The organism is Novosphingobium rhizosphaerae (genome assembly GCF_050920675.1).
GTDB classification, from domain to species: Bacteria; Pseudomonadota; Alphaproteobacteria; order Sphingomonadales; family Sphingomonadaceae; genus Novosphingobium; species Novosphingobium rhizosphaerae.
The window spans coordinates 1,144,694-1,197,500 of record NZ_CP137861.1; the positions used below are offsets into that span (position 1 = coordinate 1,144,694).

55 protein-coding genes, 1 tRNA gene and 5 pseudogenes (1 of these 61 only partly in view) are annotated in these 52,807 nt (G+C 66.6%); 33 read left to right on the forward strand and 28 right to left on the reverse strand.

The genetic code is table 11. The features are described 5' to 3' along the window. Positions 1-536, reverse strand: the 5' portion of a protein-coding gene (galU, locus tag R9J51_RS05220) for a UTP--glucose-1-phosphate uridylyltransferase GalU (RefSeq protein ID WP_168556018.1). 355 nt of this gene lie to the left of the window's left edge; the window shows 536 of its 891 coding nt (coding positions 1-536); its start codon is at positions 534-536; its stop codon lies off the left edge, out of view. A 173-nt stretch (positions 537-709) separates the two neighbouring features. Here galU and murA point away from each other — a divergent pair, with 173 nt between their 5' ends. After that, complete coding sequence (gene murA, locus R9J51_RS05225) at positions 710-1,993, forward strand: UDP-N-acetylglucosamine 1-carboxyvinyltransferase (RefSeq protein WP_168556019.1); 1,284 nt, start codon at positions 710-712, stop codon at positions 1,991-1,993. A gap of 81 nt (positions 1,994-2,074) precedes the next feature. On the opposite strand, the gene R9J51_RS05230 is transcribed toward murA, so the two are convergent. The 3 genes and pseudogenes from R9J51_RS05230 to R9J51_RS05240 all read right to left on the reverse strand — a co-directional run bounded on the left by R9J51_RS05230 (position 2,075) and on the right by R9J51_RS05240 (position 4,653). After that, positions 2,075-3,172 carry a choice-of-anchor A family protein gene (locus R9J51_RS05230; RefSeq protein ID WP_179506049.1) on the reverse strand — a complete coding sequence of 366 codons (1,098 nt, stop codon included), beginning with the start codon at positions 3,170-3,172 and terminating at the stop codon, positions 2,075-2,077. Positions 3,173-3,368: 196 nt separating this feature from the next. Beyond that, positions 3,369-3,811 (reverse strand): annotated as a pseudogene (locus R9J51_RS05235) (TIGR01244 family sulfur transferase). A gap of 30 nt (positions 3,812-3,841) precedes the next feature. Continuing rightward, a pseudogene (locus R9J51_RS05240) lies at positions 3,842-4,653 on the reverse strand (TerC family protein). Between the two features lie 283 nt (positions 4,654-4,936). Here R9J51_RS05240 and R9J51_RS05245 point away from each other — a divergent pair. From R9J51_RS05245 to queC, 6 genes are all read left to right on the forward strand, one after another. After that, entirely contained in the window at positions 4,937-5,719 is a 783-nt protein-coding gene (locus tag R9J51_RS05245) for a cold-shock protein (protein WP_168556119.1), read from the forward strand. Positions 5,720-5,870: 151 nt separating this feature from the next. Beyond that, positions 5,871-7,067 (forward strand): aspartate aminotransferase family protein, encoded by a 1,197-nt coding sequence (locus R9J51_RS05250; protein ID WP_168556023.1) that lies wholly within the window; start codon positions 5,871-5,873, stop codon positions 7,065-7,067. An 11-nt stretch (positions 7,068-7,078) separates the two neighbouring features. Continuing rightward, a complete protein-coding gene (argF, locus tag R9J51_RS05255; protein ID WP_179506050.1) occupies positions 7,079-8,005 on the forward strand; it encodes an ornithine carbamoyltransferase in 927 nt (308 codons plus the stop codon). Between the two features lie 27 nt (positions 8,006-8,032). Next, a complete protein-coding gene (locus R9J51_RS05260) occupies positions 8,033-8,929 on the forward strand; it encodes an Hsp33 family molecular chaperone HslO (RefSeq protein WP_169476912.1) in 897 nt (298 codons plus the stop codon). A 93-nt stretch (positions 8,930-9,022) separates the two neighbouring features. Further along, positions 9,023-9,448: a DUF3617 domain-containing protein gene (locus R9J51_RS05265; protein ID WP_246866079.1), complete on the forward strand. Its 426-nt coding sequence runs from the start codon at positions 9,023-9,025 to the stop codon at positions 9,446-9,448. A 72-nt stretch (positions 9,449-9,520) separates the two neighbouring features. After that, on the forward strand, positions 9,521-10,234 hold the full coding sequence (queC, locus tag R9J51_RS05270; protein ID WP_168556026.1) for a 7-cyano-7-deazaguanine synthase QueC: 714 nt from the start codon (positions 9,521-9,523) through the stop codon (positions 10,232-10,234). A gap of 73 nt (positions 10,235-10,307) precedes the next feature. Here the strand turns inward: queC and R9J51_RS05275 are convergent, their stop codons facing one another. Both R9J51_RS05275 and R9J51_RS05280 read right to left on the reverse strand, forming a co-directional pair. Next, a complete protein-coding gene (locus R9J51_RS05275; protein WP_246866080.1) occupies positions 10,308-10,784 on the reverse strand; it encodes a superoxide dismutase family protein in 477 nt (158 codons plus the stop codon). 276 nt (positions 10,785-11,060) lie between these two features. Further along, positions 11,061-12,166 (reverse strand): annotated as a pseudogene (locus R9J51_RS05280) (OmpA family protein). Positions 12,167-12,585: 419 nt separating this feature from the next. Here R9J51_RS05280 and R9J51_RS05285 point away from each other — a divergent pair. Beyond that, a pseudogene (locus R9J51_RS05285) lies at positions 12,586-13,226 on the forward strand (YqaA family protein). 134 nt (positions 13,227-13,360) lie between these two features. Further along, positions 13,361-13,657 (forward strand): usg protein, encoded by a 297-nt coding sequence (locus R9J51_RS05290; protein ID WP_168556028.1) that lies wholly within the window; start codon positions 13,361-13,363, stop codon positions 13,655-13,657. Positions 13,658-13,682: 25 nt separating this feature from the next. Here R9J51_RS05290 and R9J51_RS05295 read toward each other — a convergent pair whose 3' ends face one another. From R9J51_RS05295 to R9J51_RS05310, 4 genes and pseudogenes are all read right to left on the reverse strand, one after another. Next, the gene (locus R9J51_RS05295; protein WP_432787866.1) at positions 13,683-14,048 is read right to left on the reverse strand and encodes a hypothetical protein; all 366 of its coding nucleotides are present in this window, start codon (positions 14,046-14,048) and stop codon (positions 13,683-13,685) included. Then, the gene (locus R9J51_RS05300; RefSeq protein WP_432787867.1) at positions 14,045-15,421 is read right to left on the reverse strand and encodes an alpha/beta hydrolase-fold protein; all 1,377 of its coding nucleotides are present in this window, start codon (positions 15,419-15,421) and stop codon (positions 14,045-14,047) included. Before R9J51_RS05300 ends, R9J51_RS05295 begins: the two co-directional genes overlap by 4 nt. 63 nt (positions 15,422-15,484) lie before the next feature. Then, a complete protein-coding gene (locus R9J51_RS05305) occupies positions 15,485-16,450 on the reverse strand; it encodes a quinoprotein relay system zinc metallohydrolase 1 (protein WP_179506053.1) in 966 nt (321 codons plus the stop codon). Further along, positions 16,447-17,042 (reverse strand): annotated as a pseudogene (locus tag R9J51_RS05310) (quinoprotein dehydrogenase-associated SoxYZ-like carrier). Before R9J51_RS05310 ends, R9J51_RS05305 begins: the two are co-directional and overlap by 4 nt. A 239-nt stretch (positions 17,043-17,281) precedes the next feature. Here R9J51_RS05310 and R9J51_RS05315 point away from each other — a divergent pair. Then, a complete protein-coding gene (locus R9J51_RS05315; RefSeq protein WP_432787868.1) occupies positions 17,282-17,866 on the forward strand; it encodes a rhodanese-like domain-containing protein in 585 nt (194 codons plus the stop codon). Positions 17,867-17,897: 31 nt separating this feature from the next. Next, complete coding sequence (locus tag R9J51_RS05320; protein WP_179506055.1) at positions 17,898-18,191, forward strand: EthD family reductase; 294 nt, start codon at positions 17,898-17,900, stop codon at positions 18,189-18,191. A 6-nt stretch (positions 18,192-18,197) separates the two neighbouring features. On the opposite strand, the gene R9J51_RS05325 is transcribed toward R9J51_RS05320, so the two are convergent. The 3 genes from R9J51_RS05325 to R9J51_RS05335 form a co-directional block, all read right to left on the reverse strand. Further along, positions 18,198-18,575, reverse strand: a complete 378-nt coding sequence (locus R9J51_RS05325) for an amidohydrolase family protein (RefSeq protein WP_432787869.1) — start codon at positions 18,573-18,575, stop codon at positions 18,198-18,200. Continuing rightward, positions 18,500-19,996 carry an amidohydrolase gene (locus tag R9J51_RS05330; RefSeq protein WP_432787870.1) on the reverse strand — a complete coding sequence of 499 codons (1,497 nt, stop codon included), beginning with the start codon at positions 19,994-19,996 and terminating at the stop codon, positions 18,500-18,502. Before R9J51_RS05330 ends, R9J51_RS05325 begins: the two co-directional genes overlap by 76 nt. Before the next feature lie 105 nt (positions 19,997-20,101). Further along, on the reverse strand, positions 20,102-20,719 hold the full coding sequence (locus R9J51_RS05335) for an SGNH/GDSL hydrolase family protein (RefSeq protein WP_432787871.1): 618 nt from the start codon (positions 20,717-20,719) through the stop codon (positions 20,102-20,104). A gap of 27 nt (positions 20,720-20,746) precedes the next feature. On the opposite strand from R9J51_RS05335, the gene R9J51_RS05340 reads away from it, so the two are divergent. Beyond that, positions 20,747-20,923 (forward strand): hypothetical protein, encoded by a 177-nt coding sequence (locus R9J51_RS05340; RefSeq protein ID WP_432787872.1) that lies wholly within the window; start codon positions 20,747-20,749, stop codon positions 20,921-20,923. On the opposite strand, the gene spt is transcribed toward R9J51_RS05340, so the two are convergent. The 3 genes from spt to R9J51_RS05355 all read right to left on the reverse strand — a co-directional run bounded on the left by spt (position 20,916) and on the right by R9J51_RS05355 (position 22,822). Continuing rightward, positions 20,916-22,115: a serine palmitoyltransferase gene (gene spt / locus R9J51_RS05345; protein WP_169476920.1), complete on the reverse strand. Its 1,200-nt coding sequence runs from the start codon at positions 22,113-22,115 to the stop codon at positions 20,916-20,918. The genes R9J51_RS05340 and spt overlap by 8 nt on opposite strands. Positions 22,116-22,123: 8 nt before the next feature. Then, a complete protein-coding gene (locus R9J51_RS05350) occupies positions 22,124-22,363 on the reverse strand; it encodes an acyl carrier protein (RefSeq protein WP_168556036.1) in 240 nt (79 codons plus the stop codon). Between the two features lie 96 nt (positions 22,364-22,459). Next, positions 22,460-22,822 carry a response regulator gene (locus tag R9J51_RS05355; RefSeq protein ID WP_168556037.1) on the reverse strand — a complete coding sequence of 121 codons (363 nt, stop codon included), beginning with the start codon at positions 22,820-22,822 and terminating at the stop codon, positions 22,460-22,462. A 141-nt stretch (positions 22,823-22,963) separates the two neighbouring features. On the opposite strand from R9J51_RS05355, the gene R9J51_RS05360 reads away from it, so the two are divergent. The 5 genes from R9J51_RS05360 (at position 22,964) to R9J51_RS05380 (ending at position 26,254) form a co-directional block, all read left to right on the forward strand. Then, the gene (locus R9J51_RS05360; protein ID WP_432787873.1) at positions 22,964-23,182 is read left to right on the forward strand and encodes a DUF3572 family protein; all 219 of its coding nucleotides are present in this window, start codon (positions 22,964-22,966) and stop codon (positions 23,180-23,182) included. Then, entirely contained in the window at positions 23,179-23,796 is a 618-nt protein-coding gene (locus tag R9J51_RS05365) for an HAD family hydrolase (protein ID WP_169476921.1), read from the forward strand. The genes R9J51_RS05360 and R9J51_RS05365 overlap by 4 nt, the downstream gene beginning before the upstream one ends. 85 nt (positions 23,797-23,881) lie before the next feature. Beyond that, positions 23,882-24,349, forward strand: a complete 468-nt coding sequence (locus tag R9J51_RS05370) for a RidA family protein (RefSeq protein WP_169476922.1) — start codon at positions 23,882-23,884, stop codon at positions 24,347-24,349. Next, a complete protein-coding gene (locus R9J51_RS05375; protein ID WP_168556040.1) occupies positions 24,321-25,127 on the forward strand; it encodes a glycerophosphodiester phosphodiesterase family protein in 807 nt (268 codons plus the stop codon). The genes R9J51_RS05370 and R9J51_RS05375 overlap by 29 nt, the downstream gene beginning before the upstream one ends. Continuing rightward, positions 25,124-26,254 carry a GNAT family N-acetyltransferase gene (locus R9J51_RS05380; protein WP_179506058.1) on the forward strand — a complete coding sequence of 377 codons (1,131 nt, stop codon included), beginning with the start codon at positions 25,124-25,126 and terminating at the stop codon, positions 26,252-26,254. Before R9J51_RS05375 ends, R9J51_RS05380 begins: the two co-directional genes overlap by 4 nt. Positions 26,255-26,263: 9 nt before the next feature. Here R9J51_RS05380 and R9J51_RS05385 read toward each other — a convergent pair whose 3' ends face one another. Continuing rightward, positions 26,264-26,566, reverse strand: a complete 303-nt coding sequence (locus tag R9J51_RS05385) for a hypothetical protein (RefSeq protein WP_169476948.1) — start codon at positions 26,564-26,566, stop codon at positions 26,264-26,266. Positions 26,567-26,939: 373 nt separating this feature from the next. Here R9J51_RS05385 and dksA point away from each other — a divergent pair, with 373 nt between their 5' ends. From dksA to R9J51_RS05405, 4 genes are all read left to right on the forward strand, one after another. Further along, positions 26,940-27,398 (forward strand): RNA polymerase-binding protein DksA, encoded by a 459-nt coding sequence (gene dksA, locus R9J51_RS05390; protein ID WP_168556042.1) that lies wholly within the window; start codon positions 26,940-26,942, stop codon positions 27,396-27,398. 286 nt (positions 27,399-27,684) lie between these two features. Beyond that, positions 27,685-28,053 (forward strand): PilZ domain-containing protein, encoded by a 369-nt coding sequence (locus R9J51_RS05395; protein WP_169476924.1) that lies wholly within the window; start codon positions 27,685-27,687, stop codon positions 28,051-28,053. Positions 28,054-28,140: 87 nt separating this feature from the next. Next, positions 28,141-29,640, forward strand: coding sequence for an ABC transporter substrate-binding protein (locus R9J51_RS05400; RefSeq protein WP_179506059.1), 1,500 nt, complete (start codon positions 28,141-28,143; stop codon positions 29,638-29,640). Between the two features lie 217 nt (positions 29,641-29,857). Continuing rightward, complete coding sequence (locus R9J51_RS05405) at positions 29,858-31,603, forward strand: DEAD/DEAH box helicase (RefSeq protein ID WP_179506060.1); 1,746 nt, start codon at positions 29,858-29,860, stop codon at positions 31,601-31,603. Between the two features lie 85 nt (positions 31,604-31,688). On the opposite strand, the gene R9J51_RS05410 is transcribed toward R9J51_RS05405, so the two are convergent. Then, positions 31,689-32,078 carry a winged helix-turn-helix domain-containing protein gene (locus R9J51_RS05410; RefSeq protein ID WP_168556046.1) on the reverse strand — a complete coding sequence of 130 codons (390 nt, stop codon included), beginning with the start codon at positions 32,076-32,078 and terminating at the stop codon, positions 31,689-31,691. 129 nt (positions 32,079-32,207) lie between these two features. On the opposite strand from R9J51_RS05410, the gene R9J51_RS05415 reads away from it, so the two are divergent. From R9J51_RS05415 to R9J51_RS05440, 6 genes are all read left to right on the forward strand, one after another. Further along, on the forward strand, positions 32,208-33,716 hold the full coding sequence (locus R9J51_RS05415; RefSeq protein ID WP_432787874.1) for a DUF4139 domain-containing protein: 1,509 nt from the start codon (positions 32,208-32,210) through the stop codon (positions 33,714-33,716). A gap of 11 nt (positions 33,717-33,727) precedes the next feature. After that, positions 33,728-35,269 (forward strand): hypothetical protein, encoded by a 1,542-nt coding sequence (locus R9J51_RS05420; protein WP_179506062.1) that lies wholly within the window; start codon positions 33,728-33,730, stop codon positions 35,267-35,269. 42 nt (positions 35,270-35,311) lie between these two features. After that, positions 35,312-35,387, forward strand: a tRNA-Val gene (locus tag R9J51_RS05425). Positions 35,388-35,499: 112 nt separating this feature from the next. After that, complete coding sequence (locus R9J51_RS05430; RefSeq protein WP_218847430.1) at positions 35,500-35,916, forward strand: DUF2946 family protein; 417 nt, start codon at positions 35,500-35,502, stop codon at positions 35,914-35,916. An 82-nt stretch (positions 35,917-35,998) separates the two neighbouring features. After that, on the forward strand, positions 35,999-38,074 hold the full coding sequence (locus R9J51_RS05435; protein WP_218843539.1) for a TonB-dependent receptor domain-containing protein: 2,076 nt from the start codon (positions 35,999-36,001) through the stop codon (positions 38,072-38,074). 44 nt (positions 38,075-38,118) lie between these two features. Continuing rightward, positions 38,119-39,183 (forward strand): PepSY-associated TM helix domain-containing protein, encoded by a 1,065-nt coding sequence (locus R9J51_RS05440; protein WP_432787875.1) that lies wholly within the window; start codon positions 38,119-38,121, stop codon positions 39,181-39,183. On the opposite strand, the gene R9J51_RS05445 is transcribed toward R9J51_RS05440, so the two are convergent. Further along, positions 39,167-39,745, reverse strand: a complete 579-nt coding sequence (locus R9J51_RS05445; RefSeq protein WP_246866083.1) for a TlpA family protein disulfide reductase — start codon at positions 39,743-39,745, stop codon at positions 39,167-39,169. The genes R9J51_RS05440 and R9J51_RS05445 overlap by 17 nt on opposite strands. 25 nt (positions 39,746-39,770) lie before the next feature. Here R9J51_RS05445 and argH point away from each other — a divergent pair, with 25 nt between their 5' ends. From argH to R9J51_RS05465, 4 genes are read left to right on the forward strand one after another with little or no spacing between them, the layout of a single operon-like run. Further along, positions 39,771-41,147: an argininosuccinate lyase gene (argH, locus tag R9J51_RS05450; RefSeq protein WP_179506671.1), complete on the forward strand. Its 1,377-nt coding sequence runs from the start codon at positions 39,771-39,773 to the stop codon at positions 41,145-41,147. Positions 41,148-41,151: 4 nt separating this feature from the next. Then, entirely contained in the window at positions 41,152-41,418 is a 267-nt protein-coding gene (locus R9J51_RS05455; RefSeq protein WP_168556051.1) for a hypothetical protein, read from the forward strand. 31 nt (positions 41,419-41,449) lie between these two features. Further along, on the forward strand, positions 41,450-42,709 hold the full coding sequence (gene lysA / locus R9J51_RS05460) for a diaminopimelate decarboxylase (RefSeq protein ID WP_179506065.1): 1,260 nt from the start codon (positions 41,450-41,452) through the stop codon (positions 42,707-42,709). Between the two features lie 4 nt (positions 42,710-42,713). Further along, positions 42,714-43,493, forward strand: a complete 780-nt coding sequence (locus R9J51_RS05465) for a precorrin-2 dehydrogenase/sirohydrochlorin ferrochelatase family protein (protein WP_179506066.1) — start codon at positions 42,714-42,716, stop codon at positions 43,491-43,493. Here the strand turns inward: R9J51_RS05465 and R9J51_RS05470 are convergent, their stop codons facing one another. The 9 genes from R9J51_RS05470 to pyrE are packed head-to-tail and all read right to left on the reverse strand — an operon-like array spanning position 43,494 to position 49,875. Next, on the reverse strand, positions 43,494-43,904 hold the full coding sequence (locus tag R9J51_RS05470; protein ID WP_168556054.1) for a PaaI family thioesterase: 411 nt from the start codon (positions 43,902-43,904) through the stop codon (positions 43,494-43,496). After that, positions 43,901-44,362, reverse strand: coding sequence for a PaaI family thioesterase (locus R9J51_RS05475; RefSeq protein ID WP_179506067.1), 462 nt, complete (start codon positions 44,360-44,362; stop codon positions 43,901-43,903). The genes R9J51_RS05470 and R9J51_RS05475 overlap by 4 nt, the downstream gene beginning before the upstream one ends. A 48-nt stretch (positions 44,363-44,410) precedes the next feature. After that, positions 44,411-44,878 carry a Holliday junction resolvase RuvX gene (ruvX, locus tag R9J51_RS05480; RefSeq protein ID WP_168556056.1) on the reverse strand — a complete coding sequence of 156 codons (468 nt, stop codon included), beginning with the start codon at positions 44,876-44,878 and terminating at the stop codon, positions 44,411-44,413. Next, positions 44,875-46,014: a DUF3089 domain-containing protein gene (locus tag R9J51_RS05485; protein ID WP_179506068.1), complete on the reverse strand. Its 1,140-nt coding sequence runs from the start codon at positions 46,012-46,014 to the stop codon at positions 44,875-44,877. The genes ruvX and R9J51_RS05485 overlap by 4 nt, the downstream gene beginning before the upstream one ends. 7 nt (positions 46,015-46,021) lie before the next feature. Then, positions 46,022-47,167: an AI-2E family transporter gene (locus R9J51_RS05490; RefSeq protein WP_432787876.1), complete on the reverse strand. Its 1,146-nt coding sequence runs from the start codon at positions 47,165-47,167 to the stop codon at positions 46,022-46,024. Positions 47,168-47,195: 28 nt separating this feature from the next. After that, positions 47,196-48,086, reverse strand: coding sequence for a signal peptidase I (lepB, locus tag R9J51_RS05495; protein ID WP_168556058.1), 891 nt, complete (start codon positions 48,084-48,086; stop codon positions 47,196-47,198). Next, on the reverse strand, positions 48,083-48,484 hold the full coding sequence (gene acpS, locus R9J51_RS05500; RefSeq protein ID WP_168556059.1) for a holo-ACP synthase: 402 nt from the start codon (positions 48,482-48,484) through the stop codon (positions 48,083-48,085). Before acpS ends, lepB begins: the two co-directional genes overlap by 4 nt. Before the next feature lie 31 nt (positions 48,485-48,515). Further along, positions 48,516-49,259, reverse strand: coding sequence for a pyridoxine 5'-phosphate synthase (locus R9J51_RS05505; protein WP_168556060.1), 744 nt, complete (start codon positions 49,257-49,259; stop codon positions 48,516-48,518). A 31-nt stretch (positions 49,260-49,290) separates the two neighbouring features. Next, entirely contained in the window at positions 49,291-49,875 is a 585-nt protein-coding gene (pyrE, locus tag R9J51_RS05510) for an orotate phosphoribosyltransferase (RefSeq protein WP_168556131.1), read from the reverse strand. 295 nt (positions 49,876-50,170) lie between these two features. On the opposite strand from pyrE, the gene coxB reads away from it, so the two are divergent. Both coxB and ctaD read left to right on the forward strand, forming a co-directional pair. Then, positions 50,171-51,070, forward strand: coding sequence for a cytochrome c oxidase subunit II (gene coxB / locus R9J51_RS05515; RefSeq protein ID WP_168556061.1), 900 nt, complete (start codon positions 50,171-50,173; stop codon positions 51,068-51,070). Between the two features lie 28 nt (positions 51,071-51,098). Continuing rightward, positions 51,099-52,787 carry a cytochrome c oxidase subunit I gene (gene ctaD, locus R9J51_RS05520; RefSeq protein WP_168556062.1) on the forward strand — a complete coding sequence of 563 codons (1,689 nt, stop codon included), beginning with the start codon at positions 51,099-51,101 and terminating at the stop codon, positions 52,785-52,787. Positions 52,788-52,807 lie beyond the last annotated feature (20 nt).

The following is a 52,807-nucleotide window of genomic DNA, read 5'->3' on the forward strand; positions in this document are numbered from 1 at the left end:
ACGCCATAGCTCGACACTTCTTCCTCGGGCACTTCCAGCACCGAGATCAGGTTGCCGCCCACTTCGTTATAAGCGTCGACCATCTGCTTCATGCAGCCGGGCGCGCCCACCATCAGTTCGTCGGGCAGGAAAATGGCAAAGGGTTCGTCGCCCACCACTTCGCGCGCGCACCACACTGCGTGGCCCAGGCCCATGGCCACCTGCTGGCGCACGGTGACCAGGTTGCCCGGCTTGATGCGGGTATCGTCGAGCACGGAAAGATCCTTGCCGCGGCTGGCCATCGTGGTTTCCAGCTCGAACGCGGTGTCGAAATGCTCCACGATCGCGGTCTTGCCGCGGCCGGTCACGAAAATCAGTTCCTCGATCCCTGCTTCGCGCGCTTCGTCCACGGCGTACTGGATCAGCGGGCGGTCGACGATCGGCAGCATCTCCTTGGGCACGGCCTTGGTGGCCGGCAGGAAGCGGGTGCCAAGGCCGGCAACGGGAAACACGGCCTTGCGGATCGGTTTGCGGGGACTTGCGGTGGTTTCGCTCATGACGTTGTCTTTCCCATTGTCCTGTTACACGATAGTTAAGCAGCCTGCCTTTGCGATGACAAGTTCCGCAACGGGCAGGGCGTGCAAAAAATGCTGCAACGCAATATTCACCATGTTGCCTGCAATGCCGCCTAGCCCCTTGCCCTGCATCGCAAACCGGCTAAACCGCCGCGATGGACAAGATCATCATTCGCGGCGGCAAGCGTCTTTCTGGTACGGTCCCGGTCTCGGGGGCAAAGAATGCGGCGCTCACGTTGCTGCCCTGCGCGCTGCTGACCGATGAAGCGGTAACGCTGCGCAACCTGCCGCGCCTGGCCGATATCGACGGTTTCCAGCACCTGATGAACCAGTTCGGCGTGTCCACTGCGATCGCCGGCGCGCGCCCCGAGGATTTCGGCCGCGTGATGACGCTGCAGGCCACGCGGCTCACCTCGACCGTCGCGCCCTATGACCTCGTGCGCAAGATGCGCGCCTCGATCCTCGTGCTCGGCCCGCTGCTCGCGCGTGCCGGCGAAGCGACCGTGTCGCTGCCCGGCGGCTGCGCCATCGGCAACCGCCCGATCGACCTGCACCTCAAGGCCCTCGAAGCGTTCGGCGCGCATATCGAGCTGGCCGCCGGCTATGTCCGCGCGATCGCGCCCGATGGCGGGCTGCCCGGTGGGCGCTACAGCTTCCCGGTGGTGTCGGTGGGCGCCACTGAAAACGCGCTGATGGCCGCGGTGCTGGCCAAGGGCAAGTCCACCCTGCACAACGCCGCGCGCGAGCCGGAAATCGTCGACCTGTGCAACCTGCTGGTGGCGATGGGCGCGGATATCGAAGGGATCGGCACCTCGGACCTGACGATCCATGGCGTGGAGCGCCTGCACGGCGCCACCTACATGGTCATGCCCGATCGCATCGAGGCTGGGTCCTATGCCTGCGCAGCGGCGATCACCGGCGGCGAAGTCACACTCCAGGGCGCCAAGATCGAAGACATGGAAACCACGGTCCAGGCGCTGCGTGATGCCGGCGTTTCGGTAGAGCCGGTGCGCGGTGGCCTGCACATTGCCGCCGATGGCGATTTGCGGCCCGTGACCATTTCCACCGCACCCTATCCCGGCTTTGCCACCGACATGCAGGCCCAGCTCATGGCCATGCTGTGCCTGGCCAAGGGCTCCAGCGTGCTGACCGAAACGATCTTCGAAAACCGCTACATGCACGTGCCCGAATTGAACCGCATGGGCGCGCGCATCGAAACCTCGGGCCGCACCGCCGTGGTCCACGGCGTGGACAAGCTGTCGGGCGCCGAAGTCATGGCCACCGACTTGCGCGCCTCGATGAGCCTGGTGATCGCCGGCCTTGCCGCCGAGGGCGAAACACAGGTCCATCGCCTCTATCACCTCGATCGCGGGTACGAGCGGCTGGAAGAAAAGCTCGCCCTGCTCGGCGCCGATGTGGAGCGTGTCGGCAGCGATTGAGCCGGCCCGCGTGTAGGGCATGCAAAAAGGGCCGCGCAGCATGGCTGGCGCGGCCCTTTTTCTGTCTGCGCTTCGCCCGGTTCAGGCGGCGGCGTCGTCGCGCCGCTTGCGGCCCAATATCAGCCCGCCCAGGCCCAGTGCCAGCAGGGCCAGCATGCCCGGCTCGGGCACGTCGGTGCCGCCCGTGCTGCTGCTGCTCGTGCTGGACGAAGACGGCACTTGCGGATCGCTCGGCACGACATAGCTGCCGCTATACGTGCCGATGTGCATTTCGCCGTCCTGGACCAGGCTGCCGAACACCGCCGAACCCTGGATATAGTTATAGGTGTGCGCGGCTGCCTTGGGCGCCAGCACCGAACCGCCCCACGCGGTCGTCAGTGTCAGGTCCGTCGCGTCCACGAAGTTCCAGATCACGTGTTCGCCCAGGTTGGCCGTGCCACCCAGGAAATTGTCGTTCAGGTTGATCGTGCTGCCGGTCACGTTCACGATTACCGTATCGGCGCCGTTGGTGTTGAACTGGATCTCGCCGATCTTGTCGAGATCGGCTGCCGTGATCGAAAACACCGCCACGCCGTTGCTGCCCGGCTGCGCGTTGAACGTGCCGCGATTGCCGCTGATCGAAAGGGTGCTGTTCGCGCCCTGCTGGGAAAGCTGGTAGGACAGCCCGGTCATGCTGGTCGACATCAGGCTGCCGTCCTGCTGCAGGCTGCTGACGAAGCCCGGATTGGTCGTGCCCAGGTTCGCCTGGACGGTGTTGGAATTGACGTTGGTGTTGGCGATCGCGCCACCCACCTGCACGGTCTGCGTGGCGCCGTTGAGGTTGAACCCGCTCGAAACGTTGCCCCCAACGATCGCGCCCGACCCGTTGTTGAGGTTCTTGATCCCGCCGGTCACGTCGCCCACCACGACCAGGCCGGGGCCGGTATAGCTCGACGCAGGCAGGGTTGAGATGAGATAGTTGGACGAATTGCCCGTGAGGTTCCCGCCCACGAACGTGCGCCCTTCCACTTCCGATGAAGAGGTAAGGTTGCCCAGCACGATGAGGTTGTAGACCTTGAGCGCATCGATCCCCACCGGGGTGGATGCGGCAATGGCCTGGAACGGCAGCGCCAGCGCAGCCAGCGTGGCAACGGCAGCGGTCAGGCGGGTACGGGCGGGCAGCCGATAAGGGGCGGGCATGGGAAAGTGATGTCCTGTCGCAGCGCGCGCCCGAGCGTCAGGCGCGCGAAAAACCCTGGCCACGCTTGGCGATACAACGCAACACAGTTTTGCGTCGGGTCTCACGATGGCACAGTGTTTTGACAATCCTTAACGCTTGAGGCCCGGTTTGGCGGCCGCTGGCATGCGCCAGGCGGCCTTCCGGTGCGCGGTCGCGTTAACCTTGCGCGCGGGCGCTCAGGATATCCACCTGGGCGCGGATCGGCCCGATGTCATAACCGGCTGCGCCCGCCTTGGCCGCGATCTCGAACGGATTGCCGCCGTTGGCCGCCTGGGCCAGCGCCCACAGCAGCGTGGACCGCGTGCCCGACCGGCAATAGGCGAGCACCGGCGCATCCCCGATCTGGGCCAGCGCCTGCTTGAGAGCTTCCACCTGCGGCATGGAAAAGCCCGCGTGCGTGACCGGAATGGCCACATAGGCAATACCGGCGGCCTCGGCAGCCGCGGCGATTTCCGCGCCGGGGTCTGGTCGTCGGATTCGCCCTCGGGGCGGTTGTTGACGATCAGCTTCACCCCCAGTTGCTGGGCTTCGGCCACGTCGGCCACGGTGATCTGCGGGCTGGCCAGGAACTGGCTGTCGACTTGGCGAAACTGGGACATGGCAATACCTTGCGTGCGAAAGGAGAAAGTTCAGGAGGCCTGGCGCGTGGCGGTGCGCCGGCGGCGGCCGGCAATGTTGAGCAGTTCGACGAACACCGAAAAGCCCATCGCGGCGTAGATATAGCCCTTGGGAATGTGAACGCCAAAGCCATCGGCCAACAACACCAGCCCGATCATCACCAGGAACGCCAGCGCCAGCATGACCAGCGTGGGATTGTGCTCGATGAACTTGGCCAGCGGATCGGCCGCCAGCATCATCAGCGAAACCGTGGTGATGACCGCCGCGATCATGATCGGCACCTGGTCGGTCATGCCCACGGCGGTCAGGATCGAATCGATCGAGAACACCAGGTCCAGCGCGATGATCTGGGCAATCGTCGCGCCGAAGTTGGCGACGACGGCCTGGCCCAGGCCGCCTTTTTCCCCGTGTCCCTTCTGGTCGAGCAGTTCGCCGCTGGGTTCGGGGTCAAGCGTGTGGTGGATTTCCTTGGTCGCTTTCCACAGCAGGAACAGCCCGCCCGCCACCAGGATCAGGTCACGTCCCGAAAACGCCGTTTCGAACGTGGGCTCGCCATGGGCGCCGGGGGCGCCGGCCAGGCCCAGGTCGAACAGCGGGCCTGCAAGGTCACGATCCAGCCGATCAGGGACAGCAAAGCCAGGCGCAGCACCAGCGCCAGCGCCAGGCCGATGCGCCGCGCGCGTGCCTGCTGGTGGGCTGGTAACTTGTTGGACAGAATCGCGATGAACACCAGGTTGTCGATGCCCAGCACGATTTCCAGCAGCACCAGGGTGACGAACGCGGCCCAGGCCTGCGGGTCGGATAGAAGAGCGACAAGGTCCATGGGCCGCTTGTGCCGTATCGTTCAGGCTGCGGCAAGGCGCCAAGCGGCACTAAAGCGCGGCACTTTTGTCACGAATTGTGGCTGAGAATGATATTTTGCGATTGAATCGCGTATGCGCGTCGATTCCGTTCGCGCATCGGCTTTTTATTCGTTATAGTCTTCCGCGCAATGGAGAGGGCCGGCCCATAAAGCCCGGCACGTCGTCCTTGTCGTGCCCCTGGTCTCCGCGTCCGGCCAGTGGCGCCGGGAAAATTGGGGCGGATTGTAAGGTTTATTGGGTTTTATGGGTTTTGACAGAGGGCGGCGTGGTCGCGGACGCGACAAGCGCGACGGTTTCGGCGACGACGGCGGTTTCGATCCCTACGGCGGTGGCGGCGGTTTTGGCGGTGGCTACGATCGCGGCGGCTTCGGCGGCGGTGACCGTGGCGGCTTTGGCGGCGGCAACCGCGGCGGCGGCTTCGGCGGTGGTGACCGCGGCGGCTTCGGCGGCGGCGATCGCGGCGGCTTTGGCGGCGGCAATCGCGGCGGCGGCGGTGGTGGCGGCTTCGGCGGCGCTCCCCGTGGTGGCGGCATGCCTGCCCAGGTGGTTGGCACCGGCAAGGGCGTCGTGAAGTTCTTCAACGGCCAGAAGGGCTTCGGCTTCATTCAGCGTGAAGACGGCGGCGAAGACGTGTTCGTGCACATCAGCGCCGTTGAACGTGCCGGCCTTGAAGGCCTGGCCGAAGGTCAGACCCTGGAATTCAACCTCGTCGATCGCGGTGGCAAGATTTCTGCCGCCGACCTTCAGGTTGTGGGCGACGTGATCCCCGTGGCGGCCAAGCCGGCTGCCCCGCAGCGTCAGCTGACCGGCGAAAAGGCCACTGGCACCGTCAAGTTCTTCAACAGCATGAAGGGCTTCGGCTTCATTACCCGTGACGATGGCCAGCCCGATGCATTCGTGCACATCAGCGCTGTCGAACGCTCCGGCCTGCGCGAGCTCAACGAAGGCGACAAGCTGGAGTTCGACCTCGAAGTTGATCGACGAGGCAAGCACTCGGCGGTCAACCTGGTGCCGCGCCAGGATTGATCCCGGCCGCATTGCCCCTTGGGTCTGATGGACCCAGGGGCCTTGCATCACCACATACGCGTGCAAATGGCGGTCCGCTGGGCCGCCATTTGTCGTTTTGCAGCCATTTCCGATCCATACACCGTCCTTGGAATTTACAGGAGCATACCCCATGTCGATCACCCCGCTCATGCCCGTCTATCCCCGGTGCGGCGTGCGTCCGGTGCGAGGCGAACACTGCCACCTGATTTCCGAAGACGGCACGCGCTATCTCGATTTCGCCAGCGGCATCGCGGTCAACCTGCTGGGCCATTCGCATCCGCACCTGATCGGCGCGTTGCAGCGCCAGGTCGAAACGCTGATGCACGTGTCCAACCTCTATGGCAGCCCGCAGGGCGAGCATCTGGCGCAGCGCCTGGTCGACATGACCTTTGCCGATACGGTGTTCTTCACCAATTCCGGCGCGGAAGCGGTGGAATGCGCGATCAAGACCGCGCGCGCCTATCACCAGTATCACGGCCAGAGCCCGGAGCGGTTCGAGATCATCACGTTCCGCAATGCCTTCCACGGCCGCACGCTGGGCACGATCAGTGCCTCGGACCAGGAAAAGATGCACAAGGGCTTCCTGCCCATCCTGCCCGGCTTCCACTATGTCGATTTCAATGACCTGGAAGCGACCAAGGCGCTGATCGGCCCGCACACCGCCGGCATCCTGGTCGAACCGATCCAGGGCGAGGGCGGCATCAAGGAAGGCACCGAGGAATTCATCAAGGGCCTGCGCGCGCTGTGCGACGAGCATGGCCTGATGCTGATCTTCGACGAAGTGCAGTGCGGCGTGGCGCGGACCGGCACGATGTTCGCCTATGAACAGTATGGCGTTACGCCCGATATCATGTCCATCGCCAAGGGCATCGGCGGCGGCTTCCCGCTCGGCGCTTGCCTGGCTACCGAGCAGGCCGCGCGCGGCATGGTGTTCGGTACGCATGGCAGCACTTATGGCGGCAATCCCCTGGCCATGGCCGCGGGCGAGGCCGTGCTCGACGTGGTCGCCAATCCTGAATTCCTGGCCCAGGTGCGCGCTACCGGTGATCGCCTCAAGGCGCGGCTCGAACAGTTCATCGGCAACTATCCCGACTTGTTCGAACTGGTGCGCGGGCGTGGCCTGATGCTGGGCGTCAAGTGCAAGATGGAGCCGCGCCCGTTCGTCGCCCACATGCGCGACAACCACCAGCTCCTGGCGGTTTCTGCTGGCGACATGACGTTCCGCGTCCTGCCGCCGCTGGTGATCGACGACAGCCACATCGATGAATTCATGGACAAGCTTTCGGCCGCCGCGGCCAGCTATGTTCCTCCGGCTCCCGCGGCGTGAGACGAGCAGACATGATCAGGCACTTCCTCAACCTTTCCGATGCCGGCGGTGATGCGGTGGCGGCGATGCTGGCCGATGCGCTGGATCGCAAGGCGGCGCGCGCCGCGCTGCCCAAGGGGCGGGCCGATGCCGATGCGCCCTTGGCCGGGCATGTGCTGGCCATGGTCTTCGAAAAGAATTCCACCCGCACGCGCGTATCGTTCGACGTGGCGATGCGCCAGTTGGGCGGATCGGCGCTGGTGCTCGATGCCGGCACCACCCAGCTGGGCCGCGGCGAAACCATCGCCGACACGGCTCGCGTGCTCAGCCGCATGGCCGACGCCATCATGCTGCGCACCGACGACCATGCCAAGGTCGAGGAACTCGCGCATTATGCCAGCGTTCCTGTCATCAATGGCCTTACCGACCTTTCCCATCCGTGCCAGATCATGGCCGACCTGCTGACCGTGATCGAGCATGGCAAGGCGCTGCCCGGGCTCGAAGTGGCCTGGCTGGGCGATGGCAACAACGTGCTCAACTCGATCGTCGAGGCCGCCGGCCTGATGAAGTTCAACGTGCGCATCGGCGTGCCCGAAGGCTATGATTGCGACGCCGGGTTCGTCACGCGCGCGCAGGCCCAGGGCGCCAAAGTCACGGTCTATCGCGATGCGGCGCAGGCCGTGGCCGGGGCGGACGTGGTGGTGACCGACACCTGGATTTCCATGGGCCAGGCCCATGCAGAGGCCAAGCTGGCGGCCATGGCACCATTCCAGGTGAACGAGGCCCTGATGGCCCAGGCCAAGGGCGACGCGCTGTTCCTGCATTGCCTGCCTGCCCACCGCAACGAAGAGGTGACCGACGCGGTGATCGATGGCCCGCGCTCGGTGGTGTGGGACGAGGCCGAAAACCGTATTCACGCGCAAAAATCGGTGCTGCGCTGGGCGTTCGGCCAGATCTGACCGCGCTGCTAACCAACGAAAGCTTCCATGACTGACCAAGCCGAAACCGGATTTGACCAAGTGCTGCAATTCACCGTCCCCGCGCGCGATGCGCGGGGGCGCGTGGTGCGGCTGGGGCCGGTGCTCGATACCGTGCTCTCGGCCCATGCCTATCCGGCGCCGATCCGCAACCTGCTGGCCGAAGCGCTGGCGCTGACCGCGCTGCTGGGCGCCCTGCTCAAGGACGATGACGGCCAACTGACCATGCAGGCCCAGACCCAGGATGGGGTGGTGGACTTGCTGGTATGCGATTATCGCGGGGGCGAATTGCGTGGTTATGTTCGCCACGATCGCGCGCGGCTTGATGAACTCGGGCCGCACCCGTCGCTTCATGCCCTGTTCGGGGATGGCTATCTGGCGATCACCTTCGATCTGTCCAGCAGCGATCAGCGTTACCAGGGCATCGTGCCGCTGGAAGGTGACAGCCTGGCGCGCGCCTGCGAAAGCTATTTCTTCCAGTCCGAACAAGTACCCACGCTGATCCGCGTGGGCGTGCACAGCGAAGGCGGCCGCACGGTGGCGGGTGCCCTGCTGGTGCAGCACCTGCCCGATGGCGAGGAAGGGCGCGAGCGGTTGCATGCCCGGCTCGACCATCCCGAATGGGAGCACGTGGCAGCGCTGGCCGGTTCGCTCACGCCTGCCGAACTGACCGATCCGCAACTCGGCCTCGAAAACCTGGTGTGGCGCCTGTTTCACGAGGAAAGCGAAGTGCGCGTGGCGCGCGGCCTGCCGCTCACCCGTGGTTGCCGCTGCTCGGCAGAGCACTACCGCGAATTGCTGGCCCGGTTTGGCGAAGCCCAACGCGCCGAAATGGCCAATGACGATGGGCTTATCGTGGTGGATTGCGCGTTCTGCTCGAAAGAGTTTCCGCTTCGTTTCGATTGAGGCGGGCAAAACGCGCAGGCCTTCAATTGCGGCGCCGTTGCTCTATATTGCAAGCACCTGCTGCGCGCGTCGGGCAGGGATGGAGGGTGGTTGATGACGTACCGTGCTGCGTTGCGCCGCGCTTGCGCTGCGGCGATCCTTGCTTCTGCACTCGCCTGGGTGGCGCCGGCGGATGCCGAGCGGGGTGACGCGAGCCTTGCCATGCTCGATCGGATCCTGCCTGGACAATGGCAGGTGCGCGCGCGGGAAACGGGTGGTTTCGAAAGCCGGCTGTGCCTGGCCGAAGGGCGCCCGCTGATCCAGCTGCGCCATCCCGGCCAAGCCTGCCGCCGGTTCGTGGTGCAGGACGAGGCCAACGCCGTGTCGGTCAGCTATGCCTGTGGCCCAGCCGGTTCGGGGCTCACCCGCATCCGCTTCGAAAACGAGCAACTGCTGCAGATCGAAGCCCAGGGCATCGCCCAGGGGTTGCCTTTCGCCTTCAATGCCGAGGCACGCCGGCTGGGCGCCTGCACCCGCTGACCGGCACCAGGCCAAAATCGGCGGGTGCCGGGGGCTTGCCTGCGCCGGGCGAGAGGGCTAGCCCCTTGGCCCATGACCGATACCGACTTGTCTTCATCTTCCCCCGCGGCACAGGCGCCGCTTGCCGTTGTCCTGCTGTCCGGCGGACTGGACTCGATGGTCTGCGCGGCCCTGGCCCAGGAGCAGGGCTTTCGCGTCCTGGCCTTGACCATCGACTACAACCAGCGTCATCGCGTGGAACTTGATGCGGCGCGCGTGATTGCCGCACGCCTGGGGGTTGAACGCCACGTCATCCTGCCGCTCGATCTGCGCCAGTTCGGCGGCTCGGCGTTGACCGCTGCGATCGACGTACCCAAGGATGGCCTGACCGATGACATCCCGATCACGTATGTGCCCGCCCGCAACCTGGTGTTCCTGTCGCTTGCCCTGGCGTGGGCCGAGGCGGCCGGGGCCAAGGATCTCTATATCGGCGTGAATGCGCTGGACTATTCGGGCTACCCCGATTGCCGGCCCGAATTCATCCATGGCTTCGAAGGCCTGGCGCGCGTCGCCACCAAGGTCGGCAGCCAGGGTGGCACCGTGACCGTGCATGCCCCGCTCCAGCACCTCAAGAAATCGGAAATCGCGCAAGAGGCCGCGCGCCTTGGCCTCGACGCCGGGGAAAGCTGGTCGTGCTATGATCCGCTGCCCGATGGCCGCGCCTGCGGCGAATGCGACAGTTGCCGCCTGCGCAAGGCGGGCTTTGCCGAAGCGGGCCTGACCGACGGCACGCGCTACGGCGCCTGATACCGCCAACCCGTTGCAAAAAAAGGGGGATGAGCAGCCAGCCTGCCCATCCCCTTTTTGCGTCAGCGCGCGGTCACTGCCGCACGAAGACCCCGCAGGCCAGGCGAGCGCCGCTGTTGCCGCTGGGATCGGTCTTGTAGTCATCGGGCGCGGCATGGATCACCAAGGCGGTGCCATCGGCGTCGAACAGGGCCGGCCCGGTCATGTCGGCGCCGCCACGCAGGCTGAAATCGAGCGCGCCGGTGCCGTCGGCGCCCACCGTCAGGTTGGTGAGGTCACCCAGGTGCGATCCGGCCGGATTTTCCGCGCCGTGCTGGTGCCCATCGGGATTGAGATGTCCGCCGGCCGTGGTGAAGCCGGGCGCCTCGCACTTGCCCACGGTGTGCAGGTGAATGCCGTGCACGCCGGGCGGCAGGCCCTTGGCATCGACATGCACGCGGAAGCCATCGGGGCCCTGCAACAGTTCGGCCGTGCCGGCACTGGCGCCGCTGGCCAGCATGAGCGTGGCATTGGCCACGACCTGCGCCTTGGGCGTGGGGGTGCTGTGCATGCCCCCCATGCTGCCATCACCGCACGCGGCCAGGGTTAGCGGCAGGGCCAGGCCCGCCAGGATGGGGAGGGGACGCAGAGCGCGCAGTCGGCGGAAAAGAAGCGATGAAGGCATCCGGGATCTCCTTGGCATATTGCCGCTGTGCCGTGGCGCTAGTCGATGTGCCGGGCATTGCTGCAGCGGACAACGAAAAAGGGGCCGGATTGCTCCGACCCCTCTTCGTTTTTTTGCGTTCGGCTTGGGTAACCCGGCCCCGTTTTACCGGGGCCGAGGAACTTAGTTGCCCGAACCCGGACCGTAGGTGATTTCCACGCGACGGTTCTGGAGTTCACGCACGCCGTCGGCGGTCGGAACGCGCGGGTTGGCTTCACCGAAGGCCTGGCTGGTGATCGTCGAGGCCGGGATGCCGTGCGACGTCAGGTAAGCCTGGACCGAGTCGTTACGACGCTTGGACAGGCCAAGGTTGTACTTCGGCGAGCCCGAGCGGTCGGTGTAGCCGGCCAGCATGATCGGAACGGTCTGGCAGTTGCCATACTGGGTGATGGCGTTGTCCAGGATGGTGGCCGCTTCAGGCGTGATGTCCGACTTGTTCCAGTCGAAGAACACGATGTACGGGCCCTTGTTGCACACCGGCGGCGGCGGAGGCGGCGGCGGAGGCGGGGGGGCGGCGGAGGCGGCGGGGGCGGCGGCGGCGGGGGCGGCGGCGGAGCCGGCTCTTCGCCACCGAAGTTGTAGGTCAGCGTGCCCAGGATCGAGTGCGAACGGAAGCGGGTCGAGAAGTCCGCACCGGCATAGGCGCCGTTGGTGCCGACCAGGTTGACGTCGCTGACGTTGAAGAAGCGATACTTCAGGCCCACGTCGACATGCTTGGTGAGCGGCGCGCGAACGCCGGCCAGGACCTGCCAGGCGAACTTGGTCTGCGAGTCGTCAAGAAGGCCGACCGGGGTGGCGACGTAGTACTTCGCCTTGGCAACACCGGCACCACCGCCGATGAAGCCCTGGAGGCCATCGTCGGGACCGAAGTCGAGCAGGCCGTTGACCATGAAGCTCAGCGCGCTGGTGCTGCCGCCGATCTGGCCAGCGTCACGGGTGTATTCCACGCCGCTGACGTTGTTGCGAACCTTGTCGTTACGAGCGCGGCGATAGCTGGCTTCGGTTTCGAGGCGGAAGCCACCGAAATCGTAACCGACGACTGCACCGAAGTCATAACCGGTCTTGGCGTCGACCGTTACGGCATCCGTGGTGCCGTTCACATCGTGGTTGGCGTCTTCAAGCAGCATCGCGCCGCCATCGCCTTCCACATACCAGCTCTTGCTCTTGGCAAGCGCGGGCGTCGCCAGTGCGCTTGATGCCAAGGCAACGCCCAGGATCAGTTTCCGCATTACGTTTCCCCTTTTTAGCGAGATCATGCCACGTCGTGGCAGTTGTCTACCGGTTCTGTTATGTTCATGCAAGCGGACACACGCGTGAACTGTTGCCGAAAAGCAACTGTATCAGTCACCATCGCAGCAATTTCCCGGTTGAAACCACCCTCATGTGCCCCTCCAATGCTGCAGGTGAAAAGCGGTTCCCGAATTTCGCGCAAAAAATGCCGATGAGCTGCATTTGGTCCGCGATAGGCGGAGATCGGGCCTTGCCATCCCGCATGCGCGCGGGGTGCCAATCTGGCGCGAGCGTGCCGGGGCAAAGCGGCAACACCGGGCTTCACATGGCTGGCGCAATCTTGTGCACTGCACTAGGAACGGGCGGTGCGGCCTGCCCGCACGCCATTGCCGCCACTGACCCGGGACACGACAACACCATGCTGCGCCGCCTTTACGATTGGACCATGGCCAAGGCCGCCCATCCGCAGGCCAGCTGGTGGCTGTTCCTCTTCGCCTTCATGGAAGCCAGTTTCTTTCCGATCCCGCCCCACCCGCTCCTGGGTTTGATGTGCCTGGCAGAGCCGCGCAAGGCCGTCCGCTATGCCGCATTTGCCACGGCGGGATCGGTGCTGGGCGGGATGCTGGGCTATGCGATCGGGCATTTCCTGTACGACAGCGTGGGCACGCAACTGCTTGCCCTGCTGCATATGACGGAAAGTTTCCCCAAGGCAGCCTGCTACTTGCGCGAATATGGCGTGGAGATCATCGTGCTCAAGGGGCAACGCCGATCCCCTTCAAGCTGCTGACCATCACCGCCGGCTTCATCGGCATGCCGCTGGTGCCGTTCCTGCTGGCCAGCGTGGTTTCGCGTTCGATCAGCTTCATGATCGTGGGCGTGCTGTTCCGCCTGTTCGGGGCACCGATCAAGCGGTTCATCGACAAGTACCTGGGCCTGGTCACCGCCGGGTTCGTGATCCTGGTGGTGGCCGGCTTCGCAGCCGCAACCTTGCTGGGCGGCGGCGGTGGCAAGACCGCGGCGATGGAGCGCTGCGAAAAGGCGATTCTCACCCAAGGGTAAACGCCGCTGCGGTTAATGCCGCGGCTTGACTGTGCAGCGCAACGTGCCAAGCTTGGCCCCTCAAGTCTTCAGGCTTTCACGGGGCCTGACCGCTTTGCGTCGGGCCGGGCCCCTTTCTCGCACGGAGGGAAGGCATGGTGCGTGGCGGAGCGAATACTGGACGAATTGATAGCGATTTCTTGAGCCAACTTGCCGGCTATGGCCTGACCACGATCGAGGTGCATTATTACATGCCCGATCACCCGGCGCTGTTGCAGATGTTTGCCTTTCAGCAATACGATCTTGCGCCGCGGTTCCCCCGCCTGGGCGGGTTCCTCGATCATTGGCGGCGCGAAATCGATGCTGCACTCCATTCCGTGCGCATCGCCCATCGCCACCTGATCGGCCCGCAGGAATACCGCGCGGTCAATGGGGTAATCACCATCAACTGAGCGCGGCGGAAAGAGAGCGGGCGCTTTAGTAGCGCCAGCTCTTCAGGTCGGCGCCGGGTGGGGCGGTTTCCTCGATCCGCTTGAGGATCTGGGGCAGGTAGAACGTGTGATAGCGCAGCCGCGCAATCGCGTTGGGATGGGCATGATCCCCGTTCCAGCAATGCTCTGCGCGGTCGCCGTAATCGACCACGCCGCGATAGGGCGGATCGCTCTTCTTGAGGAAATCCTCCATCAGGTAGACGGCGTTGTTGAGGAAGAAATTGTCCATCGTGCCGACATAGATGTGCAGCTTGCCCTGCAGCTTGGGCGCCAGCTTGGGCCAGTCGCGCTCCAGCGTATAGCGCAGATCATAGTTTTCGCGCCAATAGGCCGCCACCTTGGGATCGATCACCCCGGTGCGCTTGTCCCACAGCCGCTGGGATAGCCATCGGCACCCATCGGCGAAAACACCGCTTCCCAGATGTCCCATTGCCCGCCCGAGCGGTTCTTGTCGCCCAGCACCAGCTCCAGGCGGTTTTCCATCTCCATCGTATAGGGCACGTGGTCCAGCCAGTCGCGCTTGCCGGGATGCTCCACCCGCCCGAACGGCCCCTCATAGGCATAGGCGTTCTTGTCGGCATAGATGTCGGTCAGCATGAACTGGCGAAAATCGATGGGATCGGGGCAGGCGGCAAAGGCGCCGTTGTAATCGTCGGGATACTTGATCTGCACGCCCAGCGATTCCCACCCGCCGGTCGATCCGCCATAGAGGAACCGCGCCCAGCCCTGGCCCAGGCCGCGGAACTGCTTTTCGATGGCCGGCACCAGCTCGTGCGTGATGGCATCGCCATAAGGGCCGAGGTTGGCCGAGTTCACCGCATAGGAATCGTCGTAATAGGGGTTGGAGTGGTCGATCTCCACCGCCAGGAAGCGGGGGAATTTGTCGCCGATCCACTGCTGGTAGAACGCATAGGCTTCTTCCTGCTCGGTGCGGTTGTAGCAGGGCAGGTTGAAGCGTTCGCTGGGCTGGCATTTCAGGTTGGGATCGGGTGGGCTGGTGCGGAAGCCGCCGAAGTCGGCCGGGAAGTGGCCGTGGAATATCATGAGCGGAAAGTGCGCTTCTGGATGCTTGTCGAAATCGCGCGGCACCAGCACGTGCGCCGTCAGGAAGATGTCGCGCCCCCAGAACTTGGAGAGCAGCGCGCTGCGCATCTTGAAATGGCGCACGAAGGGCGTGTCGGCCGGCGGGGTGATCGGCGGGTTCACCTGGTCGAGCGTGAGGGCGATCGTGCCCGGCCGCGCCGGATCGAAATCAATCTGTTGCGGCGTGCTGAACAGATTGCCCGGCTCTGCGCGCCAGTTCTGCCCGGCGCCGCGCGGGGCGGGCAGCTTGACGGTCTTGCCGTTGCCCAGGTGATAGGTGTCATAGCGGTGCAGCACCGCCTGGACGGTATAGTGCCCTGCCGGCACGGACTTGAGATCGAGCGTCGGGAAGCCGAGCACGCCGCTGCCCACCGTCGTGCTCTCGCCGGGCTTGAGGCCATCGACCATCACGCCGAAGACCTGCGCGCCATCATAGTCGGGCTTTACCTGGTCGCGCGGTTCGGGGTCGGGCTTGGCGGCCAGGATCACCAGCACACGCCCATCGATGGGGCCGTCCTTGGCCGTGGTGGGCACGGTGACCCGGAAATCTTCGGCGCTGGCCGGCGCTGTGGCCATGACCATGGCGAGCGCGGCAAGGCCCAGCCCTTGCGCGAAACGACGATGACGCGTGTTGCGATTCATGAATTTTGCCCCCGCCTGGTGATCGTGGCGAAGGCCGCACTATTCCCGCAAAATCACCGCTTGTCAGCCATTTCCCGCAGCGGCATCGATCCGCGGCAAGTGCTGCTGTTCCAGCGCGGTATAGAAGTGAGCCACGCTGCGCTGCAGCTCGTAACGGGCCAGTTTCATGGATGCGAAGCGTTCGGGAATGGGAAGCGCGCCCGCCTCGGTCATGTCCAGCCCCCGCGCCACGGCCTGTTGCAGCGCCGGTTCCAGCCAATCGAGCCAGTCGCGGGTCTGCGCGATGGCGGCCTGGCCGGTGGGATCGAGCGGGCCGTGGCCCGGCACCAATTGGCGATGGGGCAGGGCCGCCAACGTGGCAAGGCTGTTGCGCCAGGCGGCCAGGTCGGCATCGGGCGTGGCTGGCGCGCGGTCGTGGAACACCAGGTCTCCGGCGAGGACGGTGCCGCTCGCCTCGTCCACCAGCACGAGGTCACCGGCGGAATGGCCGGCCAGCGACAAAGCCGTCAGCTTGCGCCCGCCCACCTCGATCGGGCCGGGCACAACGCTGGCGCCGGGCAGGGTGACGGCGGTGCCGCGCATCCAATCGGCGAGGATGCGATACATCGCATCGGCAAAACCATTGCTGTCGCGCTCCAGTTCGGCGCGGGTGGCGGGCAGCGCGGCCACGATGGCCGGATCGAACGCGGCGGTGCCCAGGGCATGGTCGGGGTGCAGGTGGCTGAGGAACACGCGGCGCACCGGCCCGCCAGCCAGCCTCTGGGCCAGGGCGGCCAGCCCCTGAGCATAGCGCAGCGAAGGGCCGCAATCGAACAGGATCGCCCCGCCCTGCGGACAGGCCAGGATCACCGCGTTGGCAATCGCCCCGCCATTGCCGAAAACGATCGCTTCATCCGCGCCGCGCACCAGCCAGATGCCCGGCCCGATCGCTTGCGGATCATAGGCATAGGCGCCGGCAAAGGTCTCCGCACGGGCTGCGATGGGTGTTGCCGCGATGAGGCCCAGCGCGGCGCGCCGCGTGCAGGTCATGGCGTGAGGTTTCCATCGAACGTGCGGCCATTGCTGTCGGCCATGTGCAGGTGCACCGGGCCTGACACGCCAGGCGGCAAGAGCAGCGTGAAAGCGGGGTCTTCCGATACCGAACCGTTGATCGCCATGGTGCCCAGCGCGGCGCCATCTGCGCCGCGCACGGTCAGCGCTTCGATATTGTAGGCGGCGATATTGTCGACATAACCGGTGTCCATCGGATGGCGCACTGTCAGGCGCAGTCGGGTATCGCCGGCCTCGCGCCACAGCGCACCGCGCATTTCGCCCAGATGCTGCGCCCAATCGCCTTTGACCCGGCTGACCGGCGGGGCAGAACATCCACCCCCGGCGGCATCGATCCAGCGCCCGGCCACGTGCCACACGCCGTCAGCGGTCAGCACCAGGGCACGCACCGGGGTGCGCTGGTCCAGCTTGATGCGCAGCGAGACGTAAGGGAGCGCGGCCTGGGGCTGGTAATCGATCGCCACGGGCAGGGGTTGAGATCCATCAGCACGACGATGCGCTGCACGCCCGCCAAGGCGCGGGCATCGACGGTAACGGGAAAGGCGTGCTGGTTTTCCGTCACATCGGGCATGGTCACGATCACCGCCGGATCAAACCGGACCGGCGCCTTGCCGAGCAGCCAGGCGGCATGGTTGGCCCACATCGGCGAATCGAGCGGGTCGGCCACCGGCGCGGCCAGGGTCGTTCCCGGCACGGCCAGCAGGATGGCCAGCAAGAAGGGGCAGCGCGCTTCATACCAAGGCACCATTTGCCTTGGGCCGGGGCCCGCTTACAATTGCACCATAGGCCAAGAACGGAAGGCATGAGAGGATGATCGCAGCGATGGGCCGCATGCTGCCCGCCGGGGTCGCAGGCGCGGCGATCCTGGCCCTGGCGTCTTCGCCGGTTCATGCCCAGGCTTTGTCACAGGCACCGTTCGATGCCCAGGGTTATCGCAGCGCCGCCTTTCGCGCGCCGGTCGATCGCGATCCCGCGCCCGCCACGGCCATATCGCCGGCGCAGGCGCTGGGCCTGGCGCCGGGCGCTGCCTTGTTCCTCGATGTGTTGCCGGCCGAAGGCGCCCGCCGTGATGGCGCAAGTGGCGCATGGCAGCTGGCCAGCCCGCACCAAACCATACCCGGCGCGCTGTGGTATCCCGAAACGGGGCGCAGCCCGCCCGATCCGGTGTTGTGGCAGGCGCTTGCCGCGCGCGTGGCGGCGTTCCGGCAACAACACCGAGGGGCGCCGATCGTGGTGTTCTGCCGGGCCGATTGCTGGATGAGCTGGAACGTGGCGCGGCGCCTGGCGCTGGGCGGCGTCACGGGCGTGCGCTGGCTGGCCGAAGGCATCGAAGGCTGGCACGATGTCGGCGGCAGCCTGGTCGATACGGCCCCGGTGCCCGTGCCGAATCCCTGAATTTCTGGATGTTCACCACAGGAGACATGCGATGGCCACTTTGATCGTCAGTTATCCCGCGCAAGAAGGCGCCAGGTTCGACACCGCCTATTACACCGGCACGCACATTCCCCTGGTGGAAAGGCTGTGGACGGCGCACGGCTTCACCCAGGCCGAAGTGCTGTTTCCGGCGGGTGAGCAGCCGTGGAAAGCCGCCGTTCTGCTGCGCTTTGCCAGCCAGGCGGCAATCGATGCCGCGCTGGCCAGCCCCGATACGCCGGAAATCCTGGGCGACGTGGCCAAGTTCACCGACATTGCCCCGGTGATCTACCGCGCCGGGGACTGAACGAGGTTACGGTGCCTGGTAGACCGTCTTGCCGCCGACGATGGTGCGCAGCACGCGCGTTTGCGCGATGGCATCGGGGTTGCCGGTGAAGATATCGCGGTCGATCCAGATCAGGTCGGCAAACTTGCCCGGTTCCAGGCTGCCGACCTGGCTTTCCGCGCGCAGCGACCAGGCCGCGTTGATCGTGGCGGCGCGCACCGCTTGCGGCACAGTGAGCGGCGGGCCGCCCGACAGCGGCTGGCTATATTCCGGCCCGGCAGAGGGATCGTTGCGCCGTGTGACGCCCACTTTCAGCGCGAACCATTCGTTCAGCGGATCGACCGGCCAGTCGCTGCCGAACGTGATCCGCGCGCCGGCCTTGGCCAGCAGGCCCGATGGCTCCATGAAGGCATAGCGTTTCGGCCCCAGGAAATCCTTGGCCCCGGCCACAGTATCGGCGGCCTGCTTGCCCCATTGCAGCGACAGCACCGGGTGACGCCCAGCGCCTTGAAGCGCGGGAAATCGGCGGGATCGACGATCTCGTCATGGGCGATGGCCGGGCGCGCATCGCGCGCCGGGTGGCTCTTGCGCAAGGCGGCCACGGCATCGAGCGCGATGCGCACCGCGCCGTCGCCATCGGCGTGCATGTGCGGGTCGAACCCCAGCGCGGTGATGCGATCGAGCAGCGGGGCCAGCACGGCCGGCGGGAAATAGGGCGCGGGGCCACGGTTGGTGCCGGGCTGCCAATCGGGCTTTTCCGCCGTGCCGTGGTTTTCCAGATAGGGCGCGATCATCACGCCGGTAAACGCGGGCGCGGTGATCACCCCGTCCATATAGAGCTTGACCGTGCGCACCATGATCGAGGGCTGCACGCGCGCGGCGCCTTCGTCATAGGTGCGGCGCCATTCGATGATGCGCGACAGCGCGCCTTCCGGGCTCGGCCCTTCCTCGGGCGCGATATGCGGGGCGAAATGGCCGCGCGCGGTCAATTGCCCGGCTTTGGACAGGGTGGAAAAGGCGCGGATCGATTCGGCCGGCGCATCGGCATCGAGGAACGTGGTCACGCCTTGCGCCGCCATGGCGGCCAGTGCGGCGCGGGCGGCCACCACGTCATCTTCCGGCGTGGGGGTGGGTATCAGCTTGCGCACCAGATCCATCGCTGAATCCTCGAGCAGACCGGTGGGCGCGCCGCTGGCATCGTGATGGATTGCCCCGCCCACTGGATCGGGCGTCTTGGCATCGATCCCGGCCAGTGCCAGGGCGCGGCTGTTGACCAGCGCGGAATGGCCGAACGAGTCGAACACCGCCACGGGGCGTGGCGTGGGCAAGGCATCGAGCATGGCCTTGGTCCGCTCGATGCCCAAGGGTTGCATTTCGTGCTGGAACCAGTGCACCGCGACCAGCCACTTGCCATCGTGGCCGCCCCCGTTTCCACTGGCCCCATCCTTGGCGGCGCAGGCGCTCAGCGCGGCCTGGAATTCGGGCACGGTCAGCCGCTTGTATTGCAGATCGCATGCCTGCAGGCCCGATCCCCCTTCCAGCGGGTGCATGTGCCCATCGACCAGGCCGGGCATGACCACCCCGCCTTTCAGGTCGATGGTTTCGGTCGCTGGCCCGGTAAACGCCTTGGCCCCGGCATCGCTGCCCACATAGACGATGCGCCCGTCCTTGATCGCCACGGCCTGGGCCACGCTGTCGTGCGCGTCGATGGTGTGAATGCGGCCGTGGAGCAGCACCGTATCGGCGGCAGGCGCCGCGTGGGCCGTGCCGGCGGCGAGCGCCAGCGCCGAACCGGCGAGAAGCGAAAGCAGGCGAAGGGAAGACATTTGGGCAACCTCGCGCATCGGCGCGACGCCCCCTGCGCCGCCCTATCTGTGATCTAAGCAGATAGGGCGGGGGTAGGACAAGTGTCCAATTTCAACCGCGAAACGTCAGCGCGGCTTTTCCGCCTCGGACAGGGCGGCGCGGGCGATCGGCTCCATCACGGCATAGCCGGCCGCATTGGGATGCACCCCGTCGCTCGACAGGCCTGGCTTCATCGCGCCTTCGGGCGTGGCCATCGCGCTGTAGTAATCGGCATAGGCCAGGCCCCGCGCGCGGGCGAGATCCTTGAGCCAGGCATTGAGCGTGGCAATCTGCGCGGCAGGCTTCATTTCGCTGCGCCAGTTGAAGCCACCGGCCGGCAGCACGCTGCCCAGCACCACGGCAATGCCGTTGGCCTTGGCCAGATCGACCATGGCCAGGACATTGGCGGCATATTCCTCGGGGCTGGTGGGGCCGGTGTTGCCGGCCACATCGTTGGTGCCGCACATGATGTGCACCACCCTCGGGCGCAGGCGCACCACATCCTGGTAGAAGCGCAGCAGGATCTGCGGGCTGGTCTGCCCGGCAATGCCACGGTCCACCACGCCACCGGCAAAGATGCCGGGCGCCGTGGTCAGCCACCATTCTGTGATCGAATCGCCGATGAACACCGCGCGCACCGGCTGGGGTACCTGGCGATCCGCTTTCTGATAGCGGCACAAATTGGCCCAGTCATAGCCGCCCACGCGGCTGGGCGTGCAGGTTCGGGTACCATGGCGGTGGGCCCCGTGGGGGCCACCGCCACTGCCACGGCAGCGCGCGGCGCGGGTGCAGCCGGCACCACCACGGGTGCGGCCGGCTGCCCGGCCTGGGCTGCCAGCACGGGCGAAGCGGCCGTGGCCAGCGTCAGCGCGCCGGCCAAAGCAACCAACCGCACGCGCATCAGATGATACCCACCGCCTTGCCGGCGCGTTCGAACATGCCGATGATGGTCTGCACCTGATCGGCGCTGTGCGCGGCACACAGCGAGCAGCGCAGCAGGGTCATGCCGGCGGGCGTGGCCGGCGGGCGCGCCAAGTTCACATAGAGCCCTTCGTGCAGCAGCGCTTCCCACATCATCGCGCCGCGTTCCAGATCGGGCATGATCACCGAGATGATCGCGCTTTGCGGTGTTTCCGTGCCCAGCTTGAAGCCACGCTGGATGAGGCCGGCGTGCAGCGTCTTGGAATTTTCCCACAAGTGCGCGCGCTTGTCGGCCGCGTGCATGAGCTTGCGGATCGAGGTGCTGGCGGTGTGGACCACGCTGGGCGGCAGCGAGGCGGTGAACACATAGGGCCGGCAGACCAGGCGCAGGATCTCGAACTTGGGATGGTTCGAAACGCAGAAGCCGCCGACGGTGCCGACCGACTTGGAGAACGTGCCGATCACGAAATCGACCTGGTCGAGCACGCCCTGGTCCTCGGCCACGCCGCGCCCGTTGGGGCCGATGAAGCCCATCGAGTGGGCTTCGTCCACCAGCACCATGGCGCCATGGGCCTTGGCCACGGCGATCATGTCCTTGAGCGGGGCGATGTCGCCCAGCATGGAATAGACGCCTTCCAGCACGACCAGCTTGCCCGCGCCTTCGGGAATGCGCTTGAGGCGCTTTTCCATCGCTTCGATATCGTTGTGCTTGAACGGCACGACTTCGGCATCGCCCATCTTGCAGCCGTCCCAGATGGAAGCGTGGCTGTCGATGTCGAGCACGATGTAATCGCCCTTGCCGGCCATCGTGGAAATGATGCCCAGGTTCGCCTGGTAGCCGGTGGAAAACACCATGGCATGGTCCATGCCATAGAATTCCTTGAGCGCGTCTTCCACGGCGCGGTGCCCGGCATAAGTGCCGTTGAGCACGCGGCTGCCGGTGGTACCCGAACCGAATTCGTCCAGCGCCTGCTTGCCCGCGGCGATCACGTCCGGATCGAACGTCATGCCCATGTAGTTGTAGGTGCCCAGCAGGATCGTCTCGCGGCCGTTGCAGATCGCAACCGTGGGCGAGATCACCTTTTCCATCACCAGGTTGAACGGATCGGTGACGCCGGTGGACAGCAGGGCGCGGCGCTGTTCGATCAGGCCGTCAAACTTGGAAAACAGGTCGGTCATGGGCAGTTTCACCCTTGCAGCTTGGTCACGGCGTCGATCAGCTGGCCGTACGTCTCGATCTCGGCCTGCTGGTTCATGCTGATGATGATGTCGAATTCGTCCTCGATCGCGGCAACGAAATCCATCACCGTCAGGCTGTCCCACTCCAGGTCGCCGGCAAAGGTGGTGGCATCGCTGATGGCCACGCCCTTCTTGTTGAAGGGCTCGATCAGTTCGGCAATCCTTGCGGCGGTCGCTGCGCGGTCCATCTTGTCTCTATCTCCGTGGGGCAGGGCTGTGCCCCTGCCAGAACATTGCGGCGGAAAAGCGGCCTGTGGCCTGCCCTGTCAAGCCTGAACGGGGAATTACACCAGTTTCATCACCGCCTGCATGAACGGCCCGATCGACACCGGCTTGGCCAGGTATCCTTCGGCGCCCGCCTCGCGGATGCGCTCCTCGTCGCCCTTGCCGGCATAGGCGGTGACGGCCAGCACCGGAATCTGGCGCAGTACCGGATCGGCTTTGAGCGCCTCGATCAGTTCCAGGCCCGAAATGTTGGGCAACTGGATATCCATGATCACCAGGCCCGGCACAAACTGGCGCGCGCGGTCCAGCGCCTCGCGCCCATCAGCCACCGGCTCCACGGTAAAGCCGTTGGCGACCAGCAGGTCGCAGAACAGTTTGCGGTTGAGGTCGTTGTCCTCGACAACCAGAATTCTTTTTGCCACGGAACACCCCTATTGCACGGCACGGTCCGGCCACGCGCTGGCGCCCTGCTCTATTGACCTGGAAAGGCTCTGACAATCATTCGCGAACCATCGTCCCCCGTACCCGATCCCCAGGATCTGGCGCTGGCCGCGCTCGGCTGGGTGCTGGGTGACGGGCAGCGCGCCGAACGCTTCCTGGCGTTGAGCGGGATGACGCCCGAAACCCTGCGCGCCGGCCTGGCCGATCCGGCCGGGCAAAGCGCGGTGCTGGGCGGGGTGCTCGATTTCCTCATGGCTTACGAGCCCGATCTTGTTGCCGCGGCCGACGCGCTCGATATAAGCCCCCAGGCCTTGGCCGCAGCACGGGAGAAGTTGGGATGAGCCGCCCGCTGGTGATCAGCGATTGCGATGAAGTGCTGCTGCACATGGTGGCCCCGTACAAGGCCTGGTTGAAAGCCCACCACGACATCGACTTCGTCATGGAAAGCAACGATTTCGGCAAGGCCATGCGCCATGCCGCCGATGGCAGCGCGGTGGAGCCGCGCGAGATCTGGCGCTTGCTCGACTTGTTCTTCGACACGCAGATGCACGCCCAGCCGGCCATTGCCGGCGCGGTGGAGGCGGTGGGCACATTGGCGACACGCGCCGATTTCGTGATCCTCACCAACCTGGGGGACAGCTATCGCGCGGCGCGCACGGCGCAGCTGGAAAGCGTGGGCATCACCGCCCGCGTCTTTACCAACCAGGGACCCAAGGGGCCGGCGCTCAAGGCCATTCTCGATGAATACCAGCCCACGCGCGCGGTGTTCATCGATGATCTGCCCCAGCATCACCATTCGGCGTCACAACTCACGCCCGAGGTCATCCGCCTGCATCTGTGCGGCGAGCCCTTGCTGGCGCCGCATATCGATTGCGCGCACAAGGCGGGGCACGCCCACGCGCGGATCGATACCTGGGACCACGCGCTGCCGTGGCTGATGGCGCGGCTGGATTAGCCCGCCTGGGCTGGGCCGCCTGGATTGGGCTGCCTGGACTGGGCCGCCGCCTGATTTTTCGCTTCACGTCTTGGAGTTTGCCGTAATGACCGTTTCGATCGATGCCCGCCTTGCCGAACTGGGCCTGGAACTGCCGCAGGCCGCCGCGCCCGTGGCGGCCTATGTGCCCACGGTTCTGGCGGGCGGGCTGCTGCACGTATCGGGGCAGTTGCCGTTCATCGAGGGCAAGCTGGTCACCGGCCGCCTGGGCGAAGACGTGAGCCTGGAACAGGGCGCCGCCGCGGCCAAGGCCTGCGCGCTGATGCTGCTGGCCCAGGCCAAGGCTGCGCTCGGCTCGCTCGATCGGATCGAGCAGGTCGTGAAGCTGGGCGCCTTCATCAATTCGACCGGCGATTTCACCGATCAGCCCAAGGTGGCCAATGGCGCCTCGGAACTGATGCAGGCCGTGTTCGGCGATGCCGGGCGCCATGCCCGCAGCGCCGTGGGCGTGCCGGTGCTGCCGTTGGGCGCTGCGGTGGAAATCGATGCTGTCTTTGCTGTTCGCGCTCATTGATCGCTTCCTCCTGCCGGCGCGGGCTGCGGACCGGGCCGGCTGGTTGGCGCACGCGATCTATGCCCATCGCGGGCTGCACGGCCCCGGCGTGCCGGAAAATTCGCTGGCAGCGGCCGATGCCGCCATCGCGCGCGGCTTTGGCATCGAGTGCGATGTGCAGCGCAGCCACGATGGCCAGGCCATCGTGTTCCACGATTGGACGCTCGAACGCCTGACCGGCCGCGAGGGCAGCGTGGGCGATCTCAACGCGGCAGACCTGGCGCGCATCGGCCTGCTGGACGAAACCGGTGCTGCGGTGCCGGGCGAAACCATTCCCGGCCTGCGGCAGTTGCTCGATCGCATCGAAGGCCGCGTGCCGCTGCTGATCGAGGTGAAATCACAGGGCGGCCGGCGCATTGCGCCCTTGTGCCTGGCGGTGCGGCGCCTGCTCGAAGGGTATCGCGGGCCGGTGGCGGTAATGAGCTTTGATCCCCGCGTGCCCGCCTGGTTCCGGCGCTATTCGCCCCATGTGGTGCATGGGCTGGTGGTGACCGAGGCGGGCCGCCGCACCCTGCTGGCCCGCCTGAAGAGGCATCTTGCGCTGTGGCGGGCGCGTCCCCAATTCCTGGCCTATGACATTGCCGATATCGCCAATCCCGTGGTGCGCCTGGCCCGGCGCCGGGGTGTGCCGGTGCTGACCTGGACCGTGCGCACGCCCGAAGACGCCAAGCGCGCGGCCGCCTATGCCGATGCGCCGATCGCCGAAGGACCGGTGCTGTTGGCCCCTCCCGCATCATGAGCCTGGTCGCCCGCGTGGAACACGCGGTGGGCGCGATTCCGGCCGATGATTGGGACCGGCTGGCCGGCGCGGACAATCCCTTTGTCAGCCACGCGTTCCTGACCCTGCTGGAAGAATCGGGCAGCGTCGGCGGGCGCAGCGGGTGGACGCCACTGCCGCTGCTGATCGACGATGCCGATGGCCGGCCTGCGGCGGCATTGCCGGCCTATCTCAAGCAGCACAGCCAAGGCGAATATGTGTTCGATCACGCCTGGGCAGATGCTTGGCAGCGCGCGGGCGGGGAATATTATCCCAAGTTGCAGATCGCCGCGCCGTTCACCCCGGCCACGGGCCCGCGCCTGCTGTGCGAGGGGCGGCCCGACCTGGCGTTGCCGCTGTTGCGCGCGGCCGAAGCGGTCGTGGACCAGAACGGCCTGTCATCGGCCCACGCCACGTTCATCGCGCCCGCGCAGTTGCCGCTGTTCGAGGAGGCCGGCTGGCTCTTGCGGTCAGACCTGCAGTTCCACTGGGAAAACCGCGGCTATGCCACGTTCGACGATTTCCTGGCCGTGCTGTCTTCGGCCAAGCGCAAGAACCTGCGCAAGGAACGCGCCGCTGCCCAGGCGGGGGTGGAGATCGTGGCGCTGACCGGCGATGCGATCACGCCAGCGCACTGGGATGCATTCTGGGTGTTCTACCAGGATACCGGCGCGCGCAAGTGGGGCCGGCCCTATCTGACCCGCGCGGCGTTCGACCTTATCGGGCAGCGCATGGCGGACAAGGTCTTGCTGGTGCTGGCGCTGCACGAGGGCGAACCGGTGGCAGGCGCACTCAATTTCATCGGCCGCGATACGCTGTACGGCCGCTATTGGGGTGCCGTGGTGGACAAGCCGTTCCTGCATTTCGAGCTGTGCTATTACCAGGCGATCGATGCAGCCATCGCGCTGGGCCTGTCGCGCGTGGAGGCAGGGGCGCAAGGGCAGCACAAGCTGGCGCGCGGCTATGAGCCGGTGCAGACGTGGTCGGCGCATTACATCGCCGATCGCGGTTTTCGCGCCGCCGTAGCCGATTTCCTGGTGCGCGAGCGCGAAGGGATCGAACAGGGCCAGCTCGAACTGGCCGGGCACACCCCCTATCGCAAGGGGTAACCTTGCCGGTCAGGCAGCGCGGCGGGCGGCGGCGCGCAGCCATTCGCGGGCGCGGCGCTGCGCTTCGGCAATTTCGCGTGCGGTCAGGTCTTCGGCAACATCGGCGCGGGCGCGGGCGGCATCGTCATGCCCGGCAACAGCGGCCAGGTTGAACCACTTGTGCGCTTCGACCAGATCGCAGCAGGCCCCATAGCTGCCGGTGGAAAACGCGACGCCCAGATCGAAATAGGCGTGGCTGTCACCCTGCGCGGCAGCAGCCAGGCATGCGGCGATCAGGCTGTCGGCGCGATCTGCGGTGCCGTGCGCGCCCATCGCGGCATGGGCGGGCGGTGGCGGCGGCACCAATGACATCCTGCTCTGCGCCGTTTCGGATTGTGCTTGTGGCATCGTTCATTCCCCCTGCGAATCTGCCAGACCCAACCCCTGGCGGCACGGCAACGCTCGCCAATTAAGGTCAACAAACCGTTAATCATGAATCGCTGCGTGCCGCGATTTGGCCGGGGGACTGGTGCGCAATGCCTATCGGCCTGTTTCACATCGGTTCAGCAGCAATGCGCCAAGGTGTTGAGGAAGTGCTTGTGCGCCCTTTCCAGCCTGCCTATAGGCGCGGCAAGCCGGGGCTGGTCGCGCCAACATGCGGCGCGTTGCGGCCCCGGTGGTCGGAAGGCGCAATACGGAGGGCCGGATGGCTGGGGTTCTGGGTGACGAAATTGACGTGTTGGCAAAAGCCCGCCGGGCCATGCCGGGTGATTACGTTCCGAGTGACGACGAACCCTATATGAGCGAGCTTCAGCTCGACTATTTTCGCCGCCTTTTGCTCGAATGGAAGAAATCGATCCTCTCTGCCTCGGCCGGCACGCTTTCGGCCCTGCAGGATGGCCCGCTGCGCGAACCCGATCTCAACGATCGCGCGTCGAGCGAAACCGACTGGGGCATCGAGCTGCGCACCCGTGATCGCCAGCGCAAGCTGATCGCCAAGATCGATTCGGCCATGCGTCGCATCGACGAAGGCGAATACGGCTTTTGCGAAGTGACCGGGGAGCCGATCGGCCTGGGCCGCCTGATCGCCCGCCCGATCGCGACGATGACTGTCGAAGCGCAAGAAGCGCACGAGCGCCGCGAAAAGATTTCGCGCGACATGTGATGGGCTTGGCGGCACGCTTGGCCTGGCCATGCGCCGGCCGGCGGCCGCGGGCGATCCGCCACGCTGTGATACTCGGTAAACGCGCGGGCGGGCCTGCCGCCCCGCTGCCATCGGCACTTGTCCGCTGGGCCATGCCGATTTTAAGGATTTTTTTGCCGTTTTCGTTTACAGCGTCGGTACGGATAGCTGCGCATGATGGGCAGGGCGGGCGCAAGCCACTTGTGGCTGGCCCCATCTTCCTTGATCCATCCTTGCTGGCCCATCTCTGCTGGAACGGAACCTGACGGTGACTGATATCGACCATCGGCAATTGGGGCGCGACAGCCTTTTTCTGATGGCCGACCTGCGCCTTGATGGGCAGGACGGCGAGCATCGCGTGCGCGTGCGCAATCTTTCGGCCGGGGGGATGATGGCCGAAGGTGCGCTGCGCGTGTCGCGCGGTACCCGGCTTGAGGCGAACTTGCGCCACATCGGCTGGATCGAAGGCGTGGTGGCCTGGGTGCAGGACAACCGCTTTGGCATCGCCTTTGTCGAACAGATCGATCCCAAGCTGGCGCGCGAGCCGGTGGCCACGCAGCCATCCGACGATTACGCCCCGCGCTATGTGCGCCCGCCGCTGGCGCAGAACGAAGCCAAGCGCCTGCGCAAGCTGTGAGCCGTCACAAGCGTTGACTGGGCGCGGGCGAATTCTACCACGCCCTTCTTTACTGGCCTGCCGGCCTTGATCTGCTAGGCAGGGGCCATGGCCCCGCTGTTTTGCCATTCGCGCCGCACGCTTGCGGCGTTTCTGCCGCTGTTGGCCCCGGTTCTGGCCGGCGCTCTGGCCAGTTGCGGCGCAGACCGTCGCGGCCCGCTGCCGGTGGCGCTGGCTGGCGATGAAACCGCATTCCAGACCGCCGCCACTCGCCTTTCGCCCGCGGCCCAGGTCTTGCGCGCGGCAACGGTGGAAGGGTTGGTGGGATTTGACGCGCAAGGACGCGTGGTGCCCGCGATTGCCGAGCGCTGGATCGTGACCGACGATGGCCTCAGCTATATTTTCCGGCTGCGCGATGGCACATGGCCCGATGGCACGCCGATCGACGCACCCAGCGTGGCCACTGCCCTGCGCCGGGCGCGCAGCGCGCTATCGGGCACGGCGCTGGGGCTCGATCTCGCGCCGATCGACGATATCCGGGTGATGACCGATCGCGTGGTGGAAGTGGATTTGTCCGCGCCGCTGCCCGACCTGCTCACCCTGTTGGCCCAGCCCGAACTGGGCCTGCCACGCACGCGGCTGGGTTCGGGCCCGCTTGGCCTGCGCCATGATGGGCTATTGGCCACGCTTTCCCCGATTCCCCCCGAAAAGCGGGGGCTGCCTGCGCAGGACGGGTTCTCGCGCAGCGTGCGGCCGCTTGCCCTGGAATTGGAGCCGATGGCCGTGGCGGCGCAGCGGTTCAACGACGGGCTGATCGATGTGGCGCTGGGCGGCACGATCGATTCGCTGCCCTTGGCCGGTACCACCATGCTTTCGCGCGGCAACGTCCAGCTCGATCCGGTCATGGGCCTGTTCGGATTGCAGGTGCTGCGCGCCGACGGGTTCCTGGCCGATCCCCTGCGGCGTGAGGCATTGGCCCTGGCGATCGATCGCGATGGCCTGGTGGCTGCATTCGGCATCGGTGGGTGGAGCGGCACGACGCGGCTGGTTTCGGCCGAAGTGCCCGACAGCGACGGCAGTGTCGGCGAACGCTGGGGCGGCACCACGCTGGACCAGCGGCGCGCTCTGGCCCGCCAGCGCGTGATCGCGTGGATGGCGACGGGCCAAGGCGCGCCGCGGTTGCGCATCGCCGCGCCCGATGGGCCGGGTTCACGCCTGGCGCTGTCGCGCATCGCTGCCGACCTTGCCGGCATCGGCGTGGAGGTGGAACACGTGGACGAGGGCAGGGCGGCGGACTTGCGCCTGGTCGACAATGTCGCCCGCTATACCCGCGTTGCCTGGTTTCTCAACCAGTTGGCCTGCCCGGTCAGCCCCGCGGCATGCAGCCCGCAGGGCGATGCCCTGGCGGCCCAGGCGCGGGCCGAGCGCGATCCGGCGGCGCGCACCGCGCTGCTTGCCCAGGCCGAGCGCGCGGTCACCGCGGCCAATGGCTTCATTCCGATTGCCCGGCCGCTGCGCTGGTCGCTGGTGCGCGGCGGCGTGACCGGGTTTTCCCCCAATCCATGGGGTTGGCACCCTCTGCCACCGCTGACCGTCGTGCCAAAATAGGCATTTTTTCGAAGAATCGCCACGATGATGGCGATTTTTGGCATTTGGTCATGGCGGTGAAAGGAACAAGCGGCTAGGGGGCTCGGGCCGAGAGATGGTATATCGGGCTTCGCGTGGTGAGGCCGTGGCACTGTCATCAGGCCTTTAGACCCTTCGCGTAATAATCCCCCGCCGGTCCCTGCCCACGTTGCGGCCCGGCCCAGACCCGTTGAGTTTCATGCCCTTTTCATCTCTCCCTGCTGCCGTTTCCGAATCCCTTGCCGCACGCGGCTATGCCGAGCCGACTCCGGTCCAGGCTGCCGTGCTCGAAGCGGAAGCGGCCGGCCGCGATCTTCTCGTTTCGGCCCAGACCGGCTCGGGCAAGACCGTGGCCTTTGGCGTGGCCATGGCCGCCGACCTGCTGGGCGACGGCATTCCGCCCGCCGGCGCGCCGCTGGCCCTGGCGATTGCCCCCACCCGCGAACTGGCCCTTCAGGTGAGCCGCGAACTGGCCTGGCTTTACGAAAAGGCCGGCCTGCGCATTGCCACCTGCGTTGGCGGGATGGACCCGTCCAAGGAACGTCGCCAGCTCAACCATGGCGCGCATATCGTGGTGGGCACGCCCGGCCGCCTGCGCGACCATCTGGAACGCGGCGCGCTCGACCTCTCGGCCCTGCGTTTCGTGGTGCTCGACGAAGCCGACGAAATGCTCGACATGGGCTTCCGCGAAGACCTGGAAGAACTGCTCGACGCCACCCCGGCGCAGCGCCGCACCTTGCTGTTTTCGGCGACCATGCCGCGCCCCATCGCCTTGCTGGCCAAGCAGTACCAGCGCGACGCGCTGCGTATCTCGACCATCGACGAACGCCAGGGCCATGGCGACATCAGCTATCAGGCGGTCGCCGTCTCGCCCAACGACATCGAGAACGCGGTGATCAACCTGCTGCGTTTCCACGAGGCGGAAACGGCCATGCTGTTCTGCGCCACGCGCGACAACGTGCGACGGCTGCACGCCACGCTGGTCGAACGCGGCTTTGCCGCCGTGGCGCTTTCGGGCGAGCACAGCCAGAACGAGCGCAACCAGGCGATCCAGGCGCTGCGCGACGGGCGCGCGCGGATCTGCGTGGCAACCGACGTGGCCGCACGCGGGATCGACATTCCTTCGCTCAGCCTGGTGGTGCACGTGGAAGTGCCGCGCGATGCCGAAACCCTGCAGCACCGTTCGGGCCGCACCGGCCGCGCCGGGCGCAAGGGCACGGCCGTGCTGGTGGTGCCCTATCCGCGCCGCCGCCGCCTGGAAGAAATGCTGCGCCGCGCGCGGATCGAGGCGGAATGGATGCCGGCACCCGGCGCGGACCAGATTCGCCAGCGCGACAGCGAGCGCCTGATGGAAAAGCTGCTGACGCCGATCGACGCCGAAGATTTGGCCGACGTGGACGTGGCGCTGGCCGAAACGCTGATGGAAAAGATGGCCCCGCGCGACATCGCGCTCGCCCTGGTGCGCAGCCATCGCCTGGCCATGCCGCAGCCCGAAGACCTGATCGACCTTTCCACCGAGGAAGGCCGCAAGGCCACCCACCGCACCGGCTTTGACGATGTGGCCTGGTTCCGCATGGATATCGGCCGCCGCCAGAATGCCGATCCGCGCTGGCTGCTGCCGCTGCTGTGCCGCCGTGGCCACATCACCCGCAACGAAATCGGTGCGATCCGCATCGGGCCGAGCGAAACCTTCTTCCAGGTGCCCAAGGCAATGGAAGACCGCTTCCGCGCCGCGCTGCAACGCACCGCCCGCGAAGGCGCCGAGGACGAAAGCGGCATCCGTATCGAACCGAGCGAACCGCCGCGTGAAATGGCCCGCACCAACCGCCGCCAGGGCAATGGCCCCAACCGCCCGCGCGAAGGCTTCGGCCCACGTGGCGATGGCCCCCGCACCGACGGACCCCGCACGCACCGCAAGGGCCCGCCCCGCCGCCGCGAGGGCTGATGCCGCAACGATCCTCCCCCACATCGTGGGGGAGGTGGCGGCCAACGGCCGTCGGAGGGGGCATGTTCCCCAACTCGAAGCCCAATTACCCCGCGCGTTCGTCCTGCCGCTCCAGCGGTTCGGTGCGCAGCAAGCCCGCCAGCGCTTGTGCATCGGTACAGGTTGCTTCGCCGCCCAACCGGGCCTGCAAGGCGCGGTAGTGCGACAGCACGGACTGGCCCAGCGCGCTGACCTTGGCGCCGCCGCCGTGGGCACTGCCGGGGAAGGTTTCCACCAGCGGCCCGTGCCAGCAGCGATTCATCACGTCGACCAGTTGCCAGGCGCGGCGATAACTCATCCCCATGGCGCGGCCCGCGGCCGAGATCGAGCCTTCGCGAGCGATGGCATCGAGCAGGTCGGCCTTGCCCGGCCCCATGGCGATGGCATCGCCGCAATAGAGTTGCAGCTTGATCTTGATATGCGGTGCCGGTGCCATGGCCCGAGTTTAGGCCAGCACGCATGCCGGCTCAAGCGCGATGGCGATTTGCGCCGGTGTGGCTGCGATCGACGGTGGCGCATTCGAAACAAACGGTTATCGTGGGTTCGGCAATTGGGAGAGAGCGCGATGCGGCCGGGTTGGACAACGTGGGCGATGGGCAGCGTGGTGCTGGGGCTGGGCCTGGCCGTATCGGGCCATGCGGCCACGCCTGATGTGGTGGAAACCCGAAGCGCGCAGGGTGATGTGGCGCTCACCATCTATAACGGCATGGCCCTGATCGAGGATGTGCGGCGGATCGAGCTGCCCAAGGGCCTCAGCCGCCAGGAATTTCCCGATGTTTCGGCGCAGATCAGGCCGGAAACGGTCACCATTTCTGCGCCCGGTGCCGCCGTGGTGGAACAGAATTTCGATTATGACCTGCTCACGCCCAGTGCCCTGCTCGACAAGTCCGTGGGCCAGGACGTGAGCGTGGTGCGCCTGGGGCCTGATGGCAAGGAAGTGGCCACGACTGCGCATGTTCTGGCCAACAACCAGGGCGCGGTGGTGCAGGTGGGCAACCGGATCGAGGTGCTGCGCGAAATGCCGGGCCGCGTGGTCTATTCCGGGCTGCCCGCCGGCCTGCGCGCGCGTCCCACGCTTTCGGTCACGCTCGATGCTGACAGTGGCGGCGCTCGGGCTGTGGGCCTGCGCTATCTCTCGCGCGGGTTCGGCTGGAAGGCCGATTATGTGGCGCTGTTCGATGAGGGCGCGGGGAAGTTGGATGTCCAGGGCTGGGTCACGCTGACCAACACCACGGGCACCAGCTTTGCCAATGCGCGGGTCATGCTGGTGGCGGGCCAGCCAAGCGGCGACGGCGACGATGGCAATGCTGTCGTCTATCCCCCGCAAAGGCGGCGTCCGATCGGCAATCGCATGGGCACCGGCGGCGAAGATGGGCGCGAGACGCTGGGCGATTTCCATGTCTATCCGCTGGCCGGGCGCACCACGGTGGCCAATGCCCAGACCAAGCAGGTCAGCTTCCTCAACGTGGCCGGCGTGCCGGCGCAAAAGCTGTACCAGTATCGCAACGACTGGCAGCATAGCGCGGAGGAAGGCGAAAGCGTCGACACCGTGCTGGCGTTCACTTCGGCCAAGGATGGCGGGCTGGGCGATGCCCTGCCGGCGGGCACGATGCGCGTCTATATGCGCGATGCGCGCGGCAATCCGCAGTTCGTGGGCGAAAGCCCGCTGCCCCACACCCCGATGGGATCGGACCTGGCGCTGAAAACCGGCACCGCGTTCGATGTGAAAGTGCAGCCCACGGTTGAAAAGCGCGAGCGCATCACCGGCGAGGAATGGCAGCGCGTCGATCAATGGCGGATCACCCGCAATGCCGAGGCGCCCGTGACCTATACGGTGGAAGCGCATCCCACGTATTGGCGCACGCAGATGGCCTGGAAAGTGACCAATGCCCGCGCCGTTCCGGTGGAGGTGGACGTGATCCAGGATGGCCTCGACAATGGCTGGCACGACACGCGCGTTTCGGCCGAAAGCCAGCCAGGACGGCAGCTTTCGCGCGATAGCCGGGTCTGGCGTGTGAAGGTGCCGGCGCGCGGCGCGGTCACCCTGACGGCCACGATCGACACCCGCTATTGAGGCGGGTGGCGATGCGCAGCCTGATCGCGGCCGTGGCGCTGTGGCCCGGCCTGGCGCTGGCGCAGCAGGCGGTGACTTCGCCAGCGCCGGCCAGCGTGGCGGTGACGATCTATCGCGAGCCGGGACGGACAGCGGACGCCCATTTCGATGGTGATTGGCTGCGTGGCTATGCCCTCGTCACCGAAACGCGCGACGTGGCCTTGCCCGCCGGGCCGGCCACCGTGCGGTTCGAAGGGGTGGCGGCCGGGATGCTGGCCGAAACCGCGCTGGTGCGCGGGTTGCCTGGCAGCGTTGCCGAACAGAACCTGGACGCAGACCTGATCGGCGCGCGCAATCTCTATGCCCGCAGCTTTGGCCGGCCGGTCATGCTGCGCCGGGTCGATCCCAAGACCAAGGCGGTGATCGAGGAAGCAGGCGTGATCCGCTCCGGCCCCGATGGCGCGGCGGTGATCCAGACGCGCGAAGGTTTTCGCTCTGCCCGCTGCGCCTGGCCCGGTGAATATATCAGCTATGGCGAACTGCCCGCCGGCCTGGTCGCCAAGCCCACCCTGTCGGTGCAAACCGCCGCGCCGGTCGCCACGTCGGCGCGCCTGACGCTCAGCTACCTGGCCTGGGGGTTCGACTGGCGTGCCGATTATGTGCTGTCGATGCGGCCTGATGGCCGCCATCTCGATCTGGCGGCGTGGATTACCCTGGCGAGCAGTGACGATACCGCCTTTGCCGGGGCTGCCGCCGCCGTGGTGGCCGGCAAGCCGGAAAAGCAGCCGCGGGGCTGGGGCGACCGGTACAACAGCGACGAGTGGTTGTCGTTTCAATGCGAAACCAACCCTCCCCCTCCGCCGCCACCCCCGCCACCTCCGCCGGAGTCGGCGCCGCTCATGTTGATGGCCCCGGCCCCCATGGCGGCGAGGGACAACATCATCGTCACCGCGCAGCGCCGCGCGCCCGTGATGGCGGGGCAGGAAGCCTTGGGCGATCTCAAGCTCTATCGCCTGCCCATGCCCACCACGATCGCCCCGCGCGCGCAAAAGCAAGTGGCCCTGGCGCAGCGGCGCGGCGTGAAAGTGCAGCCGTTCACCAAAGGCACGCTGTCGCTCGACGATCGCGAGGACCAGCCGCTGCGCCAGGCCATTCGCCTCAACAACCGCAAGGCGGATGGCCTGGGTCTGGCCTTGCCGGCCGGGCATGTCGTGGTGCTGGAACCGCATGGAGCCACCACGCTGCCGGTGGGCGAAGGCCGCATGGACGACAAAGCGGAAGGCGAGGAGATCGAGATCGAACTTGGCCAGGCAACGGCGGTGCATCTGGCCGAGGCGGAGACCACGGAAGACGAACATAGGCAGTGGCGCGATCACATAGCCACTCTGACCAACAGCCGTGACCAGCCCGTGCAGGCCGAACTCACCATTCCCGTGCCGGAAGACCAGCGCCTGACCCGCCCCTCCCGCCCGCTCACCCGCAAGAACGGCCAGCCGCTCTGGCGCGTGACCGTGCCCGCCCACGGCACCGCGCGGCTCACATTTCGGATAGAGGACAGTGCGCAAACCCGTTGACCTTGCCGCTCAAATCCCGCAAAGGCGCGCTTCCCCGGACGGGGGCGGTTAGCTCAGTTGGTAGAGCATCTCGTTTACACCGAGAGGGTCGGCGGTTCGAGCCCGTCACCGCCCACCAGGACCACGCTCCAGAGCATCTCGTTTACGCCGAGAGAGCCGGCGGTTTAGGGCCTCGCGGGACATTTTGCCCTGATGACAATCCGGCTAGCGCCACTTATGGCGTGTATCGCATGATTGCCCTGCGCGCCTTTCTTCTGCGGAATCGTGGCCTGGCCCTTGCGCTGGTGGTCTTGGCCCTGGCGATGAAGGCGCTGGTGCCCGCAGGCTACATGGTGGGCGGGGAAACGCGCAGCTTTACCATCCAGCTCTGTTCCGAAGGAATCGACGGGCGCCACGATCTGGTGCGCCAGGTGGTGGTGCCGGCGAGCGGTGGGGCCGACAAGGCCGATGCCGGCCATGCCAAGGCGCAGGGCACGTGTCCGTTTGGCGCCCTGGGCCATGCCTTGTTGAGCGGCGCCGATCCGGTGCTGTTGGCTGGCGCGCTGGCCTTTATCCTGGCGCTGGGCTTTGCACCAGTGTCGGCTCTCGCGCCGCGCCGGCATTCCCATGCCTGGCCCCCGCTGCGCGGCCCACCCCTGCTCGCCTGATCCACACCACGCCGCCCCCACTGCCGGGGCGGCATGACCAAGGTTCAGGCCGGCGCCAGGCGCCGGACAGGGGATTATCACAATGCGTATTTCGGGAAGCGCGCTTGCCTGCGCGCTTGTTTTCGCCATGCCCGCGCGGGCGGCAGAGCCAGCGCCGGCTGCTGCAGAGAAAGCCAACGGTGTCGATACCGGTTTTTCGATCGGGGAGCAGATCGTGGTGTCGGCGCGATCGATGGCCGCCTCGTCGCAGAACGTCCTGACGTCCATCGACCGCATGGGCGGCGACGTGGCGCAGCGGGCCAACGTCAACTATGCCTGGGAACTGGTCGGCCGCCTGCCCGGCGTGATGCTCACCAATTTCAACCAGGGCACCACCAGCGGCAAGTTCAGCTTTCGCGGTTTCAATGGCGAGGGCGAGATCAACGCGGTCAAGCTGCTGATCGATGGTGTGCCGGCCAACAGCAACGATGGCAACATGCCCTATATCGATGCGGTCTTTCCGCTCGATATCGCCGGGATCGAAGTGGTGCGCGGCACTTCCGATCCGCGCTATGGCGTGCATGCCATTGCCGGCAGCGCCAATATCCAGACGCGGATCGGCGGCAACTATCTGGAAGGCAAGGTTTCGGGCGGCAGCTTCGATACCTATGAAGCGCAGTCCGTGGCGGGAATCGAAAAGGGCCGGTTCAGCCAGAACTACCTGGCGGCCTGGCGCCAGGCCGGCGGGTGGCGCGATCATGGCGGCCTGACGCGGGGCACGCTGGCGGGCAAGTGGTTCTTCCGGCCGAGCGAGGATGTGCGCATCGGCGCGATCGCGCGCTGGTATCGCGGCACGGCCGACGAGCCGGGCTATCTGACCTTGGAAAACGCCGCCGCCAACCCGCGGATGACCAATGCCTACAACCGCACCGATGGCGACACGCGCACCGTGGCGCAGGGCAGCCTGCACCTGGATGCAAGCCTGGGCGACACGGTCGATTTTACCGCCAAGGCCTATGCCAACCGCCTGCGCGACGATCGCTATGTCAAGTTTTCCGCCACCACATCGCAGCAACGGCGGATGACCGACGAAGACCATTACGGCGCCAGCGCGGCGCTGCATTGGCATGCGCGCGTGGCCGGCGTTCCGGTCATGGCCGAAGTGGGCGGCGACATGCAGTGGCAGGACAATGTCTCGCTGCGCTACAACACCGTGGCGCGGGTGGTGACCACGCAAACGCGCGACCAGGCCTTCACCACCAACATCGGCGGCGTCTATGCCCAGGTTCGGCTGGAGCCGGCGCCCTGGCTGACGATCAGCCCGGGCTGGCGGCTCGATTGGGTGGGCGGCACGTTCCACAACCGGCTGGCCGGCACCACGGCGCCGATCAACGATTACGGCAGCATCAGCCAGCCCAAGCTGCAAGTGGCGATCACCCCGGTCAGCCAGGTCACGCTCTATGGCAACTATGGCAAGAGCTTTCAGATCGGGGTGGGATCGGGTGCCTATCTGATCCCGCCGCGCACCACCGACCTGGCGCCTTCGATCAACGAAGGCTGGGAAGCCGGCGTAAAGCTGCGCCCGGTGGCAGGGGTGGAAGCGCGCGTGGCGCTGTGGCTGCAGGATGCCAGCGGCGAGATCAAGCGCAAGCTCAACGATCCGCTGGGCGACAGCGAAAACGTGGGCGCCACGCGGCGGCGCGGGGTGGACGTGCAGGTGAACGTCAGGCCGGTGGCGGGCGTTTCCGCCTGGGGCGCGCTGTCCTGGCAAACCTCGCGCATCCGCGTGGCCGATCCGGCAACCCCCACGTATGTAGGGCACGAGATCGACCACGTGCCGCACTGGTTGTGGTCGGGCGGGGTGGACCTGACGCCCTCGCCGCGCTGGCGCGTTTCGGTCTGGGGCAATGGCCAATCGAGCTATTGGCTGACCACGGCCAACGACCCGGCGGTGGGCAAGTTCGGCCAATACGCCGTGTTCAATACCGAAGTGGCGTTTCGCCCGCTGGAAAGGCTGGAGAAGCTGGAACTGGCGCTGACGGGCAAGAACCTGTTCGATCGGGCTTACGAATATGTCTGGTACGATTCGAGCATAACCACCAGCCAGAGCCGTTCGCCCAGCGCGCACAGCCCGGCCGAGGGCCTGGGCGTAACCGCCAGCGCCCGCGTGCGTTTCTGACCATGGCGCGCCGTACCATAAGCCGGCGCGCATGGGTGCGGCGCGTGCACCTGTGGCTGGGTCTGTCGCTGGGGGCGCTGATGGTGCTGGCCGGGGTGACCGGGGCGCTGCTGGTCTTCTATGTGGAGATCGACCGCGCCCTGCACCCGGCCGTGCAGGTGGCGGGCCATGCCGGGCCGGCCGATTGGGACCGGGCAGCGGTTACCCTGCACGCCACGTTTCCACAGCGGGACGGTCCGTGGCGGCTGGAACTGACCGGCCGGGATGGCGCGATCCCCGCGCGCTATTACCATCCGGCCGAGCGTGCGGGCGCGGGCCATGCCCCGTTGATGGCCTGGCTTTCCCCCGATGGCGGCCGGGTGCTGCGCGCCGAATTCTGGGGCGACGGGGGCATGACCTGGATTTATGACCTGCATTATTGCCTGAAGCTTGGGCCCTTGGGCGGCACGATCTTTGGCTGGGCGGGGCTGGCCCTGGCGATGCTGCTGGCCAGTGGCATCTGGGCCTGGTGGCCAAGGGGCGGCTGGGCCAAGGCCTTGCGTTTCAAGGCCGGGGCCGCCCCGGTGCGCCGGCTTTACGACTGGCACAAACTGGCGGGCCTGGCGGGCGCGCCGCTATTGCTGCTGCTGACGTTGACCGGCGTGATGCTGGCCCTGCCGCAGGAAACCGACAGCGTTCTGTCACCCATGCTGGGCCAGGCGCAAAAGGCGCCGGTCCAGCCTGCGGATGCCGCGCCGGGGCGCGACATTCCGGTCTCGCGCGCGGTGGCGGTGGCACAGGCGGCCCTGCCTGGTGCCCGCGCAGTGTGGGTGGAATTGCCCGGGCGCGGGCAGGGCGCCTATCGCTTGCGCCTGGCCCAGCCCGCCGATCCTTCGCCCCGCTTTCCGCATAGCTGGGTCATGGTCGATCGCCACAGCGGCGCCGTGCTGGCCACGGCAGACGTGGCGCGGGGCGGGGCCTTGGACATCTGGCTCAAGTGGCTGCATCCGCTGCACGATGGCTCGGCCGCCGGGCTGCCCCTGCGGCTGGCCGTCGTGCTGGCGGGGCTGGTGCCCGTGGCGCTCTATGTCACCGGGGTGTGGCGCTGGTGGATCAGGAGGCGGCCTTGATCAGGGCCGCAGCCTCGGGCCCGGTCCAGTCGAACGCGCCGACCACGCGCCCCACTTCCTTGCCTTGCGCGTCATAGACCACGGTGGTGGGCAGCACGCCGGTGTTGTAGTGGAACGACAGGTCGTTGTCGGGATCGAGCAGCATCTGCACGTGGGCCAGGCCATGCTCGGCCTTGAAGCCCTTGACCTTGTCGGCCTGGCCCGCGCTGTCCTGCGACACGGTCAGCACGCGCAGGCCGCCGGCGGCTAGCTTGTCGAGCGTGGGCATTTCCACCACGCAGGGGCCGCACCAGGTGGCCCAGAGGTTCACCAGCACCGGCTTGCCGGCCAGATCCTTTGACGAAACCTTGGTGCCATCGGGCCCGGTCAGCGCAAAGGCGGGCATGGCAGCGCCCTTGTGGCTGCTGTCGATCTTGCCAGCGGCGGCGTTCGCGCCACCTGCGGGTGCGGCAGCGGCGCTCGACGGTTGCGCCGGCGGGCTTGCTTGCCTATCGCAGCCGCCAAGCGTGGCTGCGGCCAGCGCACCCAGGATCAACGGCACATAGGGCGGACGAGCGGACATGAGCGGCAATTCAGGCTCCAACCAGATGTGGGGCGGGCGTTTCGCCGCCGGCCCTTCGGCCATCATGCGCGAGATTAACGCCTCGATTCCCTTCGACAAGGCGCTGTGGCGCCAAGACATCGCCGCGTCAAAGGCCCATGTGGACATGTTGGCCACGCAAGGCATCGTGGCCGAGGATGATGCGCGCCTGATCGCGGGCGGCCTGGACCAGGTGGCCGCCGAATACGAAGCCAATGGGGTGCCCGAGAACTGGGACCTGGAAGACATCCACATGACCACCGAAAGCCGGCTGGCCGAACTGATCGGCCCGGCGGCAGGCCGCCTGCACACCGCGCGCAGCCGCAACGACCAGGTGGCCACCGATTTCCGCCTGTGGGTGCGCGATGCCATCGATCAGGTCGATTCGGGCCTGCTGGCGCTGCAAACCGCGCTGGTCACGCGCGCGGGCGAACATGCGGCCAGCATCATGCCCGGCTTCACCCACCTGCAAACCGCGCAGCCGGTGACGCTGGGCCATCACCTGATGGCCTATTACGAGATGATCGCGCGCGATCGCTCGCGCTTTGCCGATGCGCGCGCGCGCATGAACCGTTCGCCGCTGGGCGCGGCGGCGCTGGCCGGCACCGGCTTCCCCATCGACCGGTTTCGCACCGCGCAGGCGCTGGGTTTCGACGGGCCGACCGACAACAGCCTCGATTCGGTGTCCGATCGCGATTTCGCACTCGATTACCTGATGGCCGCCGCGCAATGCGCGCTGCACCTTTCGCGCCTGGCCGAGGAATTCATCATCTGGGCCAGCCAGCCGTTCGGCTTCGTCACGCTGCCCGACAGCCTTTCCACCGGCAGCTCGATCATGCCGCAGAAGAAGAATCCCGATGCTGCCGAACTGGTGCGCGGCCATTCGGGGCGGATCGTGGGCTGCCTCACGGCCCTGATGATCACCATGAAGGGCCTGCCGCTGGCCTATTCCAAGGACATGCAGGACGACAAGCCGCCGGTGTTCGAGGCGGCCAGCCTGCTGGCCCTGTCGATCGCGGCGATGGCCGGCATGGTGGCCGAGGCCAAGTTCCGCACCGAGCGGATGCGCGGCGCGGCCGAACTCGGCTATGCCACGGCGACAGACCTGGCCGATTGGCTGGTCCGCCAGGCCAATATCCCGTTCCGCGAGGCGCACCACATCACCGGCAGCGCGGTGAAGCTCGCTGAAAGCCGGGGCATCGCGCTCGACCAGTTGCCGCTCGAGGATCTGAAAGCCATCGATGCGCGTATCGACCAACGCGTCTATGCCGCGCTTTCGGTCGAAGCGTCGGTGGCGGCGCGTAGCAGCCATGGCGGAACTGCCCCCGCCGAGGTAAGGAAGCGCGTGGCCCAGGCGCGCGAAGCACTGGGTATAGAGGAGTAATCGCTTGATCCGTCCCGCTGCCCCGAAAGCCGTTGGGTTCCTGCTCGTTGGTGTAGCCGCGCTGGCGCTTGCCGGCTGCGGCAACAAACGCGAGCTGAAACCCACGCCGGGGCATGGCCTGCCGCCGGCGCCCTATGGGCGTGCGCAGAGCCGCGGGGCGGACGAGCTTTTGAAAGCGCCGATCCAGGCCAAGCCCGATCGCAACGTGGAGTTGCGCAGCCGCTCGCAAGAGCGCGAGGACGACCCGTTCGATCTGCCGCCCGAAGAATAAGCGTTTTCAAAAATCTGTTTCGAGAGTTCCGATGGACCACTTTCACACGTTGAACGGCGTGCTGCACGCCGAGGATATTGCCCTGCCCACGCTGGCCGAAGCGGTGGGCACCCCGCTCTATGTCTATTCCCGCGCCACGCTGACGCGCCATGCCCGCGTGTTTCGCGATGCCCTGGCCGTGCTGCCGCGGGTGAAGCTGGCCTTTGCGGTCAAGTCCAACCCCAACCTTGCCGTGCTCAAGGTTCTGGCCGCCGAAGGCTATGGCGCCGATGTGGTTTCGGGTGGGGAAATGGAACGCGCGCTGGCGGCGGGAATGCCGGCCGATGGCATCGTGTTTTCGGGCGTGGGCAAGACACACGCGGAACTCGCCCGCGCGCTGGAGGCCGGGATCGGCCAGTTCAACCTGGAAAGCGAAGAAGAAGGCCTGGAGCTGGCCGAAATCGCCGTGGCCCTGGGCAAGACCGCGCAATGCGCGCTGCGGGTGAACCCCGATGTGGACGCGGGCACCCATGGCAAGATTTCCACCGGCAAGGCGGAAAACAAGTTCGGCGTGCCTTATGACCGCGCGGGCGCGATCTATGCGCGCCTGGCCGCCACGCCGGGCCTGGCGATGCGCGGCCTGGCGCTGCACATCGGCAGCCAGCTTTCGCGGCTCGATCCGCTGGAAGCCGCCTTTACCAAGATCGGCGACCTGATGCGCGCGATCCGCCAGGCTGGCCATGCCGTCACGCATATCGATTTCGGTGGCGGCGTGGGCGTGCCCTACAAGGCCGGCGAAGTATTCCCCCAGCCGGAGGAATACGCCGCGATGGTCGCCCGCGTGACGCAAGGCTGGGACATTACCGCGATGTTCGAGCCCGGCCGGGTGATCACCGGCAACACCGGCGTGCTGATGACGCGCGTGGTGCGCGTGAAGGAAGGCGTGGGCGCCCCATGGGTGGTGGTCGATGCCGCGATGAACGATCTGGCGCGTCCGGCCCTCTATGATGCCTGGCACGATTTCGCCTCCGTTTCGCCCGGTGGCGAGACGATGGAGGCCAACATCGTCGGCCCGATCTGCGAATCGAGCGATACCTTTGCCATGGGCCGCACGATCGACAAGGTGGCGCGGGGCGACCTTGCCGTGTTCCGCACCGCCGGCGCTTATGGCGCGACGATGGCCAACACCTACAACTCACGGCCCTTGGTGCCCGAAGTGATGGTCGATGGCGACAAGTGGGCAGTGGTGGCCGACCGCATCGAGCCCGCCACGATCCTGGCCGCCGAGCGCGTGCCGGAATGGCTGGCCTGACGCGATGAGCCTGCCTGCTCTCCCCCTGTTCCACCGCATCGCCGGGCAGCCGGTGATCGTGCTGGGCCATGGGGAGGCAGCGCAGGCCAAGGCCCGGCTGGTGGAGCGGGCCGGCGGGCAGGTGATCGACGATCTGGCCCACGGCATCGACATCGGCGCGCGGCTGGCCTTCATTGCCCACGACAGCGCCGATGCCTGCATGGCCGACGCGCTGCGCGCGCGGGGGGCGGGCCTGCTGGTCAACGTGGTGGATCGCCCGGCGCTGTGCGATTTTACCACGCCGTCGCTGGTCGATCGCAGCCCGGTGGTGATCGCCGTGGGCACGGCGGGCGCTTCGGCGGGCCTGGCCAAGCATATCCGCCTGCGGCTGGAGCGGCTGCTGCCCCAGGGCCTGGGCGCGCTGGCCGATGCGCTGTTTGCTGCGCGCGAAGGCTTGCGCGCGCGCTTTCCCGATGGTGCGGAACGGCGCCGCGCGCTCGACCTGGCACTGGGCGAGGGCGGGGCGCTCGATCCCATGGTGGCGCAGCCGGCGGGCGCGGTAGAGGCCTGGCTGAGCGGAGCACGTGGCGGCGCGACCGGCCATCACGTGATCGCGCTGCGCAGCGCCGATCCCGAAGACCTTACCTTGCGCGAGGCGCGCCTGCTCGGCATGGCCGACGCGGTTGTCGCCGCTTCCGATGTGCCCGCAGCGCTGCTGGCCCGCGCCCGCGCCGATGCGCAGCGCCTGCCGCCCGGCGCGGCCCTGCCCGAGGGGCTGACCGTGGAACTGCGCTTGCCCGGCTGATCAGGCCTTGGGCGCCGAGAGGTGGAAATTCATCCAGCAACTGGCGATGGGCGTGGCGCGGTCAGCCTGCCAGGCTTCCACACGCACATTGGCCACGCGGCGCCCGGCGCGCAGCACTTGTCCCATCGCGTGGATCGGGCGGGGCAGGCCGGCGCGCAGATATTCGATCGAGATGTTGATCGGCTTCATCCGCTGCTCCACCCCGCGGCGGGCGTGATCGGTGGCAAGCGCGGCAAAGCCGGCCATTTCCAGCAGGCCGCCGATGGCGCCGCCGTGCAGGAAACCCGGACGCCCTTCGGAATGGCTGCCGAACTGCATCGTGACGATCGGATTGCCATCGTCGTCGGCGGACAGCGCCATGCCCATCGCCAGCGCAAAGGGAGGCAGGATGAAGGCCGGGCGATCGCTCATTCGCTTTCCCCCAGCACCATGAATATCGCCGCGGCATGGGCCAGCGGATCGGCGATGTCGCCATCGTGGGCCAACGCCCGCGCAAAGGCCAGGTCCCCGCGCAACTGATAGCATTCGGCCCGCGCGATCACGCTGCGCCCCGGCACGGCGGCGCGCACGTAATCGATGCGCAAGTCCAGCGTCACATGGGGCACGTAGCGTCCGCGCCGTGTCCAGATCGCCATCGCCGTGCAATTGTCGAACAGGCTGATGATCGGGCCCGAAGCCAGCACGCCGGTGTTGCCTGCGCCCACCAGGTCCTCGCGCCACGGCAGTTCCGCCTCGAACCAGTCGGGGCCATGATTGCCATAGCGCATGCCCAGGAATCCGCCGTGGCCCATCCGCCCCAGCAACTGGCCGGCACGGGCCGGATCGAACGGGCCTTCGTTGCGCCAGGTTGGGGGTTGATCGTCTGCCATCACTGTTCCTTGCCGCATCGCGGGGCAGTGTTCAACCGAATGCTTAAATTACAGGACGCCGCCGGCCAGGGCGTCGATCGCGGCCTGGAGAATCAGCGCGGCGGCATGCGAATCGATGCGCTGGGCGCGCTTGGCCCGGCTGAAATCCTGCTCGATCATCGCGCGTTCGGCGGCCTGGGTAGACCAGCGTTCGTCCCACATCAGGACCGGCAGGTTGAGGTCAGCCAGATTGCGGGCCATGGCGCGGGCGGATTGGCTGCGCGGCCCATCGCTGCCATCCATGTTGAGCGGCAGGCCGATGACCAGGCCTTTCACGCTGCGTTCGGCGACGATGGCGGTGAGCGCGGCCTTGTCCTGCGCAAACTTGCGGCGGATCACGGTTTGCCCCGCCGTGGCAAAGCGCCAGCCGGTATCGCACAGCGCCACGCCGATCGTCTTGGTGCCGGGATCAAGACCCATCAGCACCCCGCCCATCGGCAGGGCGGCGCGAAAATCGGCAGTGCTTTGCGTGATCATCGGGTTCCTCCATCCCGCTTCTGGTGCCACGCGGCGCTGCGACGCAAGGCGTCCGCGCGCAGATTGGCCCAGAACAGCGGGATATCGTAGACGTGATAGTTGTTGCCGGGCAGCACGAACAGGCCGATTTCAGGCGGCGACCCGATCAGCAGAATGCCTTGCGCGCTGCAGTGCGCCGGCACCAGGGCCGGCACCAAAGGTCCCGCCCGTTCGGTCTCGTCGTCGTTCTCATCGGGCAGCAGCGTGCCGCGGTTGGCGCTGCGTGGCGCCGCGCCCCCCTGGGTGCCGGTCAGGGGATTGACGCAAAGCAGCGGCGCATCGGCCGGCTGGGTTGCCGCGCCGGTTTCGGGCCAGGGGTGATAGGCCTGGATCAGCAGCCTTGGATCGGCCGGTTCGGCAAAGCTGATCCAGCCCGCCAGGCATCCGGCCTGATCGGGCGCGCTGCAGGGTGGCAAGCCGGTTTCGGCAGCGGCACGCGACGCGACGATCGGCCAGCCGATGGCATAGGCGGCCACTATGCGGCGGGCCAGCGGCTTGCCCCGCACCATGTCACGCAGCAGGCGGGCCACGATCCAGGCCCCCTGGCTGTGCCCGGCCAGCACGATCGGCGTCTCGGGCGGCAGCGTTGTCAGGAATGTAGCAAAGGCCGCGCGCACGTCGCCATAGGCAAGGTCCATCGCGCGCTGCCGCTCTGCCCCTTCGGTGAGAAATGCCCCGAAGGCGGCCTGGCGATAGCGTGGCACCCAGACCGGGCCCACGCTGTTGAACGCGCTGGCAGTTGCCGCAACCAGCACTTCGGCACGGCGGCGTGAATCCGCGTCTGTCAGCGGGGCGTTCCAGTGGTTGCGGCTGAGGTAGCTGGTCGGATGGACGAAGAACACCGCCGCATCGCCGGTCACGCCATGGATCATGCCGGGGGGCAGCCATTGCGCGGGATCGCGGGCCAATCCCGGCCGCGCGATCCACATCGCGGCGTCGTCATAGGCGCGCGGCGGCAGCGGTGCACCGGGTTCGAACCCGTGGGTTGGCGCAAAGGCATAGCGTGAAATCTGCGCGGAACATTGGCTCAGCACGCCAAGGCACAGCAAGGCCAGCGCCACGAACAACGCGCCGGCCTGGATTACCCGCTTGATCATTATACCGTCATGTCGAAAGCGCAGTGCCGTCGTGCGTGGTGGTTTCGCCGTCCGGTTGCGTGCGCTCCCCGTCGTTGCGCTCCGCCTGGCGTTCCAATGCGATCTTGATCATCGCCACGATCGGATCGGCCAGGGCCAGCCCCAGGATACCGAACAGGACGCCGAAAATGAGCTGCGCGCCCAGCACCATCGCCGGTGCCAAGTCTGCCGTCTTCTTCGCCACCATGGGCACGATGATGTTGCCGTCCACCGTCTGCACCACCAGGTAGACGATGATGCAATAGATGCCCATGTCGGTGCCGCCCGAGAAGCCCACCAGCACCATCAGCAACCCGGAAAGCGGCGCGCCGATATTGGGCAGGAACACCAGGAGGCCGGTGAGGATGCCGAGCAGCGCGGACATCGGCACGCCATAGACCGCCAGCAGCACCCAGGTGGCCAGACCTTCGGTGAACATCCCGATCATCCGCCCGAACAGCAGCATGCGCAACGACTTGCCCATGCGCTGCAGCGTCACCTGGAAATGCGGGCGGCTTTCCAGCGGAAACAGCCAGGCAAAGCCGCGTCGATAGATGTCGGGCTCCAGCACGAAATAGATGCCCAGGATCACGATCAGGAAAAACGTGGTGAAACCGCCGAAAATCCCGCCCAGCGCCTGGGTGACCGGGCCCACGCCGCCGATCACCTGTTCGGCAATCTTCGAAACGTCGGCCTGGCCCACGTTGATGCCATGGCCGTGCAGCCAGCTCAGCGTGCGCTGGGCCTGCCCTTCCACGATATGGGGGAACTGCGCAGCCTGCGCGGCGATCTGGTTGCCGGCGAAATAGCCCAGCCACACCAGGAAACCGACCGCCGCCACCAGCACCAGGGCGATGCGCAAGGCGCGCGGGCCGGGCAGGATGCGGCCCAGCAGGCGCTGTCCGCCTTCGATCAGCGATGCGAACACCACGCCGCCGAAAATGACCAGCAGCGGTTGCGCCAGGAACACCGCCAGAACCACCAGGGCCGCGATGCCGATCCACACGAAGGCCTTCTTGGCTTCCTGGCGGACGGTGCGATCGGCGATGTCGGTGGGGCCGGGGGCGTGGGCCTTGGTCTGTACCCCCGGTGTCATAGCTGGTTGCGCGGCGGCGGAATGGGCAGTGTCGGGCATCGGTGGCAAGCTACCTTGCTAAGAGACGTCAGGAAGCGGGAACGGGCGTTGGCGCATCCCGTTCCGGCCCCCGTTCGGGGCGCAGTGTCGTCCCACTGCGGCCGTGGCGCAAGGCATGCCACCACGTCAACGGGTTCCAGGTCTCGCTGCCATCCAGCGAAACGGTGACGAATTCGGCGCGGCCGCCCACGTCGGCCAGCGGCACGGGCCCGCCCAGTCCCTTGAGCGCCAGCGGCTCGCGGCTGTCGGCGGAATGATCGCGGTTGTCGCCCATCAGAAAGACGTGGCCGGCCGGCACCGTTACTTCGGCATAATCGTCCAGCGGCTGCTGCTTGTGGTCGATGATGCGATAGGTTGCGCCATTGGGCAGGGTTTCGCGCAGGATCGGCAATTCGCAGAAATCGTGGCCCATGGCGTCGCGAAAGCGCAGGCCGGGAAAATCGGCCGGATCGCATGGGTCGTTGGCGTCGACCGGCAGATCGAGCGGGGCTTCGACCGCTTGCGGCACGGCGCGGCCGTTCAGCACGATCTGCCCGTGGACCACCGCGATGCGATCGCCCGGCAGCGCCACCACGCGCTTGATATAGTCCTCGTTGCTGCCGCGCGGGACCACGATGACGATATCGCCATATTGCGGCGTTGCCGGAAACAGCCGCGTGGCCGAGCGTGGCAGCACGTGGAACGAGGGCGAAACCCACGACCAGCCATAGGGATACTTGGACACCACCAGCCTGTCACCGACCAGCAGATTGGGCATCATCGACATCGAGGGGATGTAGAACGGCTTGGCCAGCAGGCTGTGGAACACCAGCACGGCCAGCAGCATGCCGACCAGGCCGCGCAGTTCCTCCCACCAGTTGACACGCCCGGTGCGGGCCTGGGCCTGTTCGGGCGGGATGCCGGTCACGCCGTCGCTCATGCCGGAACCGCCTCGATCACCACGAACGCCTGCGCCCAGGGATGGTCGTCGGTCATCGTCAGGTGCACCACGGCCTTGTGGCCGGGCGGGGTGATGGCAGCGAGGCGTGCGGCAGCGCCACCGGTCAACGCCAGGGTGGGGGCACCCGACGGCGCATTGACCACGCCGATGTCCTTCATGAACACGCCGGCCTTGAAGCCTGTGCCGACGGCCTTGGAATAGGCTTCCTTGGCAGCAAACCGCTTGGCCAGGGTTCCCGCGCGGGTGTAGGGGCGCCGCGCGGCCTTGGCTTGTTCCGTGGGTGTGAACACCCGTTCCACGAAGCGATCGCCAAACCGTTCCAGCGAGTGCTGGATGCGTTCGATGTTGCACAAGTCGGAACCCAGGCCGATGATCACGCGGGGTGCTCCTCCGATGCGCGCGCTGGCATCAGCGCACTTCGTCCATCAGACTGCGCATGCGGCGCACCGCTGCGTCAAGTCCCACGAAGATCGCCTCGCCGATCAGGTAGTGGCCGATGTTGAGTTCGGCCACTTGGGGAATCGCGGCGACGGGCTGCACGTTGTCATAGGTCAGGCCATGGCCGGCGTGGGGCTCGATACCGTTCTTGGCGGCCAGCGCGGCCATGTCGGCCAGGCGCTTCAATTCCGCCGCGCGGGCTTCCCCTTGCGCATGGGCATATTCGCCGGTGTGCAGTTCCACCACCGGCGCGCCCAGTTTCATCGCCGCTTCGATCTGCCGCGCTTCGGGCGCGATAAACAGGCTGACGCGGATGCCGGCGTCGCGCAGGCGCGCTACGATCGGGGCAAGGCGGTTGTGCTGCCCGGCGGCATCAAGCCCGCCTTCGGTGGTGCGTTCCTCGCGCCGCTCCGGCACGATGCAGCAGGCGTGCGGCTTGTGGCGCAGCGCGATCGCCAGCATTTCGTCGGTGGCGGCCATCTCCAGGTTCAGTGGCAGGTTGGTCGCGGCCTGGATGCGGGCCAGATCTTCGTCGCGGATGTGGCGCCGGTCTTCGCGCAAGTGCGCAGTGATCCCGTCGCCGCCCACGGCCGCCACGATTTCGGCCGCGCGCACCGGGTCGGGATGATCCCCGCCGCGCGCATTGCGGATCGTCGCCACGTGATCGATGTTAACCCCCAGCCTCAGCCGGGCCGGCGTGAACAACTCGCTCACTGCCACCGTCTCCTGTCCTTGGGTCGTGCCTTCAGGGTTGCGCGCGGCTGCCGGGCTTGATCGCCGGCAGGGCGGCCAGTTCGGCCGGGATCTCGTCCGGGGCATAAGTGGGGAAGTTGAGCGAGACGAGCGGATAGAACGGCACACCCAGGTCCACCGCGCCGGCCGACCGATCGACCAGCGCCGCCTCGGCGATCACCACGCCGCCGGCTTCTTCCACGGCCTTGATCGCCTCGCGGCTCGAAAGGCCGGTGGTCACCACGTCTTCCACCATCAGCACCTTTTCGCCCGGATTGAGCGAAAAGCCGCGGCGCAGTTCGAACGTGCCGGTGGGCCGCTCCACAAACACCGCTTCCACGCCCAGCGCGCGGCCCATCTCGTGGCCGATGATCACGCCGCCCATCGCGGGGGAAACCACCTTGGCAATCTGCTGGCGCAAGTCGCGCGGCAGCTTGGCGGCCAGGGCACTGGCCAGGCGCGAGGCGCGCATCGGGTCCATCAACACGCGTGCGCACTGAAGATAATAGGCACTGCGGCGTCCCGAAGAGAGCAGGAAATGCCCTTCAAGCAGCGCCTGGCACGCGCGGAATTCGGAAAGGATGTCTTCGTCCTGCATGGCTGTCGTTCGCTGGTCCTGCACGATCGCCCGCCCGGGGTGTTGGGGGGCTTGCTGGTGTTTGCGGCCTGCCATGGGCGCTGGCGCGGCGGCGGGCAAGGATTTTTCGCCCATTGGCCCGCGTCAAAGCGGCATCTTGGCCAAAGGGGCAATCCTTTCCTGCCGCCATGGTGAAGGTCGCAACTTGTGGGGCGCGACAAGGCCGCGTATAGCCCGGTTCAATCGAGGGAATTACAATCAGTGCACGCGGACCTCGAAACCGGCGTGTACGCGGGGAAGAGCGGAACAAGCGACGATGAGTCCAATCGAATTCGTCCGCCATGCGGGCACAGCGTTTCGGACCGCCGGTCATCTCGTGGCAGGCATTGCAGCAACTGCGGCGGCTGCCGCGCCTTCGTTGGCGCTGGCTGCGGCCACCTATGTCCCGGCCAAGCCGGTTGCGGGCAAGGGGCAACCGGTTCCCGGTGGCTGGACGTTCCAGGACCAATATTCGCCGATTGGTCAGGAAGCATTGAAAATGCACGATTACGTGCTGATGCCGGTGATCACGGCCATCGTGCTGCTGGTGCTGTTCCTGCTGATCGCGGTGATGGCCAAGTTCAACCGCCGCAAGAATCCGGTCGCTTCCAAGACCAGCCACAACACCGTGATCGAAGTGATCTGGACGCTGGTTCCGGTGCTGATCCTGGTGGTGATCGCGGTGCCCTCGATTCGCCTCTTGGCCCACCAGTACGAACCGGCGCCCAAGGGCGCGTTGACCGTGAAGGTCACCGGCTACCAGTGGTATTGGGGCTATACTTATCCCGACAACGGCGGGTTCGAGGTGATTTCCAACATGCTGCCGCCGGCCGAGGCGATCAAGCGGGGCGAACAGCCGCAGCTTGCCGCCGACAACCGCATGGTCGTGCCTGCTGGCGTGCCGATTCGCCTCCAGACCACCGGGTCTGACGTGATCCACTCGTTCGCGGTGCCCTCGCTGTGGTTCAAGCTCGACGCCGTGCCAGGCCGCATCAATGAAAAGGTGCTGATGATCAACAAGCCCGGCGTCTATTACGGCCAGTGTTCGGAACTGTGCGGCGCCCGCCACGGCTATATGCCGATCGTGGTCGAAGCGGTGACCAAGCCGCAGTTCGACTCCTGGATCAAGAGCCAGGGCGGCACCGTGGGCGCAGCGCCTGCAGCGCCTGCTGCCTGAACGACAATCGGAAAGAGGATCGCCCGTCATGGCCACCATTCCCGCCGATCATGAAAGCTTCGATGCGCATCATGATCATGCGCATGAACACGATCACAAGCCCAGCTTCTTCGCGCGCTGGTTCATGTCCACCAATCACAAGGACATCGGCACGCTCTACCTGATCTTCGCGATCTTCGCCGGTGTCATCGGCGGCGCGATCTCGGGCATCATGCGCGCCGAACTTGCGCATCCCGGTATCCAGTACCTGGCGTTCTGGACCCGCTTCGTCGGCGGTGATGGCGCCGATTTCAACCAGACCTTGCACATGTGGAACGTGCTGATCACGGCCCACGGCCTGATCATGGTGTTCTTCATGGTCATGCCCGCGATCATCGGCGGCTTTGGCAACTGGTTCGTGCCGATCATGATCGGCGCGCCCGATATGGCCTTCCCGCGCATGAACAACATCTCGTTCTGGCTGACCTTCTCGGGCTTCTGCTCGCTGATGATCTCGCCCTTCGTGCCGGGCGGCACCGGCCATGGCGCCGGTACCGGGTGGACGGTCTATGCGCCGCTTTCCACGTCCGGCTCGGTCGGCCCGGCGGTGGACTTCGCGATCTTCTCGCTGCACCTTTCAGGCGCCGGCTCGATCCTGGGTGCGGTGAACTTCATCACCACCATCTTCAACATGCGCGCACCGGGCATGACGCTGCACAAGATGCCGCTGTTCGTGTGGTCGGTGCTGGTCACCGCGTTCCTGCTGCTGCTGGCGCTGCCGGTGCTGGCCGCGGCCATTACCATGCTGCTCACCGATCGCAACTTCGGCACCACGTTCTTCGATCCGGCCGGCGGTGGTGATCCGGTGCTCTACCAGCACCTGTTCTGGTTCTTCGGCCACCCCGAAGTCTACATCATGATCCTGCCGGGCTTCGGCATCGTCAGCCAGATCATCTCCACCTTCTCGCGCAAGCCGGTGTTCGGCTACCTCGGCATGGCCTACGCCATGGTCGCCATCGGCCTGGTCGGCTTCATCGTGTGGGCCCACCACATGTACACCACCGGGCTCGACGTGAACACGAAGATGTATTTCACCGCCGCCACGATGGTGATCGCGGTGCCCACCGGCATCAAGATCTTCTCGTGGATCGCCACGATGTGGGGCGGTTCGATCGAGTTCAAGTCGCCCATGGTCTGGGCCATCGGGTTCATCTTCCTGTTCACCGTGGGCGGCGTGACCGGCGTGGTCCTCGCCAACGGTGGCATCGACGATAACCTGCAGGACGGCTATTACGTCGTTGCGCACTTCCACTACGTGCTGTCGCTGGGTGCGGTGACTTCGCTCTTCGCCGGGTTCTTCTACTGGTTCCCCAAGATGAGCGGCCGGATGCACTCGGAATTCCTCAGCCATCTGCAGTTCTGGGTGTTCTTCGTCGGGGTGAACCTGATCTTCTTCCCGATGCACTTCCTGGGTGTGCAGGGCATGCCGCGCCGCTATCCCGATTATGCGCCGGCGTTCGAATACTGGAACCACATCGCCACGATCGGCTACATGGTCATGGCCGTGTCGCTGGTGATCTTCTTCATCAACATCGCCTACGCCTTCCTGGCCGGCAAGAAGGCCGCGCCGAACTACTGGGGCGAAGGCGCCACGACGCTGGAATGGACGCTGTCCAGCCCGCCGCCGTTCCACCAGTTCGAAACGCTGCCGGTGATCGAGGATACGCCGCACCACTAAGCCGCGATTCGATCGCAAAT

What these genes read in the sequence shown, in the direction of transcription:
- argH (WP_179506671.1), top strand. Translation starts at nt 39,771, where the DNA reads ATGTGGGGCGGGCGTTTCGCCGCCGGCCCTTCGGCCATCATGCGCGAG.
- queC (WP_168556026.1), top strand. Translation starts at nt 9,521, where the DNA reads ATGACCGATACCGACTTGTCTTCATCTTCCCCCGCGGCACAGGCGCCG.
- R9J51_RS05420 (WP_179506062.1), top strand. Translation starts at nt 33,728, where the DNA reads ATGCGCAGCCTGATCGCGGCCGTGGCGCTGTGGCCCGGCCTGGCGCTG.
- R9J51_RS05375 (WP_168556040.1), top strand. Translation starts at nt 24,321, where the DNA reads ATGCTGTCTTTGCTGTTCGCGCTCATTGATCGCTTCCTCCTGCCGGCG.
- R9J51_RS05330 (WP_432787870.1), bottom strand. Translation starts at nt 19,996, where the DNA reads ATGTCTTCCCTTCGCCTGCTTTCGCTTCTCGCCGGTTCGGCGCTGGCG.
- R9J51_RS05275 (WP_246866080.1), bottom strand. Translation starts at nt 10,784, where the DNA reads ATGCACAGCACCCCCACGCCCAAGGCGCAGGTCGTGGCCAATGCCACG.
- R9J51_RS05325 (WP_432787869.1), bottom strand. Translation starts at nt 18,575, where the DNA reads ATGGAGCCATCGGGCCTGCTGGCCAAGGCCGGCGCGCGGATCACGTTC.
- R9J51_RS05445 (WP_246866083.1), bottom strand. Translation starts at nt 39,745, where the DNA reads ATGTCCGCTCGTCCGCCCTATGTGCCGTTGATCCTGGGTGCGCTGGCC.
- ruvX (WP_168556056.1), bottom strand. Translation starts at nt 44,878, where the DNA reads ATGATCACGCAAAGCACTGCCGATTTTCGCGCCGCCCTGCCGATGGGC.
- R9J51_RS05320 (WP_179506055.1), top strand. Translation starts at nt 17,898, where the DNA reads ATGGCCACTTTGATCGTCAGTTATCCCGCGCAAGAAGGCGCCAGGTTC.
- R9J51_RS05405 (WP_179506060.1), top strand. Translation starts at nt 29,858, where the DNA reads ATGCCCTTTTCATCTCTCCCTGCTGCCGTTTCCGAATCCCTTGCCGCA.
- R9J51_RS05400 (WP_179506059.1), top strand. Translation starts at nt 28,141, where the DNA reads ATGGCCCCGCTGTTTTGCCATTCGCGCCGCACGCTTGCGGCGTTTCTG.
- R9J51_RS05430 (WP_218847430.1), top strand. Translation starts at nt 35,500, where the DNA reads ATGATTGCCCTGCGCGCCTTTCTTCTGCGGAATCGTGGCCTGGCCCTT.
- ctaD (WP_168556062.1), top strand. Translation starts at nt 51,099, where the DNA reads ATGGCCACCATTCCCGCCGATCATGAAAGCTTCGATGCGCATCATGAT.
- lysA (WP_179506065.1), top strand. Translation starts at nt 41,450, where the DNA reads ATGGACCACTTTCACACGTTGAACGGCGTGCTGCACGCCGAGGATATT.
- R9J51_RS05370 (WP_169476922.1), top strand. Translation starts at nt 23,882, where the DNA reads ATGACCGTTTCGATCGATGCCCGCCTTGCCGAACTGGGCCTGGAACTG.
- lepB (WP_168556058.1), bottom strand. Translation starts at nt 48,086, where the DNA reads ATGAGCGACGGCGTGACCGGCATCCCGCCCGAACAGGCCCAGGCCCGC.
- R9J51_RS05385 (WP_169476948.1), bottom strand. Translation starts at nt 26,566, where the DNA reads ATGGGCGCGCACGGCACCGCAGATCGCGCCGACAGCCTGATCGCCGCA.
- R9J51_RS05435 (WP_218843539.1), top strand. Translation starts at nt 35,999, where the DNA reads ATGCGTATTTCGGGAAGCGCGCTTGCCTGCGCGCTTGTTTTCGCCATG.
- R9J51_RS05290 (WP_168556028.1), top strand. Translation starts at nt 13,361, where the DNA reads ATGGTGCGTGGCGGAGCGAATACTGGACGAATTGATAGCGATTTCTTG.
- pyrE (WP_168556131.1), bottom strand. Translation starts at nt 49,875, where the DNA reads ATGCAGGACGAAGACATCCTTTCCGAATTCCGCGCGTGCCAGGCGCTG.
- R9J51_RS05305 (WP_179506053.1), bottom strand. Translation starts at nt 16,450, where the DNA reads ATGACCTGCACGCGGCGCGCCGCGCTGGGCCTCATCGCGGCAACACCC.
- argF (WP_179506050.1), top strand. Translation starts at nt 7,079, where the DNA reads ATGATCAGGCACTTCCTCAACCTTTCCGATGCCGGCGGTGATGCGGTG.
- R9J51_RS05245 (WP_168556119.1), top strand. Translation starts at nt 4,937, where the DNA reads ATGGGTTTTGACAGAGGGCGGCGTGGTCGCGGACGCGACAAGCGCGAC.
- R9J51_RS05260 (WP_169476912.1), top strand. Translation starts at nt 8,033, where the DNA reads ATGACTGACCAAGCCGAAACCGGATTTGACCAAGTGCTGCAATTCACC.
- murA (WP_168556019.1), top strand. Translation starts at nt 710, where the DNA reads ATGGACAAGATCATCATTCGCGGCGGCAAGCGTCTTTCTGGTACGGTC.
- R9J51_RS05350 (WP_168556036.1), bottom strand. Translation starts at nt 22,363, where the DNA reads ATGGACCGCGCAGCGACCGCCGCAAGGATTGCCGAACTGATCGAGCCC.
- R9J51_RS05470 (WP_168556054.1), bottom strand. Translation starts at nt 43,904, where the DNA reads ATGAGCGATCGCCCGGCCTTCATCCTGCCTCCCTTTGCGCTGGCGATG.
- R9J51_RS05380 (WP_179506058.1), top strand. Translation starts at nt 25,124, where the DNA reads ATGAGCCTGGTCGCCCGCGTGGAACACGCGGTGGGCGCGATTCCGGCC.
- R9J51_RS05365 (WP_169476921.1), top strand. Translation starts at nt 23,179, where the DNA reads ATGAGCCGCCCGCTGGTGATCAGCGATTGCGATGAAGTGCTGCTGCAC.
- R9J51_RS05315 (WP_432787868.1), top strand. Translation starts at nt 17,282, where the DNA reads ATGATCGCAGCGATGGGCCGCATGCTGCCCGCCGGGGTCGCAGGCGCG.
- coxB (WP_168556061.1), top strand. Translation starts at nt 50,171, where the DNA reads ATGAGTCCAATCGAATTCGTCCGCCATGCGGGCACAGCGTTTCGGACC.
- R9J51_RS05465 (WP_179506066.1), top strand. Translation starts at nt 42,714, where the DNA reads ATGAGCCTGCCTGCTCTCCCCCTGTTCCACCGCATCGCCGGGCAGCCG.
- dksA (WP_168556042.1), top strand. Translation starts at nt 26,940, where the DNA reads ATGGCTGGGGTTCTGGGTGACGAAATTGACGTGTTGGCAAAAGCCCGC.
- R9J51_RS05475 (WP_179506067.1), bottom strand. Translation starts at nt 44,362, where the DNA reads ATGGCAGACGATCAACCCCCAACCTGGCGCAACGAAGGCCCGTTCGAT.
- R9J51_RS05485 (WP_179506068.1), bottom strand. Translation starts at nt 46,014, where the DNA reads ATGATCAAGCGGGTAATCCAGGCCGGCGCGTTGTTCGTGGCGCTGGCC.
- R9J51_RS05490 (WP_432787876.1), bottom strand. Translation starts at nt 47,167, where the DNA reads ATGCCCGACACTGCCCATTCCGCCGCCGCGCAACCAGCTATGACACCG.
- R9J51_RS05410 (WP_168556046.1), bottom strand. Translation starts at nt 32,078, where the DNA reads ATGGCACCGGCACCGCATATCAAGATCAAGCTGCAACTCTATTGCGGC.
- R9J51_RS05300 (WP_432787867.1), bottom strand. Translation starts at nt 15,421, where the DNA reads ATGAATCGCAACACGCGTCATCGTCGTTTCGCGCAAGGGCTGGGCCTT.
- R9J51_RS05250 (WP_168556023.1), top strand. Translation starts at nt 5,871, where the DNA reads ATGTCGATCACCCCGCTCATGCCCGTCTATCCCCGGTGCGGCGTGCGT.
- R9J51_RS05415 (WP_432787874.1), top strand. Translation starts at nt 32,208, where the DNA reads ATGCGGCCGGGTTGGACAACGTGGGCGATGGGCAGCGTGGTGCTGGGG.
- R9J51_RS05340 (WP_432787872.1), top strand. Translation starts at nt 20,747, where the DNA reads ATGGCGGTGGGCCCCGTGGGGGCCACCGCCACTGCCACGGCAGCGCGC.
- R9J51_RS05265 (WP_246866079.1), top strand. Translation starts at nt 9,023, where the DNA reads ATGACGTACCGTGCTGCGTTGCGCCGCGCTTGCGCTGCGGCGATCCTT.
- R9J51_RS05230 (WP_179506049.1), bottom strand. Translation starts at nt 3,172, where the DNA reads ATGCCCGCCCCTTATCGGCTGCCCGCCCGTACCCGCCTGACCGCTGCC.
- spt (WP_169476920.1), bottom strand. Translation starts at nt 22,115, where the DNA reads ATGACCGACCTGTTTTCCAAGTTTGACGGCCTGATCGAACAGCGCCGC.